At 71.5% G+C, this 57,455-nt stretch carries 54 protein-coding genes (2 of these 54 only partly in view); 41 read left to right on the forward strand and 13 right to left on the reverse strand.

Going from position 1 to position 57,455, the window contains the following annotated elements; translation table 11 throughout:
- From infB to AOM00_RS11315, 18 genes are all read left to right on the forward strand, one after another.
- Positions 1-1,978 (forward strand): translation initiation factor IF-2 (gene infB / locus AOM00_RS11230; RefSeq protein ID WP_062517871.1); only part of this gene is annotated, 1,978 nt, incomplete at its 5' end.
- Positions 1,978-2,412, forward strand: coding sequence for a 30S ribosome-binding factor RbfA (rbfA, locus tag AOM00_RS11235; RefSeq protein ID WP_062517872.1), 435 nt, complete (start codon positions 1,978-1,980; stop codon positions 2,410-2,412). The genes infB and rbfA, both read left to right, overlap by 1 nt.
- A 3-nt stretch (positions 2,413-2,415) precedes the next feature.
- Complete coding sequence (truB, locus tag AOM00_RS11240) at positions 2,416-3,354, forward strand: tRNA pseudouridine(55) synthase TruB (RefSeq protein ID WP_062517873.1); 939 nt, start codon at positions 2,416-2,418, stop codon at positions 3,352-3,354.
- Positions 3,355-3,390: 36 nt separating this feature from the next.
- Positions 3,391-4,365 carry a bifunctional riboflavin kinase/FAD synthetase gene (locus AOM00_RS11245; RefSeq protein ID WP_062517874.1) on the forward strand — a complete coding sequence of 325 codons (975 nt, stop codon included), beginning with the start codon at positions 3,391-3,393 and terminating at the stop codon, positions 4,363-4,365.
- A gap of 93 nt (positions 4,366-4,458) precedes the next feature.
- On the forward strand, positions 4,459-5,208 hold the full coding sequence (locus AOM00_RS11250) for an amino acid ABC transporter ATP-binding protein (protein ID WP_062517875.1): 750 nt from the start codon (positions 4,459-4,461) through the stop codon (positions 5,206-5,208).
- Positions 5,209-5,269: 61 nt separating this feature from the next.
- Positions 5,270-6,160 carry a glutamate ABC transporter substrate-binding protein gene (locus AOM00_RS11255; protein ID WP_439644930.1) on the forward strand — a complete coding sequence of 297 codons (891 nt, stop codon included), beginning with the start codon at positions 5,270-5,272 and terminating at the stop codon, positions 6,158-6,160.
- 57 nt (positions 6,161-6,217) lie between these two features.
- Entirely contained in the window at positions 6,218-6,868 is a 651-nt protein-coding gene (locus AOM00_RS11260) for an amino acid ABC transporter permease (RefSeq protein ID WP_062301277.1), read from the forward strand.
- A complete protein-coding gene (locus AOM00_RS11265; RefSeq protein WP_062517877.1) occupies positions 6,865-7,929 on the forward strand; it encodes an amino acid ABC transporter permease in 1,065 nt (354 codons plus the stop codon). The genes AOM00_RS11260 and AOM00_RS11265 overlap by 4 nt, the downstream gene beginning before the upstream one ends.
- A 138-nt stretch (positions 7,930-8,067) precedes the next feature.
- Entirely contained in the window at positions 8,068-8,337 is a 270-nt protein-coding gene (gene rpsO / locus AOM00_RS11270; RefSeq protein ID WP_062301281.1) for a 30S ribosomal protein S15, read from the forward strand.
- Between the two features lie 315 nt (positions 8,338-8,652).
- Entirely contained in the window at positions 8,653-10,869 is a 2,217-nt protein-coding gene (locus AOM00_RS11275; RefSeq protein ID WP_062517878.1) for a polyribonucleotide nucleotidyltransferase, read from the forward strand.
- A gap of 135 nt (positions 10,870-11,004) precedes the next feature.
- Positions 11,005-12,324 (forward strand): M16 family metallopeptidase, encoded by a 1,320-nt coding sequence (locus AOM00_RS11280; RefSeq protein ID WP_062517879.1) that lies wholly within the window; start codon positions 11,005-11,007, stop codon positions 12,322-12,324.
- 139 nt (positions 12,325-12,463) lie between these two features.
- Complete coding sequence (locus tag AOM00_RS11285; RefSeq protein WP_062517880.1) at positions 12,464-13,675, forward strand: efflux RND transporter periplasmic adaptor subunit; 1,212 nt, start codon at positions 12,464-12,466, stop codon at positions 13,673-13,675.
- A gap of 41 nt (positions 13,676-13,716) precedes the next feature.
- Positions 13,717-14,448, forward strand: coding sequence for an ABC transporter ATP-binding protein (locus tag AOM00_RS11290; protein WP_062517881.1), 732 nt, complete (start codon positions 13,717-13,719; stop codon positions 14,446-14,448).
- Positions 14,445-15,677 carry an ABC transporter permease gene (locus AOM00_RS11295; RefSeq protein WP_062517882.1) on the forward strand — a complete coding sequence of 411 codons (1,233 nt, stop codon included), beginning with the start codon at positions 14,445-14,447 and terminating at the stop codon, positions 15,675-15,677. The genes AOM00_RS11290 and AOM00_RS11295 overlap by 4 nt, the downstream gene beginning before the upstream one ends.
- 38 nt (positions 15,678-15,715) lie before the next feature.
- On the forward strand, positions 15,716-16,666 hold the full coding sequence (locus AOM00_RS11300) for a hypothetical protein (RefSeq protein ID WP_156159142.1): 951 nt from the start codon (positions 15,716-15,718) through the stop codon (positions 16,664-16,666).
- Entirely contained in the window at positions 16,666-18,615 is a 1,950-nt protein-coding gene (locus tag AOM00_RS11305) for an efflux RND transporter periplasmic adaptor subunit (protein WP_062517884.1), read from the forward strand. The genes AOM00_RS11300 and AOM00_RS11305 overlap by 1 nt, the downstream gene beginning before the upstream one ends.
- Positions 18,616-18,662: 47 nt before the next feature.
- Positions 18,663-19,406, forward strand: a complete 744-nt coding sequence (gene dapB / locus AOM00_RS11310; protein ID WP_062517885.1) for a 4-hydroxy-tetrahydrodipicolinate reductase — start codon at positions 18,663-18,665, stop codon at positions 19,404-19,406.
- Entirely contained in the window at positions 19,403-19,861 is a 459-nt protein-coding gene (locus AOM00_RS11315) for a hypothetical protein (RefSeq protein ID WP_156159143.1), read from the forward strand. Before dapB ends, AOM00_RS11315 begins: the two co-directional genes overlap by 4 nt.
- A 114-nt stretch (positions 19,862-19,975) precedes the next feature.
- Here AOM00_RS11315 and AOM00_RS11320 read toward each other — a convergent pair whose 3' ends face one another.
- Genes AOM00_RS11320 through AOM00_RS11345 form a run of 6 tightly spaced genes read right to left on the reverse strand, consistent with a single transcriptional unit; the run spans position 19,976 to position 24,621 of the window.
- Positions 19,976-20,458, reverse strand: a complete 483-nt coding sequence (locus AOM00_RS11320; RefSeq protein ID WP_062517887.1) for a GNAT family N-acetyltransferase — start codon at positions 20,456-20,458, stop codon at positions 19,976-19,978.
- A gap of 19 nt (positions 20,459-20,477) precedes the next feature.
- Entirely contained in the window at positions 20,478-20,783 is a 306-nt protein-coding gene (locus AOM00_RS11325; protein WP_062517933.1) for an AzlD domain-containing protein, read from the reverse strand.
- Positions 20,784-20,797: 14 nt separating this feature from the next.
- Positions 20,798-21,517 carry an AzlC family ABC transporter permease gene (locus AOM00_RS11330; RefSeq protein WP_062517888.1) on the reverse strand — a complete coding sequence of 240 codons (720 nt, stop codon included), beginning with the start codon at positions 21,515-21,517 and terminating at the stop codon, positions 20,798-20,800.
- Positions 21,487-23,241: a GNAT family N-acetyltransferase gene (locus AOM00_RS11335; RefSeq protein ID WP_169746846.1), complete on the reverse strand. Its 1,755-nt coding sequence runs from the start codon at positions 23,239-23,241 to the stop codon at positions 21,487-21,489. The genes AOM00_RS11330 and AOM00_RS11335 overlap by 31 nt, the downstream gene beginning before the upstream one ends.
- 55 nt (positions 23,242-23,296) lie before the next feature.
- Positions 23,297-23,818, reverse strand: a complete 522-nt coding sequence (locus AOM00_RS11340; RefSeq protein WP_062517890.1) for a dihydrofolate reductase — start codon at positions 23,816-23,818, stop codon at positions 23,297-23,299.
- Positions 23,818-24,621, reverse strand: coding sequence for a thymidylate synthase (locus AOM00_RS11345; RefSeq protein ID WP_082096972.1), 804 nt, complete (start codon positions 24,619-24,621; stop codon positions 23,818-23,820). The genes AOM00_RS11340 and AOM00_RS11345 overlap by 1 nt, the downstream gene beginning before the upstream one ends.
- 144 nt (positions 24,622-24,765) lie before the next feature.
- On the opposite strand from AOM00_RS11345, the gene AOM00_RS11350 reads away from it, so the two are divergent.
- Positions 24,766-26,637: an alkyl/aryl-sulfatase gene (locus AOM00_RS11350; RefSeq protein ID WP_062517891.1), complete on the forward strand. Its 1,872-nt coding sequence runs from the start codon at positions 24,766-24,768 to the stop codon at positions 26,635-26,637.
- Between the two features lie 63 nt (positions 26,638-26,700).
- On the opposite strand, the gene AOM00_RS11355 is transcribed toward AOM00_RS11350, so the two are convergent.
- Positions 26,701-27,270 carry a hypothetical protein gene (locus tag AOM00_RS11355; RefSeq protein WP_062517892.1) on the reverse strand — a complete coding sequence of 190 codons (570 nt, stop codon included), beginning with the start codon at positions 27,268-27,270 and terminating at the stop codon, positions 26,701-26,703.
- 273 nt (positions 27,271-27,543) lie between these two features.
- Here AOM00_RS11355 and AOM00_RS11360 point away from each other — a divergent pair, with 273 nt between their 5' ends.
- From AOM00_RS11360 to AOM00_RS11380, 5 genes are all read left to right on the forward strand, one after another.
- Positions 27,544-27,876: a cupin domain-containing protein gene (locus tag AOM00_RS11360; protein WP_062517893.1), complete on the forward strand. Its 333-nt coding sequence runs from the start codon at positions 27,544-27,546 to the stop codon at positions 27,874-27,876.
- 51 nt (positions 27,877-27,927) lie between these two features.
- A complete protein-coding gene (gene dapA / locus AOM00_RS11365) occupies positions 27,928-28,821 on the forward strand; it encodes a 4-hydroxy-tetrahydrodipicolinate synthase (protein WP_062517894.1) in 894 nt (297 codons plus the stop codon).
- 10 nt (positions 28,822-28,831) lie between these two features.
- Positions 28,832-30,514 (forward strand): ribonuclease J, encoded by a 1,683-nt coding sequence (locus tag AOM00_RS11370; protein ID WP_062517895.1) that lies wholly within the window; start codon positions 28,832-28,834, stop codon positions 30,512-30,514.
- 94 nt (positions 30,515-30,608) lie between these two features.
- Complete coding sequence (locus tag AOM00_RS11375; protein WP_082096974.1) at positions 30,609-33,281, forward strand: FtsK/SpoIIIE family DNA translocase; 2,673 nt, start codon at positions 30,609-30,611, stop codon at positions 33,279-33,281.
- Entirely contained in the window at positions 33,266-35,524 is a 2,259-nt protein-coding gene (locus AOM00_RS11380; RefSeq protein ID WP_082096976.1) for a putative bifunctional diguanylate cyclase/phosphodiesterase, read from the forward strand. Before AOM00_RS11375 ends, AOM00_RS11380 begins: the two co-directional genes overlap by 16 nt.
- A gap of 18 nt (positions 35,525-35,542) precedes the next feature.
- On the opposite strand, the gene AOM00_RS11385 is transcribed toward AOM00_RS11380, so the two are convergent.
- Both AOM00_RS11385 and AOM00_RS11390 read right to left on the reverse strand, forming a co-directional pair.
- On the reverse strand, positions 35,543-36,907 hold the full coding sequence (locus tag AOM00_RS11385; RefSeq protein WP_062517896.1) for a CapA family protein: 1,365 nt from the start codon (positions 36,905-36,907) through the stop codon (positions 35,543-35,545).
- A gap of 96 nt (positions 36,908-37,003) precedes the next feature.
- Positions 37,004-38,371, reverse strand: coding sequence for a CapA family protein (locus AOM00_RS11390; RefSeq protein ID WP_156159144.1), 1,368 nt, complete (start codon positions 38,369-38,371; stop codon positions 37,004-37,006).
- Positions 38,372-38,441: 70 nt separating this feature from the next.
- On the opposite strand from AOM00_RS11390, the gene pgsA reads away from it, so the two are divergent.
- From pgsA to AOM00_RS11455, 13 genes are all read left to right on the forward strand, one after another.
- Complete coding sequence (gene pgsA, locus AOM00_RS11395; protein ID WP_228373483.1) at positions 38,442-39,011, forward strand: CDP-diacylglycerol--glycerol-3-phosphate 3-phosphatidyltransferase; 570 nt, start codon at positions 38,442-38,444, stop codon at positions 39,009-39,011.
- Positions 38,998-39,480 (forward strand): CinA family protein, encoded by a 483-nt coding sequence (locus AOM00_RS11400; RefSeq protein ID WP_228373484.1) that lies wholly within the window; start codon positions 38,998-39,000, stop codon positions 39,478-39,480. The genes pgsA and AOM00_RS11400 overlap by 14 nt, the downstream gene beginning before the upstream one ends.
- A gap of 91 nt (positions 39,481-39,571) precedes the next feature.
- A complete protein-coding gene (locus tag AOM00_RS11405; protein ID WP_062517898.1) occupies positions 39,572-39,883 on the forward strand; it encodes a helix-turn-helix domain-containing protein in 312 nt (103 codons plus the stop codon).
- Between the two features lie 4 nt (positions 39,884-39,887).
- Positions 39,888-40,124, forward strand: coding sequence for a DUF3046 domain-containing protein (locus AOM00_RS11410; protein WP_062517899.1), 237 nt, complete (start codon positions 39,888-39,890; stop codon positions 40,122-40,124).
- 173 nt (positions 40,125-40,297) lie between these two features.
- Entirely contained in the window at positions 40,298-41,380 is a 1,083-nt protein-coding gene (gene recA, locus AOM00_RS11415) for a recombinase RecA (RefSeq protein WP_062517900.1), read from the forward strand.
- 3 nt (positions 41,381-41,383) lie between these two features.
- Complete coding sequence (locus tag AOM00_RS11420) at positions 41,384-41,941, forward strand: regulatory protein RecX (protein WP_062517901.1); 558 nt, start codon at positions 41,384-41,386, stop codon at positions 41,939-41,941.
- 27 nt (positions 41,942-41,968) lie between these two features.
- Positions 41,969-43,429, forward strand: a complete 1,461-nt coding sequence (gene rny, locus AOM00_RS11425; RefSeq protein WP_062517902.1) for a ribonuclease Y — start codon at positions 41,969-41,971, stop codon at positions 43,427-43,429.
- Between the two features lie 3 nt (positions 43,430-43,432).
- Positions 43,433-44,938 (forward strand): tRNA (N6-isopentenyl adenosine(37)-C2)-methylthiotransferase MiaB, encoded by a 1,506-nt coding sequence (gene miaB / locus AOM00_RS11430; RefSeq protein WP_062517903.1) that lies wholly within the window; start codon positions 43,433-43,435, stop codon positions 44,936-44,938.
- The gene (gene miaA / locus AOM00_RS11435; protein WP_062517904.1) at positions 44,935-45,909 is read left to right on the forward strand and encodes a tRNA (adenosine(37)-N6)-dimethylallyltransferase MiaA; all 975 of its coding nucleotides are present in this window, start codon (positions 44,935-44,937) and stop codon (positions 45,907-45,909) included. The genes miaB and miaA overlap by 4 nt, the downstream gene beginning before the upstream one ends.
- Positions 45,910-45,922: 13 nt before the next feature.
- Positions 45,923-46,780 (forward strand): diaminopimelate epimerase, encoded by an 858-nt coding sequence (dapF, locus tag AOM00_RS11440; protein ID WP_062517905.1) that lies wholly within the window; start codon positions 45,923-45,925, stop codon positions 46,778-46,780.
- Positions 46,781-46,782: 2 nt separating this feature from the next.
- Entirely contained in the window at positions 46,783-47,373 is a 591-nt protein-coding gene (locus tag AOM00_RS11445; protein ID WP_062517906.1) for a YdeI/OmpD-associated family protein, read from the forward strand.
- A gap of 185 nt (positions 47,374-47,558) precedes the next feature.
- Complete coding sequence (locus tag AOM00_RS11450) at positions 47,559-49,229, forward strand: hypothetical protein (protein ID WP_156159145.1); 1,671 nt, start codon at positions 47,559-47,561, stop codon at positions 49,227-49,229.
- 242 nt (positions 49,230-49,471) lie between these two features.
- Entirely contained in the window at positions 49,472-51,181 is a 1,710-nt protein-coding gene (locus AOM00_RS11455; RefSeq protein WP_156159146.1) for a hypothetical protein, read from the forward strand.
- Positions 51,182-51,249: 68 nt separating this feature from the next.
- Here the strand turns inward: AOM00_RS11455 and AOM00_RS11460 are convergent, their stop codons facing one another.
- Positions 51,250-51,837: a class I SAM-dependent methyltransferase gene (locus AOM00_RS11460; RefSeq protein ID WP_062517909.1), complete on the reverse strand. Its 588-nt coding sequence runs from the start codon at positions 51,835-51,837 to the stop codon at positions 51,250-51,252.
- A gap of 95 nt (positions 51,838-51,932) precedes the next feature.
- Between AOM00_RS11460 and hflX the strand changes: the two genes are divergently transcribed.
- Both hflX and AOM00_RS11470 read left to right on the forward strand, forming a co-directional pair.
- Complete coding sequence (gene hflX, locus AOM00_RS11465) at positions 51,933-53,450, forward strand: GTPase HflX (protein WP_062517910.1); 1,518 nt, start codon at positions 51,933-51,935, stop codon at positions 53,448-53,450.
- A complete protein-coding gene (locus AOM00_RS11470) occupies positions 53,447-55,360 on the forward strand; it encodes an ATP-dependent DNA helicase (protein WP_062517911.1) in 1,914 nt (637 codons plus the stop codon). Before hflX ends, AOM00_RS11470 begins: the two co-directional genes overlap by 4 nt.
- Here the strand turns inward: AOM00_RS11470 and AOM00_RS11475 are convergent.
- Both AOM00_RS11475 and lexA read right to left on the reverse strand, forming a co-directional pair.
- On the reverse strand, positions 55,357-55,599 hold the full coding sequence (locus AOM00_RS11475; RefSeq protein WP_062517912.1) for a hypothetical protein: 243 nt from the start codon (positions 55,597-55,599) through the stop codon (positions 55,357-55,359). The genes AOM00_RS11470 and AOM00_RS11475 overlap by 4 nt on opposite strands.
- A gap of 91 nt (positions 55,600-55,690) precedes the next feature.
- Entirely contained in the window at positions 55,691-56,434 is a 744-nt protein-coding gene (gene lexA, locus AOM00_RS11480) for a transcriptional repressor LexA (protein WP_082096978.1), read from the reverse strand.
- A gap of 177 nt (positions 56,435-56,611) precedes the next feature.
- Between lexA and AOM00_RS11485 the strand changes: the two genes are divergently transcribed.
- Both AOM00_RS11485 and nrdR read left to right on the forward strand, forming a co-directional pair.
- Positions 56,612-56,926: a LysM peptidoglycan-binding domain-containing protein gene (locus AOM00_RS11485; RefSeq protein ID WP_062517913.1), complete on the forward strand. Its 315-nt coding sequence runs from the start codon at positions 56,612-56,614 to the stop codon at positions 56,924-56,926.
- Between the two features lie 68 nt (positions 56,927-56,994).
- Positions 56,995-57,455 carry the 5' portion of a transcriptional regulator NrdR gene (nrdR, locus tag AOM00_RS11490; protein WP_062517914.1) on the forward strand. The gene runs 25 nt beyond the window's last position, so the window shows 461 of its 486 coding nt (coding positions 1-461); its start codon is at positions 56,995-56,997; the stop codon falls past the right edge of the window.
- Positions 57,443-57,455, reverse strand: the 3' portion of a protein-coding gene (locus tag AOM00_RS11495; protein ID WP_369345432.1) for a DEAD/DEAH box helicase. The gene runs 1,742 nt beyond the window's last position; 13 of the gene's 1,755 nt are visible here — the last part of the coding sequence; its start codon lies off the right edge, out of view; its stop codon occupies positions 57,443-57,445. The two genes, nrdR and AOM00_RS11495, sit on opposite strands and share 38 nt — an antisense overlap.

Consider the following 57,455-nt stretch of genomic DNA (forward strand, 5'->3'; position numbering starts at 1 on the left):
CCCCGGCGGCCGTCCGGCTCCCGGTGGCCGTGGCCGTGGCGGCGGCACCGCTGGTGCGTTCGGTCGTGCCGGAGGCAAGCCCGTCCGCGGTCGGAAGTCGAAGCGCGCGAAGCGGGCAGAGTACGAGCAGCAGCAGGCTCCCGCGATCGGCGGCGTGCAGATCCCTCGGGGCGACGGCAACACGCTGATCCGTCTGCGCCGCGGTGCGACGCTCACCGACTTCGCCGAGAAGATCGACGTCAACCCCGCGTCGCTCGTGACCGTCCTCTTCCACCTGGGGGAGATGGCCACCGCGACGCAGTCGCTCGACGAGGACACCTTCGAGGCTCTCGGCAGCGAGCTGGGCTACGTCATCCAGATCGTGTCCCCCGAGGAGGAGGACCGCGAGCTGCTCGAGGACTTCAACATCGACATCGAGGCCGAGCTGGCCGCCGAGACCGATGAGGAGCTCGAGGCACGTCCGCCGGTCGTCACCGTCATGGGTCACGTCGACCACGGAAAGACGCGCCTTCTCGACGCGATCCGCAACGCGGACGTCATCTCGGGCGAGGCCGGTGGCATCACCCAGCACATCGGTGCCTACCAGGTGCACACCACCCACGAGGGCAACGACCGCGCCATCACGTTCATCGACACCCCGGGTCACGAGGCGTTCACCGCCATGCGTGCCCGTGGTGCGAAGGTCACGGACATCGCGATCCTCGTGGTCGCGGCGGACGACGGCGTGATGCCGCAGACCATCGAGGCGCTCAACCACGCCCAGGCGGCCGACGTGCCGATCGTGGTCGCGGTCAACAAGGTGGACAAGGAGGGTGCGAACCCGGCCAAGATCCGCCAGCAGCTCACCGAGTACAACCTGGTGGCCGAGGAGTACGGCGGCGACACGATGTTCGTCGACGTCTCCGCGCTCAAGGGCCAGGGCATCGAGGACCTCCTCGAGGCCGTCCTGCTCACCGCCGACGCCGGTCTGGACCTGCGTGCGAACCCGAACAAGGACGCCCGCGGTGTGGCCGTCGAGGCGCACCTCGACAAGGGCCGCGGCGCCGTGGCGACCGTCCTGGTCAACTCGGGAACGCTGAAGGTCGGCGACGCGATCGTCGCGGGCACGGCCTACGGCCGCGTCCGTGCGATGTTCGACGAGCACGACAACCAGGTCCAGGAGGCGCTGCCCGCGCGTCCGGTCATGGTCATCGGCCTCACGTCGGTGCCCCGCGCCGGCGACACCTTCCTGGTGGCGGACGACGACCGCACGGCCCGTCAGATCGCCGAGAAGCGTGAGGCCGCCGAGCGCGCCGCACAGCTCGCGAAGCGTCGCAAGCGCATCTCCCTCGAGGACTTCAACAAGGCCCTCGAGGAGGGCAAGGTCGACACCCTCAACCTCATCATCAAGGGTGATGTGTCCGGTGCCGTCGAGGCCCTCGAGGACGCGCTGCTCCAGATCGACGTGGGCGACGAGGTCGACCTGCGCATCATCCACCGCGGTGTCGGTGCGGTGACGCAGAACGACGTCAACCTCGCGACGGTCGACAACGCGATCATCATCGGCTTCAACGTGCGCCCGGCCGAGCGCGTCCAGGACCTCGCGGATCGCGAGGGCGTGGACATGCGCTTCTACTCGGTCATCTACCGTGCGCTCGAGGACGTCGAGGCCTCGCTCAAGGGCATGCTCAAGCCCGAGTTCGAGGAGCGTCAGGTCGGTGGCGCGGAGATCATGGAGATCTTCCGCTCCTCCAAGTTCGGCAACATCGCCGGTTCGCTGGTGCGCACCGGTGTCATCCGCCGCAACGCGAAGGCCAAGGTGGTGCGCAACGGCGTCGTCATCGGCGAGCCGACCATCGAGACGCTGCGCCGCTTCAAGGACGACGCCACCGAGGTGCGCGACGGCTACGAGTGCGGTATCGGCCTCGGCAAGTTCAACGACATCCAGGTCGGCGACATCATCGAGACCTTCGAGATGGTCGAGATCCCGAGGTCCTGATGGCTGACAAGGCGAGGGCTCTGAAGCTCGCGGGCACGATCAAGAAGATCGTCGCCCGCGGGCTCCAGACCGAGATCAAGGATCCGCGGCTGGCGTTCGTCACGGTGACCGATGTGCGCGTCACCGGCGACCTCCAGCAGGCCTCGGTGTTCTACACCGTCATGGGTGGCGACACCGAGCGGGAGGACGCCGCGAAGGCGCTGCAGAAGGCCAAGGGCCGGCTGCGGTCCCTCGTGGGCGCGGGCCTCGGCATCCGTCTCACGCCGACGCTCGAGTTCCACCTCGATGCCGTGCCTGAGACGGCGGCGTCGCTCGACCGTGCCCTCCACGAGGCGCATGTGCGGGACGAGGAGCTCAAGCGGCTGCGTGAGAACGCGGACTACGCCGGCGGCGCGGACCCCTACAAGCGTCCCGCCGACGAGGACCAGGACTAGGACATGGGCAGGCGAGGCCCGGAGCCCGCTCCGGGCATCGTCGTCGTGGACAAGCCTCAGGGCTGGACGTCCCACGACGTGGTCGGGCGTGTGCGGCGCTTGGCGCAGACCTCCAAGGTCGGCCACGCCGGCACGCTCGACCCCATGGCCACCGGGGTGCTGGTTCTGGGAATTGGGCGCGCCACGCGCCTGCTCACGTACATCGTCGGGCACGATAAGGGCTACGAGGCGACGATCCGCCTCGGACAGGCGACTGTCACGGACGATGCGGAAGGAGAGGTCACCGGGGCCACGGACACGTCCGCGGTCACGGACGAGGCCATCCTTCCCGCCATCGCCCGGCTCACGGGGGAGATCCTCCAGCGACCGAGCGCGGTGAGCGCGATCAAGGTCGACGGCAAGCGCGCGTATGCGCGTGTGCGCGGGGGCGAGGACGTCGAGCTGCCAGAGCGACCGGTGACGGTCGCGGCGTTCGACGTCCTCGCCATCCGGCGCACGGAGGCCGAGGACGGCACCGCCGTGATCGACCTCGACGTCTCGGTCCAGGTGTCCTCGGGCACCTACGTCCGCGCGCTCGCGCGCGACCTGGGAGCCGCTCTTGGGGTCGGGGGCCATCTCACGGCGCTGCGCCGCACCCGCGTCGGCGGCATCGGGCTCGACCTCGCGCGCACGCTCGAGGATCTCGGAGCCGTTGTCGAGGCGGGGCAGGAGCTGCCCCGCACGTCGCTCGCGGAGGCGGCCTCGGCCACGCTTCCCGTCCTCGAGGTCTCCGACGCTGACGCGACGGCGCTCGGCTTCGGGCAGTTCATCGACGCGACGGTCGGCGGCCCCACGGTGGCGATCGCCCCCGGACCTCGCGCGATCGCTGTGCTCGAGCCCAAGGGCGGCCGCGCCAAGCCGGTCGTGGTCTTCGAGCCCGCCGGCGCATCGTCCGCCTCCTGACCGGCGGTTCCCGCCCGCTCGGGCACAATGTCCCTCATGCATGTGTGGCGCTCGCTCGCGGAGATCCCCGACCTCGGCCCGGCCGTGGTGACGCTCGGGAACTTCGACGGCGTCCATCGGGGGCACCAGGCGGTGCTCGAGGCGATGGTCGCCGATGCGCGTGCGCGCGGTCACGTCGCGCTCGCGATGACATTCGACCCGCACCCCAAGGCGGTGCATGATCCCGCCCACACGCCCGAGCTCATCACGGGCATCGAGGACCGCCTCGAGCGGCTCGCCGCCACGGGGCTCGACGGGGTCCTGGTGGTGCGCTACACGCTCGACTTCGCGCGCCAGACGCCCGAGGAGTTCGTTCGCGACTACCTGGTGCGGGGCCTGCGGGCCTCGTGCGTGGTGGTCGGACGCGACACCCGCTTCGGGCGCGGGAACGCCGGGGACGTGGCGACCATGCGGGAGCTCGGATCCGAGCTCGGCTTCGCGGTGGACATCATCGACGACGCCTGCGCGGTGTCCGAGTCCGGCCGCCGCTGGTCGTCGACCTGGGTGCGCGAGCTGCTCGAGTCCGGCGACCTGCCGGGCGCCAACGACGTCCTGGGACGTGAGCACCGCATCCGCGGCACGGTGATCCACGGCGACGCGCTCGGACGCGAGATCGGCTTCCCGACCGCGAACCTCGACCACTCCGCAGGGATGATCCCGCGCCACGGCGTCTTCGCGGCATGGCTCACGGTGCTCGACGCGCGCGGCAACGCCCGGGCGGAGGGCCTGGTGGGGCAGCGGATGCCCGCAGCCGTGAGCCTCGGGATGAACTACACGGTGGGTGGCACGGACCTCCGGGTCGAGGCGTTCGCGATCGACCGGACGGGCATCGACCTGTACGACGCGGAGGTCGCCCTCGACCTGGTCGAGTGGCGCCGGCCGATGCTCGACTTCGGGTCGCTCGACGCGCTCATCGAGGCGCTCGGCGAGGACGTCGACTGGTGCCGCGAGGTGCTCGCGATTCGCGCGTGATCCCACCGCGGAGGGTGTTACCAGGGGATTAAGTCTCGGTCACGATCGCGTCGCTATCGCGCTTTGTCCGGTTCGGCGGGCTATGGTCGAAAGATGCCAGCCTCCAGCGACGCTCTCGTGGTGCTCGACAAGGTCAACAAGCACTTCGGGGAGCTCCACGTGCTCCAGGACATCGACCTCACCGTCGCGCGCGGCGAGGTGGTCATCGTGATCGGCCCCTCGGGCTCGGGGAAGTCGACGCTGTGCCGCGCGATCAACCGTCTCGAGACCATCGACTCCGGCACCATCACGGTCGACGGGGAGGTGCAGCCGCAGGAGGGCAAGGCGCTCGCGCAGATGCGCGCCGAGGTCGGGATGGTGTTCCAGTCCTTCAACCTCTTCGCGCACAAGACCATCCTCGAGAACGTCACGCTCGGGCCCGTCAAGGTGAAGAAGGAGCCCAAGGCGCAGGCCCGCGAGGAGGCGATGGCGCTTCTCGAGCGCGTGGGCGTCGCGAACCAGGCGCAGAAGTACCCCGCGCAGCTGTCCGGCGGCCAGCAGCAGCGCGTCGCGATCGCGCGGTCCCTCGCGATGAAGCCCAAGGTGATGCTGTTCGACGAGCCCACCAGCGCGCTCGACCCCGAGATGATCAACGAGGTGCTCGACGTCATGGTCACGCTCGCGCACGAGGGCATGACCATGATCGTCGTCACCCACGAGATGGGCTTCGCCCGCAAGGCCGCGAACCGCGTGGTGTTCATGGCGGACGGACGCATCCACGAGCAGGCCACGCCGGAGGAGTTCTTCACGAACCCGCGGTCGGAGCGGGCGAAGGACTTCCTGTCGAAGATCCTCACGCACTAGGGGTTCCCCAGGTTCCAACATCAGCGCCCTGGCAGGGGCGAGGGAGAGGAGAAGGACCATGATGATCCGGAGGAAGGCGGCGGTAGCCGCGCTCGGAGTGGCCGCCGCGGCGATGCTCGCCGCATGCGGGTCCGACGACGGCTCGGAGACCGACGACTCGATGGCAGGCGACGATGCCATGACCGCGGGGGACTTCCCCGAGGGGTCGACGATGGCGGCGCTCGCCGAGGCGGGAAGCATCACCATCGGCACCAAGTTCGACCAGCCGCTCTTCGGGCTCAAGCCGCCCTCGGGCGACCCGGTGGGCTTCGACGTGTCGATCGGCAAGATCATCGCGTCGGAGCTGGGCATCGACGAGGACTCGATCGAGTGGGTCGAGACCGTCTCGGCGAACCGCGAGCCGTTCATCCAGGACGGCTCGGTCGACATCGTCGTCGCGACGTACACCATCAACGACGACCGCAAGGAGCTGGTGAGCTTCGCCGGGCCCTACTACAACGCGGGCCAGGCGCTCATGGTGATGGTCGACAACGAGGACATCTCCAGCCCCGACGACCTCGCGGGGAAGAAGGTCTGCTCCGTCGAGGGGTCGACCCCCGCGGCGAACATCGAGGAGAACTACCCCGACGCCGAGCTGTCGCTCTTCGCGGCGTACGGCGACTGCCTCGACCCGCTGCGCAACGGCCAGGTCGACGTGGTCACCACCGACAACGTGATCCTCGCGGGCTACGTCGACCAGTACCCGGACGAGTTCAAGGTGGTAGGCGAGCCCTTCACCGAGGAGCCGTACGGGATCGGCCTCGCGCACGACGACACCGAGTTCCGCATGTGGATCAACGACGTGCTCGAGGAGATCTTCGAGGACGGCCGCTGGCTCGAGGCGTGGAACGAGAACGTCGGCGACATCCTGCCGGAGCCCGAGGTCCCGACCGTGGACCGCTACGAGAACTAGCGGCATCGCCGTGCGGCCCGTCGCAGGACGGGCCGCACGGTACGTCCGGAGGAGAGCATGGGCACGTTCATCGACGAGTTCGGCACCATCTGGGGCGCGTTCCTCGCGACGCTGAGCCTCACCGTGGTGTCGGGCGCTCTCGCGCTCGTGTGGGGCACCCTGCTCGCGGTGATGCGCGTCTCGCCGGTCGGGCCCCTGCGCACCTTCGGGACGGGGTACGTGGAGCTGGTGCGCAACACCCCGCTCACGGTGATGTTCTTCTTCTGGGTCTTCGTCGCCCCGTCCATCGGCTTCGTGCCGCCGCTGGGGTTCTGGATCGCGGTCATCGCCATGACGCTGTACACCTCGTCGTTCGTGTGCGAGGCGCTGCGCTCCGGCGTGAACTCGGTGGGGGTCGGGCAGGCCGAGGCCGCGCGCAGCATCGGCCTGACGTTCGGCCAGACCCTCTCCCAGGTGGTGCTCCCGCAGGCGTGGCGGACCGCGATCCCGCCGCTCATCTCGGTGCTCATCGCGCACACGAAGAACACCTCGGTCGCGGCCGGCTTCGCGTACTTCGAGCTGGTCGCGAGCATGCAGCGGCTCACCAACAAGCACCCGGCGGACGGCATCGTCATCTTCTTCGGGATCGGCCTCATGTACCTGGTCATCACCATCCCGCTGGGCCTCCTGGCGGCCCGGATCGAGCGGAAGGTGGCATTCGCCCGATGAGCGGATCGATCCTCTACGACGCCCCCGGCCCGCGCGCGAAGCGCCTGGACCGGACCCTCAACATCGTCTTCTCGCTCGTCTTCGTGGCCGTCGTCGCGTGGATCGGGTACTCGTTCTGGCAGCGCGACATCTTCAACGACCGCTGGGCTGTGCTGTGGGAGGGCGCGCGCGGCCAGACCCCGGCGGACGTCTGGGGATCGCTCGCTCGCGGCCTCGGCAGGACGCTGCTCGCGGCCGGCATCGCGGCGCCCATCGCGATGCTCATCGGCGGCGGGATCGCGATCATCCGCCGCGGGGCCCGCTCGCGCTGGGTGTCGGTGCCGCCCACCGTGCTCACCGAGCTCGCGCGCGGCCTCCCGGTGCTGCTGCTGATGTTCCTCGCGAAGCTTGTCTTCGGCTGGCCGTTCCTCTGGTCCGTGGTCTTCGGCCTGGTGGTCTACAACGCGGCCGTGGTCGCGGAGATCCTGCGCGCCGGGCTGGCCGCGCTCCCGAAGGGGCAACGCGAGGCCGGGCTGAGCATCGGCCTGTCCACGATGCGCACCACGCTCATCATCGAGCTGCCGCAGGCCGTGCGCATCATGCTCCCGGCTCTGATCTCCCAGCTGGTGGTGCTGCTCAAGGACACGTCGCTCGGCTTCATCATCGCCTACGAGGAGCTGCTGCGGACCATGAAGCTCAACTCCGAGTTCTTCGGCTCGGAGTCGCGCATCGTGTTCTTCACGGTGGGCGCGGGGATCTACATCCTCATCAACATGTCCGTCTCGCGGCTGGCCACCTTCGTCGAGCGCCGCCTGCGCGAGGGCGGGGGAGGGAAGGGCATCGAGCCTCCCGAGATCGGCCCTGCGGGTCCCATCCCGCAGTCCGGCGTCGGTGGACCTGCCCGGGAGGAGGGGGCGCACGCCGGCGACCCGGTGTTCGGCGCGGGGCGGCGTCCCGAGTCGCGCCCGATCCCGCAGCGGCGCCCCGGCGACGACGAGGGCGAGCGCCGCCGTCAGGCGTATCTTGGTGACCCGACCGCGCAGTCGCTGCGGCACAACACGCGCACGGGCGACAGCCGGTAGCGCGCCCGCCTGGGTGCGGTCGCGGCGGAGCGCCCGCGTCCTGTATGCTTGATCGTCGCCGTAAGAACGGCCGCGGATCCCAGAGCACCGGAGAACAAGCCCGGTTGCGCCGCGCAGCGAGACGAAAGAGAGATCACAGTGGCGCTCGACGCAGCAGTGAAGCAGTCCATCATGGCCGAGTACGCGACCCGCGAGGGCGACACCGGCTCTCCCGAGGTCCAGGTCGCCGTCCTGACCCAGCGCATCAAGGACCTGACGGAGCACCTGAAGGAGCACAAGCACGACCACCACTCGCGTCGTGGCCTGCTCCTCCTGGTCGGCCGTCGCCGCAACCTCCTCAACTACCTCCAGCGTGTCGACGTGGAGCGCTACCGCGCCCTCATCGCCCGTCTGGGCCTGCGCCGCTAAGCGCGCAGCCCCGCCAGGCGTCTGCCCGGCCGCTCCCTCCATTCCGAGGTCGCAGCGGCCGGGCTTTCGCGTATCCGGGGACGATGCGGGCCGTCCGTCCGCCGCGCATCGTGCGTCCCCGCTGATAGGATGTTCGCGGTCCGGTTCGCCGGGCCACCCAACTCAACCTGGCAGGCCAGCCGGATGCTGATCCTCGGTGGTGACGATCAGAACCCCACCTCGATGGGATTCTTCTGCGCGTTTCGACTGACGATCAGTGACGCGGCGTGAGCCGCATCCGCCTGCCTGCCACGAATAGGCAAGGAGCAGCTCCTGATGGAGGGTCCTGAGATCCAGTTCGCCGAGGCCACGATCGACAACGGTCGCTTCGGCACCCGCACCGTCCGGTTCGAGACGGGACGTCTCGCCAAGCAGGCCGCCGGCTCCGCCGTCGCGTACCTCGACGGTGAGACCATGCTGCTGTCCGCGACCACGGCCTCGAAGGCCCCGCGCGACGGCTTCGACTTCTTCCCCCTGACCGTGGATGTCGAGGAGCGTCAGTACGCCGCCGGCAAGATCCCCGGCTCGTTCTTCCGCCGCGAGGGCCGTCCCACCACGGACGCCATCCTCACGTGCCGTCTGATCGACCGTCCGCTGCGCCCGTCCTTCGTGTCGGGTCTGCGCAACGAGATCCAGGTCGTCGTCGACGTCCTCGCGATCCACCCGGACGACCAGTACGACGTCATCGCGATCAACGCGGCCTCGATGTCCACCCAGCTCGCAGGCCTGCCCTTCTCGGGCCCCATCGGTGGCGTGCGCATCGCGCTCGTCGAGGGCCAGTGGGTGTGCTTCCCGCGCTGGTCGGAGATGGAGAACGCCGTCTTCAACATGGTCGTGGCCGGCCGTGTCGTCGGTGACGACGTCGCGATCATGATGGTCGAGGCCGAGGCGACCGAGAACGCCTTCGACCTCATCTCCGAGGGTGCTCAGGCGCCCACCGAGACCGTCGTGGCCGAGGGCCTCGAGGCCGCCAAGCCGTTCATCCGCGCGCTGTGCGAGGCGCAGGCCGACGTCGCGGCGAAGGCGGCCAAGGAGACCGCGGAGTTCCCGCGCTTCCTCGACTACCAGGACGACGTGTTCGGCGCCGTGGCGCCCGCGATCGAGGGCGACCTCGCCGAGGCGCTCCAGATCGCGGACAAGCAGACGCGTGAGAACCGCCTCGACGAGATCAAGGCCGGCGCGCTCGACCAGTTCTCGGGCCAGTTCGAGGGCCGCGAGAAGGAGATCTCCGCGGTGGTCCGCTCGGTCACCAAGCAGACCATCCGCCAGCGCATCCTCAAGGACGGCGTCCGCATCGACGGCCGCGGCCTCAAGGACATCCGTCCGCTCTCGGCCGAGGTCGCCGTGGTGCCCCGCGTGCACGGCTCCGCGATCTTCGAGCGCGGCGAGACCCAGATCATGGGTATCACCACGCTCAACATGCTCAAGATGGAGCAGCAGATCGACTCGTTCTCGCCCGAGACGCACAAGCGCTACATGCACCACTACAACTTCCCGCCGTTCTCGACGGGTGAGACGGGCCGCGTGGGCTCGCCGAAGCGCCGCGAGATCGGCCACGGTGCGCTCGCCGAGCGTGCCCTGGTGCCCGTGCTCCCGTCGCGCGAGGACTTCCCCTACGCGATCCGTGAGGTGTCCGAGGCGCTCGGCTCGAACGGCTCGACCTCGATGGGCTCGGTCTGCGCGTCGACGCTCGCCATGCTCAACGCCGGTGTGCCGCTCAAGGCCCCCGTCGCGGGCATCGCGATGGGCCTCGTGTCCGACACGGTCGACGGCGAGACCCGCTACGCGGCGCTCACCGACATCCTGGGCGCCGAGGACGCGTTCGGCGACATGGACTTCAAGGTCGCCGGTACCTCCGAGTTCGTCACCGCGATCCAGCTCGACACCAAGCTCGACGGCATCCCCGCCTCGGTCCTGGCCGGCGCGCTGCAGCAGGCGTACGACGCCCGCGTCCACATCCTCGGCGTGATGGCGCAGGCCATCTCCGAGCCCGACGAGATGAGCCCGCACGCCCCGCGCGTGATCGCGGTGCGCATCCCCGTCGACAAGATCGGCGAGGTCATCGGCCCCAAGGGCAAGATGATCAACCAGATCCAGGACGACACGGGCGCCGACATCTCGATCGAGGACGACGGCACCGTGTACATCGGCGCCACCGACGGTCCGTCGGCGGAGGCCGCGCGCGCCGCGATCAACGCGATCGCGAACCCGCACGTCCCCGAGGTCGGCGAGCGCTTCGTCGGCACCGTGGTGAAGACCGTCGCGTTCGGCGCCTTCATCTCGCTCACCCCGGGCAAGGACGGCCTTCTGCACATCTCGCAGATCCGCAAGCTCGTGGGCGGCAAGCGCGTCGACAACGTCGAGGACGTCCTGTCCGTGGGCCAGAAGATCCAGGTGGAGATCACCGAGGTCGACCCGCGCGGCAAGCTCTCGCTCGGCGTGGTCGAGGAGGCGGGTGCCGAGGCGTCCGCCGAGGAGACCGTCGAGGCGTAAGCCCGGTCTGACGCAGTTCCGCTCGAAGGGCGGTCGGGGTGACCCGGCCGCCCTTCGGCGTTCCTGCGCAGGCACGGGGCTCCGCGCACCGAGCGCGGGCGGTGGGAGCGTCGCGCCGCGACTAGGCTCGCCCTCATGCCTCACATGCTTCCCCTCGTGCACGCCGGCGCCATCGGCTCCGACATCACCGTCGAGCAGGACCACGGCGCGGTCATCCGCCGCTCGATCCTGCCGGGAGGCGTGCGCGTGCTCACCGAGCAGATCCCGGGCATGCGCTCGGCGACGCTCGGCGCGTGGATCGGCGTCGGCTCGCGTGACGAGGCGCCGGAGCACGCCGGCTCGACGCACTTCCTCGAGCACCTGCTGTTCAAGGGGACCCGACGCCGGACCGCGCTCGACATCGCGGAGGAGTTCGACCGCGTGGGCGGCGAGTCCAACGCGCTCACCGGCAAGGAGTACACCTGCTACTACGCGCGGGTGATCGACACGGACCTGCCGATGGCCATCGACGTGATCCTCGACATGGTCACCAGCGCCCGGCTCGACCAGGCCGACTTCGACATGGAGCGCGGGGTGATCCTCGAGGAGCTCGCGATGAACGAGGACGACCCGGGCGACGTCATCCACGAGCGCTTCACCGAGGCGGTCCTGGGCGGGCACGTCCTGGGCCGCCCCATCGGAGGCACGCCCGAGATCATCAACGCGGTGACGCGCGACGCGGTGTGGGAGCATTACCAGCAGCACTACACGCCCGAGGGGCTCATCATCACGGCCGCCGGGGGAGTGGACCACGACGCGGTGTGCGCCATGGTCGCCGAGGCGCTGGTGCGCGGCGGGTGGACGCTGGCGGACGGTGTGGTCCCCGCGGGCCGTCGCGATCGCTTCGCGCCCGTCGAGGCGACCCTGACGCCCGAGGTCCGCATCACCCGCCACGAGCTCGAGCAGGCGCACGTGCTGCTCGGCACGCGCGGTTTCAGCGCGACCGACGAGCGTCGCAGCGTGCTCGCGGTCTACAACGCGATCCTGGGCGGCGGCATGAGCTCGCGCCTGTTCCAGGAGATCCGTGAGAAGCGCGGCCTCACCTATGCCGTGTACTCGTTCGGCGCCCCGAGCACGGAGACGGGAGTGTTCGGCGTCTACGGCGCATGCACGTCCGCCAAGGTCGACGAGGTCGAGCGCCTCATGGCCGTCGAGCTCGAGCGGATGGCCGAGGGCATCACGGCCTCCGAGCTCGAGCGCGCCAAGGGCCAGATCGCGGGCTCCATGGTGCTGCGCCTCGAGGACTCGTACTCGCGCATGTCGCGGCTGGGCAAGGCCGAGCTGGTGTTCGGCGACCTGTGGTCCATCGCCGAGATGCTCGACGACGTCCACGCGGTCACCACCGACCAGGTGCGCGCGCTCGCGGCGGACATCGCGTCGCGCGAGCGCGTCTCGGTGCGCGTCGGCCCGGCATAACGACGTCTGAGCGCAGTGCTTATGTTGCGCTTATCCACCTCCCAGGCTTCTCCCAGGTTCCGTTCGTAACTTCGCATCGTCAAGGCGTGACGATGCGAACGGACGGACGATGCCCAAGAACACTTCGAGGTGGACCCGCGTGCGAGCGTGGGGGATCCCCACCGGCACCCTGCTGGCCGGCGCAGGACTCGGCGCAGGTGCGATGGCGCTGTGGGGCACCGGGTCGGACCCGGTGCAGGAGACGCGATCGATGGACGCGAGCGGTCAGCAGACCGTGACCGTGTCGCTGCAGACGCTCGAGGAGACCGTCTCCGCCACGGGCTCGCTCGCGGCCGTGTCGACGGACTCCCTCGCGTTCGAGGCCTCGGGCACGGTGACCGCCGTCAACGTGGCGGCCGGCGACGTGGTCGAGGAGGGCGACGTGATCGCCACCATCGACACCCTCCAGCTCACGGCGTCGCTGCGCGCGGCGCAGGCGGACCTCGCGGAGGCGAGGGCCAACCTCTCCAACCTCAAGGATGAGGACGACGACTCGGAGGCCAGCGAGAAGCAGATCGCGGCGGCCAAGGCGCAGGTCGCGCTCCTCAAGGAGTCGGTCGCGGACGCCGAGGACGCCATGGAGGACGCGACGCTGGTCGCGGACATGGCCGGCCTGGTCACGTCGCAGCCCTACGAGGTGGGCGACGTGGTCTCGAGCGGGTCGTCCGGCGGTTCCGGGTCGACCGGCATGTCGACGGCGTCGACCTCGACCACCACGTCGAGCGGCGTCACCATCGTGGGTCAGGACGACTGGACGGTGTCCGTGAGCCTGTCGGAGGACGAGGTCGCGCTGATCGACGAGGGCGACCAGGTGACCTTCACGGCCGACGACGTCGACTCCGAGTTCTACGGGATCGTGACCGAGATCGCGAACCTGCCGACCACCACCGGCGGCAGCGCCACGTACGCGGTCGAGCTGCAGGTCACCGGCGACGTCGAGGGCCTGTACGAGGGCACCTCGGTCACCGCGGAGATCGTCTACCTCCGCCAGGTCGACGTGCTCGCGATCCCCACCAACGCGATCACCACCGCCGACGGCGTCTCCACCGTGACGGTGGTGGACGATGCGGGCGACGAGGAGGAGCGGACCGTCACGCTGGGCGAGGCGATCGGCACGTACACCGAGGTCACCGACGGCCTCGAGGAGGGCGAGCAGCTCGCCGTGACGGTGGCCACCGGCGGCTCCGGATCCGACAGCGGCACCGACGAGCAGCAGTGGGGCCAGTTCCCCGGCGGCGGCGAGATGCCGACGGGCGACTTCGGCGGCGGCCAGATGCCGACCGGCGGCATGGGCGCGATGCCCGGCCAGTAGGCCGGCACGCATCGACCTGGATCTATCGGACGAGGACGCACATGACCGCCACCGCCATCACCACCACGCACTTCGAGACCGCCGCACCGGTCATCGAGCTCTCGGGTGCCCGCAAGACGTACCACACGGGGGACATCGAGTTCGAGGCCCTGCGGGGCATCGACTGCCGCATCTACCCGGGCGAGTACGTCGCCATCGTCGGTCCCTCAGGATCCGGCAAGTCCACCCTCATGAACATCCTGGGGTGCCTCGACGTCCTCACGAGCGGGAGCTACGTGCTCGCGGGCGAGGACGTCTCGCACATGGACGAGGTCGCGCTCGCCTCCGCCCGCAACCGCCGCATCGGCTTCGTCTTCCAGCAGTTCCACCTGCTCTCGAGCCTGACCGCGCTGGGCAACGTCGAGCTCCCGCTCATCTACGCGGGGGTCGCCCCGGCCGAGCGCCGCAAGCGCGCGATGGTCGCGCTCGAGCGGGTCGGGCTGGGAGACAAGAGCCGCAACCACCCGGGCCAGCTCTCCGGGGGCCAGCAGCAACGTGTCGCGATCGCGCGTGCGCTGGTGACGGAGCCCGCGATCGTCCTCGCCGACGAGCCCACGGGAAACCTCGACTCGCATTCCACGAGGGACGTGCTCGGGATGCTCGACGACCTCCATGCGGAGGGCAGCACCATCGTGCTCATCACGCACGAGTCCGACGTGGCGGCGCGTGCCGGCACGGTCTACAACGTGACCGACGGGCAGTTCGTCGGCACGGGAACGGAGATCGCCAAATGAGGCCCGCCGACCTGCTCGCCAGCTCCTGGCGTGCGATCCGCTCGCACAAGATGCGCTCGGCGCTCACGATGCTCGGCATCGTGGTCGGCATCGCCTCCGTGGTGCTCACCGTGGGTCTGGGGCTCGGGACGCAGAAGGACGTCAGCGAGCAGATCGCGGCGCTCGGCTCGGACCTCCTCATCGTGTCGCCCGGGTCCTCGACGGACGAGAGCGGCATGCGCGGCGGCTTCGGCTCGGGGACCACCCTGACCCGTGCCGACGCCGATGCGCTCGCCTCGACCGTCGCGGTGCCCGACGCGATGGCGGTCGCCGCGGAGAAGACCGCGAGCGTCTCGCTCGAGTACGGCGAGAGCAACTGGACCACCACCGTCACGGGCACGTCGACCAGCTGGCCCGAGGTCCGCTCGCGCGAGCTGCTGTACGGCTCGTTCTTCACGGACGAGGACGTCGACTCCGGCGCGAGCGTGATCGTGCTGGGCGCGGAGACCGCGGAGGAGCTGTTCGGCACCGCGGCGGTGGTGGGTCAGGACGTCACCATCGACGACGACACCTACGAGGTGGTCGGGGTGCTGAGCGAGGCCGGGTCCTCGGGCGACACGTCGCTCGACGACATGGCGGTGGTGCCGATGACCACGCTGGTGGAGCAGCTCGACGACTCGGGCTCGAGCGAGTCCGTCGCGACCATCTACATCAAGGCGGCGGCATCGAACCTGCTGAGCGCCGCCTCGCAGGAGGCGGAGTCGCTGCTGCTCAACCTCCACGGGATCGCGGCTGCCGATGACGCGGACTTCACCATCGATGTCCAGGACTCGCTGCTCGACGCGGCGACGTCCGTGTACCAGAAGCTCACGGTGCTGCTCACCGGGATCGCCGCGCTGGCGCTGCTCGTGGGCGGCATCGGGGTCATGAACATCATGCTGGTGTCGGTGACCGAGCGCACCAGGGAGATCGGCCTGCGCAAGGCGCTCGGCGCGGCTCCCGCGAACATCCGCAACCAGTTCCTCATCGAGGCGATGATCCTCGGGCTCAGCGGTGGCGCGATCGGGGTCGCGATCGGTGTGGGGCTCGCGCTGGCGCTGCCCTCGGTGCTCGGCTCGACCATCGTGATCTCGGGCCTCGCCCTGGTGGTCTCGGTGGTCGTCGCGGTCGGGATCGGCGCGGTGTTCGGCGTGTACCCGGCGGCGCGTGCCGCCAAGCTCGCCCCCATCGATGCGCTGCGCGACCAGTAGACGTGAACAGATCAGAACAGGAACCAAGGACCATGACCATGAACCGTAGGACCACGAACCGGATGACCGCCCTGGCGACCTTGTGCGGCGTCGCGCTGCTGGCCGGATGCTCGGCCGATGCCTCGGAGGCCGAGGCCTCCGCGGCGCCCGAGACCGCATCGTCGGCAGGCGCGGATGCCGTGCTGGGCGAGGTGCCCGGCGGCGGTCAGGGCGACGAGCAGATGGGCGGGGGAGGCCGCGGCGGGCTCACCGGCGAGATCGCGTACGTCTCGGACGGCGTCGCGCAGGTGCAGGACGGCGACTCGCAGACCGCGGTGACCTTCTCCGAGGACACGGAGATCACCCGGCAGGTGACCCTCGCGCTCGCGGACATCGAGGTGGGGCAGTGCGTGGTCGCCACGCTGGACGACGATGACGACGCGACGGAGATCACGGTCACCGACGCGGATGAGGACGGCTCATGCGCGACGGGCTTCGGCGGCGGCGGCTTCGGCGGCGGTGACGATGCGGGCATGCCGTCCGACATGCCGACCGCCATGCCGGACGGCATGGAGCTGCCCGAGGGTGGGGCTCCCGACGGCATGGAGCTGCCCGACGGGGCGGAGATGCCCGACGGGGCGGAGATGCCCACGGGCGGCGGATTCACGCCGGCCACGACCGGCACCGTGACGGCCGTCGCGGACGGCACCCTCACCGTGGAGGACGCGGACGGCGCGTCGACCACCATCTCGGTCTCCGGCGACGCCGCCATCACCGGGCGCGAGGCCGCTGACGCCGACGCCGTCGAGGCGGGCATGTGCCTCACGGCGACGGGCACCTCGGACGACGCCGGCGGCTACACCGCGACCTCGCTCTACGTATTCGACGGCGGGGACGAGGGCTGCGTCTCGATGAGCGGCTTCGGCGGGCGTGGCGGCATGGGCGGGATGCCCGGGGGCGACGGCGACCAGGCCGCCGTCGGCGAGCCGGCGCTCGAGAGCGAGGGATGATGGCCCGGCGACGCGTCCGCGGCTGGCACGTCGCGGCGGCGCCGATCGCGGTCGGCGGCGTGGTGGCGGTGGTGCTCCTCACGGGGGCGTCCTCGGCATCGGCCCAGTACCGGGTCGCGACGGCAGGAACGGGCGACGTCACCCAGACGCTCACGGCGACGGGGTCTCTCGCGTCCGCGAGCGAGCAGGATCTCGCATTCCAGCTCGACGGCACCGTCGAGTCGCTCGCTGTCGCGGTCGGTGACGTGGTCGAGGCGGGCGACGTCCTCGCAACGCTCGACACGAGCGATCTCGACGACGCCGTCACCGAGGCCAAGGAGGCGCTCGCGGATGCCAAGGAGGCGCTCGCGGACGACCTCGAGGCTCAGGCCGAGGGCACGTCGAGCAGCTCGAGCACGACCACCAGCTCCGCGTCGTACTCGACCGATGGCTCGACGGCAGGTTCCTCGGCGGCTGTCACCGTGACCGCCGCGTTGTACGTGCCCGGCGACACGAGCATCGTGACCGTCGCGGAGGAGTCGTCGGACGCCGTCGAGGCGGCGCGCGCGGCGCTCGTCGCGGCGCAGGACGCGCTGCTCGAGCAGTACGACCTTGCGACCGCCCTGCTGGCCGAGGCCCAGGACGCCGCGACCGCCGCACAGGAGGTCTGCGCCGCCTTCGCGGCGACGACCGACGACGATGCCGCCGGGGACGGTTCCGGCACCGCGGACGACGACGGCGCGGACACCTCCGACGACGGCTCCGCGGACGATGCCGCGGACGCGCTCGCCGCATGCCAGGAGGCCACGTCCGCCGCGCTCGCGGCATCGCAGGCCTCGATCGACGCGCAGGCGACGCTCATGGAGCTTGCTGCGGCCGTCGACGATGCCGTGGCGACGCTGCAGGAGGCGATCGCCGCCGCGGCGAGCGGCACCGGCACCGCCGACGGCGGCACGAGCGGCGGCACGAGCGGCAGCACGGGTGGCGGCTCCGGCACCGCTCAGGGCGGCGAGTCCGACCAGGGCGGCATGAGCGGCGACCAGGAGCTTTCCGGGACGCCGAGCGGCGACGCCGCCTCGCAGGACGGCTCCGGCGCAAGCGGGATGAGCGGGATGAGCGGCACGGACGGCTCGTCCTCCCAGTCCTCGGGGGGCATGGGCGGGTCCTCATCCTCGTCCTCATCCGTGCCGAGCGCGGCCGACATCCTCGCGGACAAGGCCGACATCACCGCGGCGAAGGCCGAGCTCGCGGTCGCGCGGTCGCAGCTCGAGCACGCGACCCTCACCGCGCCCGTCGCCGGCGAGATCGTGGCGATCGGCTTCGACGAGGACGACTCGGTGACCGGCGGCGACACGTCCACCGCGATCACCCTGATCGCCGACAACACGTACCTCGTCTCGCTCTCCGTGAGCCTGACGGAGGCCCAGCTGCTCGAGGCCGGGCAGGACGCCGAGCTCACGCTCACCAGCACCGGCGAGGTGGTGGCGGGCACGGTCTCGAGCGTCTCGCACGTGAACTCGGGCAACGACTACTCGCAGTCGTACGCGGTGACCATCGCGGTGCCGGACCCGGGATTCGACATCCGGATCGGCGCGGCCACGCGGATGCAGATCACGGTGGCCAGCGCGACGGGCGTGCTCGTGGTGCCCACGTCGGCGATCTCGGACGCGGCCGGCGATGCGACCGTGCAGGTGGTGGGCGAGGACGGCGCCGCGTCGTCCGTCGCGATCGAGACGGGGGCGATCGGCGCGGTCTACACCGAGGTCCTGTCGGGGCTGGACGCAGGGGACCAGGTGGTCCTCGCGGACCTGACGGCCTCCGTCACCTCGGACGACGAGTCCTCCGACAGCTCGGGAGGCCTGCTGTCGGGCCTCGACGGAGACTCGGGATCGAGCGACCAGCAGCAGATGGGCCAGTTCCCCGGCGGTGGCATGCCGCAGGGCGGCTTCCAGGGAGGACCCCAGGGATAGCAGGCACCGTGGAACCCGCGCCCGGAGGCGCCCGGTACGCTCGACGCATGATCTCCGTCGCCGTGCTGGGCGCCTCCGGGCGCATGGGTTCCCATGTGGTCGAGGCGGTGAACGGAGCGGAGGATCTCGCGCTCGTCGCCGCGCTGGACCATGCTGACGACGTCGCCGAGGCGGGGCGCGCGGGGGCGCACGTCGCCGTCGACTTCACGGTGCCGAGCGCGACCGAGGCCAACGTCCACGCGCTCATCGACGCCGGCGTCCACGCGGTGGTGGGCACCACCGGGTGGACCGAGGAGGCGTTGCTGCGGGTCGACGAGCACCTCAAGGAGCGGCCCGAGCTCGGGGTGCTCATCGCCCCGAACTTCGCGCTCGGCGCGGTGCTCTCGATGCGTTTCGCCGCGGCGGCGGCCCGCTACTTCGAGTCGGTCGAGATCGTCGAGCTGCACCACCCGGACAAGGTCGACGCGCCGTCGGGGACCGCGCTCCACACCGCGGCAGGCATCGCCGCCGCGCGGGCGGCCGCCGGCATCGGCCCCTCGCCCGACGCCACCACTCACGATCCCGACGGCGCGCGCGGCGCCGTGGTCGACGGCGTCCACATCCACGCCGTCCGCCTGCGCGGCCTCGTCGCGCACGAGGAGATCCTGCTCGGCAACCCCGGCGAGCAGCTCACCATCCGCACGGACAGCTTCGACCGCGTGAGCTTCATGCCCGGCGTGCTGCTGGGTGTCCGGGAGGTGGCGCGTCGCCCGGGCCTCACGGTGGGGCTCGACGGGTACCTGTCGCTGTGAGCGTGATGCGTCGGCCGGCCTTCATGGCGGCCATCGCGACCACGGTGCTCGCCGCGCTGCTGCTGGGCTTCGTGGTGAACATCGCCCTCGCGCTCCTGCAGTCCACCGGCGTGGTGGGCAAGCTGCTCGGGGTCCTGGTGCTCGTCATCCCTGCGATCGCGCTCTGGTACCTGGTCAACGAGTGGCGCCTCGGCATCACGGTCCAGCGGATGGCCTCGCGCCTCGAGGCCGAGGACAGGCTCCCTCGCCATGACGGCGAGCGCTCGCCCGCCGGCCGGCTCACTGAGCAGGCGGCCCTCGACCTGTACGACGTCGCACGCCAGGGCGTGGAGCTCGCGCCCGAGGACTGGGCCGCATGGTTCCACCTCGCGTTCGCCTACGACGAGGTCAAGGAGAAGGCCGAGGCCCGCAAGGCGCTGCGGCACGCGGCGGAGCTGTTCCGCGCCCAACGCTGACAGCGGCAACGGAGCTCGATCCGACACGCCGCGCGCCGACGCCTGGCAGGACGGTTTCCACGGCGTGGCGCTGCGAGATCCGTTGGCACTGTCGCGATGCGGCGGGGTGAGGCTTCACAGCCCCGCGCGGTACATGACCTCGACGAGGTCTCCGGCGGGCCCCTCGAGGGTGCGGCGAAGCCCGCCCTCGGCCAGGCCCGCGGACGTGAGGAACGCGACGCGCGCCTCATCTCCTTGCAGGGTCCAGGCCCGGACCTCCTCGCGCCCCTGCACCCGCAGCGTGTCGATGCACGCGGACAGCAGGCGCGAGGCGTGACCGGCGCGACGATGCTCGGGAGCGACCTCGAGGGCGATGATCTCGCTGGGCTGGAGAGCCGCGAAGCCCACCACGCGCGGGCCGTCGCACGCGACGAACACCTTGTGCTCGCGCGAGGGCGGCGACACGATGGCGGCGGCCCATCGCGCCCCGACCTCCTCGGCGGGCAGCGCGTCGACGGCGTCGCCCAGCCATCCCCGCCACGCGGCCAGCTGGATTGCGGCGATCGCCTCCTCGTCACCGGGGACGGCGGGGCGGGCGGAGACGTCTGCGTGGATCATGCGGACCAGCGTAGGCGGCTCAGCCCCACCCCAGCGCACGCAGGCCGGCTGCGACCGCCGCCGCGACCGCCACCACCACGATGAACGGAGCGCGCCGCCACAGGAGCACGGCGGCGACCGCGATCGCGGCGAGCCGCGCGTCGACCACGAGCGTCCGTCCGCTCGCGAACGTCTGGACGCCGACCAGCGCCGAGAGGAGCGCGACGGTCACGAAGGCCGCGATGCGGTGGACGCGAGGGTTCTCGAGCCACGCCTCGGGGACGGCGTGGCCCGCGAGCTTGGTCGCCCACGACAGCAGGCCTGCCGCGACGATGGCGACCCACATCCATGCGTAGGCGCTCACTCCGGCACCTCCTCGGGCCGTGGATGGCCCCAGCCGGCGACGATCGCGACGGTGGCGGCTGCGAGCACGGGGAGCCCGGCGGGGACCACAGGGGTGAGCGCGAGGGCGAGCACGGACGAGGCGGCGGCCACGGCCTGTGCGCGACGATGCGCGAGGCGGGGCCACACGAGCGCGAGGAACGCCGCCGCGGCGGCCGCGTCGAGGCCCCAGTCCCGGGGATCGCCGATGCGCGATCCCAGCAGCGCACCGAGCAGCGTGATCGCGTTCCAGGCCACGAACACCCCGGCTCCCGTCCACCAGAACCCGGTCCGGCGCGCGTCGGGGTCCTCGGCCGGCTGGGCGAGGGCCACGGCGGTCGACTCGTCGATGGTGACCTGGGCGGCCGCCGCGCGGCGCCACCCGTGCATCGGCCTCAGCACGGGCGCGAGCCCCACGCCGTAGAACCCGTTGCGCAGGCCCAGGAAGGTCGAGGTGGCCACTGCGGAGAACGGGTTGCCGCCCGCGCCGATCACCCCGATGAAGGCGAACTGGGACCCTCCGGAGAACACCAGGAGGGAGAGCGCGCACGTCTGCCACACGTCGAGCCCCGCCGCGACCGAGAGCGCGCCGAAGCTGAGGCCGTACGCCCCGGTGGCGAGCGACACCGACAGCGCCTGCTGCCGCGTCGCGTCGAGACGCCGGCGGGTCACGGCGCCGTCGGGGCGTCGAGCGCCCATGCGAAGAGCGTCTCGCCTCCGCGCGGGCGCGCGCCGAGCGCGGCGAAGCCGCAGCGTTCCGCGACGGCGTTGGACCGTGCATTCTCCAGGTCGCACCAGATCTCTGCCCGCCTCGCGCCCGCGGCGAAGGCGGCCCGCGTGAGCGCGCGGACCGCCTCCGAAGCCAGGCCCTGGCCCTCGCGGTCGGCGGAGATCCAGTAGCCGATCTCGAGCGCGTCGGGTCCCACGCGGGTGTGCAGGCCGGCGCCGCCGATGAACGCGCCGGTGGCGCGGTCGACCACCGCGTAGCGGAACTGCTCGCCCGCATCGAAGGCGCGGCGGTACTCGGCCAGCTGCTCCTCGCGCTCTGCGAGGCTGAGCGGCTCGTGCTTCGCCCACGGGATGAAGGGGCGCAGGTGGTCGAGGTTGTCGAGGATCGACGCGTGCATCCCCTCGAGGTCGCCGGGTTCGTAGCGACGCAGCACCAGCCGCTCGGTCTCGACGCGTGGCGGCACGTCCCACATCTCCCACGGGATCGGGGTGCCGTCCGCGTCCTCTAGGCGGGGGAACGGCGCCGTCGCGAGCGGCTCTCGGGCGAGCGTGCCCCGATCGGCGACCCAGCGCGCGGCCTCGTCGCCGTCGTCGGTGTCGCGTGTCAGCCCCGCGTCGGCGAATCCCAGCCGACGGGGGACGGCCGCGGAGCGGGTGTTGTCAGGCCGGTGGTAGATCTCGACGGTCTCGGCGCCGGCGTGGCTCAGCCCGACACGGGTGAGCGCGGCGACCGCCTCGGACATGAGCCCGCGGCCCTGGTGCTCGGCGGAGAGCCAGTAGCCGATCTCGAGGCCCGGGCGGTCGTCGAGCGGGTGCAGGCCGGCGCTGCCCAGGTACTCGCCGCTCTCGCGGTCGAAGAGCCCCATGAGGAAGTCCACGCCGGCCTCGTGGTGCGCGATGTTCTGGGCGAGCTTGGCGGCGCGCGCCTCGGGGCTCCTCGGCTCGTCCTCGGCCCAGGACAGGAACCGCACCAGGTGCTCACGGTTGGCCGCGATGACGCGCGAGACGTCGGGGGCGTCCTCGTTCCGGAAGCGGCGGACTACCAGGCGCTCGGTCTCGATGCGGGCGGGGACGCGCCACAGCGGCCAGGGGAGCGTCGCGCCCGCGGCGTCCGCGAGCCGGGGGAGGGGCGTGGAGGCCGCGGGCTCCCGCGTGAGCGTCGCGACGTCCGCGACCCACACCTCCATGGCCTCCTCGCCCTCGCGGGCCGTGACGCCCTCGAGCGTGAAGCCGCAGCGGCGCGCGACCGCGCTCGATCGCGCGTTGGCGGGCACCACGCGGATCTCGACGCGCGAGGCGCGTGCGTGAAGCAACCCGACCGCCATGAGCGCGATGGCGGCCTCGCTCGCGTAGCCGTGGCCCTCGGCATCCGCGCCGAGCCAGTACCCGATCTCACGCACGCTCGGGTCGTCGGTCGCGTGGAATCCGCACGTGCCCAGGAACGCGCCGGTGGCCCGGTCGAAGACGCCGAGGTAGGCGTTGCCGCCCGCGGCGATCCAGGCGAGGCACTGCTCGATCCACTCGCGGTGCTTCTCGATCGGGAGCGGCTCCTCCACGGCCCACGCCATCCACGGGCGCAGGTGCTCGGCATGGGCGACGAGCGATGCGTGGTACGCCGCGACGTCGTCCTCGCCCTCCAGCGGGCGCAGCACCAGCCGCTCGGTCTCGATGCGTGCCGGGATGCGCCAGGTCATGGCGTTCATCCTGGCATCCCGCCGCGGGGCCAGGCGCCCCACAGGCGGCCCCTCGTCAGTCCTGGCGGTGACCCTCGGCGGGCACGTAGGTGACGAACCGGTACGCGAGGCCCGAGGCGGAGGTGGAGGGTTCCGTGGCGGCCTCGACGGCCCAGTCGTCGGACGCGAGGAGCGGCGCGAACGTGTCGCCCTCCACCACGGCGTCGATCTCGGTGATCTCGAGGACATCGGCGTGCGCGAGCGCCTCGGCGAACAGGCCCGCGCCGCCGATGACCCACCTGTCGGTGCCCGGCGACAGCGCCGCCGCGGTGTCCAGCGCATCGTGGAGGGACGATGCGCGGGTCGCGCCTGCGGGCGCGTCGCCGGAGGTCACCACGACGTTGACGCGACCCGGCAGGGGGCGGAAGCGCGGCGGCAGCGACTCCCAGGTGCGGCGCCCCATCACGACCGCATGCCCGCGCGTGAGCTGCTGGAAGTGCGCGAGGTCCTCCGGGAGGTGCCACGGCATCGTGCCGTCGAGACCGATGACAGGGCGCCCCTGCGCGTCCCGGGCCTGCGCCCAGATGGCCTTGATCACTAGACGGCCACCGGCGCCTTGATGCCCGGGTGGTGCTGGTAGTCCTCGATGACCACGTCGTCGATGTCGTAGTCGAACAGCGAGTCCTTGGCCTCGAGGCGCAGCGTCGGGTACGGGAAGGGATCGCGCGCGAGCTGCCGCTCCACCTGCTCGAAGTGGTTGCTGTAGATGTGGCAGTCGCCGCCGGTCCACACGAAGTCGCCCACCTCGAGGCCGGTCTGCGCGGCGATCATGTGGGTGAGCAGCGCATACGACGCGATGTTGAACGGCACCCCCAGGAAGAGGTCGGCGCTGCGCTGGTACAGCTGGCAGCTGAGCCTGCCGTCCGCGACGTAGAACTGGAACATCGCGTGGCAGGGGGCGAGCGCCATCTGCGGGATGTCCGCGGGGTTCCACGCGGAGACCAGCAGACGTCGCGAGTCGGGGTTGGACCGGATCTGCTCGACCACCTCCGCGATCTGGTCGATGTGACGGCCGTCCGGTGCGGGCCACGAGCGCCACTGGTGGCCGTACACCGGGCCCAGCTCGCCGTGCTCGTCAGCCCACTCGTCCCAGATGGTGATGCCACGCTCCTGGAGCCATCGCACGTTGGTGTCGCCGCGCAGGAACCACAGCAGCTCGCCGATGACCGAGCGCGTGTGGACGCGCTTGGTGGTGATGAGGGGGAAGCCCTGGGAGAGGTCGTAGCGGATCTGACGGCCGAAGACCGAGACGGTGCCGGTGCCGGTCCGGTCACCCTTGGGGGTGCCGGTGGCCATCACGTCGCGCAGCAGGTCCTCGTACGGGGTGGGGATCGCGGTCACGGGCTCCAGCGTACGCGCGGCGCCGGACGATGCTGCGGCGCCCGCGCCCGGCGAGCGGGGACGGGCGCCTGCAGCCTCCCGGTTGCGGCGGCCCCCGCACAGGACGAGCCTGAAGACGGGTCCCCGCTCACGCCGGAGGCTGCCATGCGCCAGAACGACCCCATCCCCGCGATCGCGGAGGCGCACGCACGCCACCTCGCGACCCTTCCTTTCGAGGACGAGCGGGACTTCGAGGACGCCGACCGCGGCTTCCTCGGCACCCTCGCGGACCCCGTGATCCGCGACGCCGACGGCGCCGTGGTGTGGGATGCATCGTCCTACGGCTTCCTCGAGGGCCAGGCGCCCACCACGGTCCATCCGAGCCTGTGGCGGCAGTCGACGCTCGCCGCGCGCCACGGGCTGTACGAGGTGGTGGAGGGCCTCTACCAGGTCCGCGGGCTCGACCTCTCGGTGATGTCGCTCATCGAGGGGGACACGGGCGTCATCGTGGTGGACCCGCTCATCAGCAAGGAGACGGCCGCGGCTGCGCTCGCGCTCTACCGCGAGCACCGGGGGGACCGGGCGGTGACGGGGATGGTCTACACGCACTCGCACCTCGACCACTTCGGCGGCGCGCTCGGCATCATCACCGCGGAGGAGGCGGCCGCGCGGCGGGTCCCGATCATCGCACCCGAGGGTCTCGTGGCCCACGCCGTCGCGGAGAACGTGTACGCCGGCACCGCGATGGCGAGGCGTGCGGGGTACATGTACGGCGCTGCGCTCGCGCGCGGGCCCCGCGGGCAGGTCGGCGCGGGCCTGGGCCAGACGACGTCGACGGGCCACCCCGGCATCATCCCTCCCACGCATGACGTCACGACCACCGGGCAGACGGTCACCGTCGACGGCGTCGAGCTCGAGTTCCAGATGGCGCCCGGCACCGAGGCGCCCGCGGAGCTCCACTTCCTGGTGCCGCGCTACGCCGCGCTGTGCATGGCGGAGAACGTCACGCACAACCTCCACAACCTGCTGACGCTGCGCGGCGCGCTGGTGCGCGATCCCAACGTCTGGGCGAGCTATCTCACCGAGGCGATCCGGCTCTTCGGGGACCGTGCGGACGTGATGTTCGCGTCGCACCACTGGCCCACGTGGGGCCGTGACCGGCTGGTCGAGTACCTCGGCCTCCAGCGCGACCTCTACAAGTACCTGCACGATCAGACGCTGCGCATGCTCAACAAGGGCCTCACAGGAGCGGAGATCGCCGAGGAGATGACGGTGCCGCCCGCGCTCGAGAGGGTCTGGGGCACGCACGGCTACTACGGCTCCGTGTCGCACAACGTCAAGGCGATCTACCAGCGCTACCTGGGGTGGTTCGACGGCAACCCGGCACGGCTCTGGCCGCATCCGCCGCAGGCGCTCGCAGAGCGCTATGTCGCCGCGATCGGCGGCGTCGACCGCGTGGTCGCGCTCGCGCGAGCGGCCTACGACGGCGGCGACCTCCGATGGGCCGCCACCCTGCTCGACCACGCGGTGTTCGCCTCGCCGGACCATGCGGCGGCGCGCGAGCTCTACGCGGACACCCTCGAGCAGCTCGCCTACGGCTCCGAGAACGGCACGTGGCGCAGCTTCTACCTCTCCGGCGCGACCGAGCTGCGCGAGGGGTCGTTCGGCACGCCGGTGGCGACCGCCGCCCCGGACCTGGTCGCGCAGCTGAGCCCCGAGCAGATCTTCGACGCGATCGCGATCACGGTGGACGGGCCCCGGGCGTGGGACCTCGACCTCGCGATCGACGTGGTGCTCACCGACCTGGACCGCGCCTTCCATCTCACGCTGCGCCACGGCGTGATGGTCGCTGTCGAGGGCGGCGCGGCGGGCGACGCCGGTGTGACGCTCGCCCTGACCAAGCCCCGGCTGCTCGCGGTGCTCGCGGGCGACCTCGACTCGCCGGGGCTCGACATCACGGGTGACCCCGCCGTGCTCCCGCAGCTGCTCGGCGTGCTCGATCCGGGCGATCCCGGCTTCGAGATCGTCGTGCCGTGAGGCGGTGGTGGTGTCCCGCTCCGGTCGTGAGCCGGCGCCGCCTGCGCGGTGCGGGACGGGGCCTCAGCCCCAGACGGCCGTCTTGGAAGCGACCCGGAAGGCGCCGTCCTTCCATGTGAAGTCGACGCTCGTGTAGCCGTACTCGGAGCCGGGCACGGGCCACTCGACGGTCAGCGTCTTGGTCTCGCTGTCGCGCAGCTCGATCTGGGTCCGACCGGCGGTGCCGGCGATCGCGCGCACCTCGGCGATGGTCGCGCCCTTCGCGAATGAGCGGTACTCCGCCTTGGTCATCTTGTCCGTGGTCTGCTTCGGGCCGTCGAGCCAGGCCGCGAGCTTGCCGTTGACGCGCCACACGCCGTTGACCTTGACCAGATCCAGGTACACGAAGCCGAGCTCGGAGGTCGTGACCTGCCACGCGCGGATCTGGTGGGCGTAGCCGCCCTCCTTGTAGGTCTCGACCTGCGTGCCCTTCGAGTCGAAGCGGGCGATCGTCTTGTCGAAGGTCTGGCCGAGCGAGATGTGCGCGAACTCGTAGCGGTCGACCTTGGGTGTGTCGTCCGCGTTCGCGGCGGTGGCGCCCGTGAGCGCGATGACGACGCCGGCGATCGCGGCGACGGTGGACCTCAGCTTCATGTGGTGGTGCTCTCTCCTGGTGGGGAGACCATGCGGCCTCCGATGGGTGGGTACGGCTCCCATCGGGGGGTGAGGTTGCCGTCGGCCGCACACGCACGCGCGCCGAGCCGTGCGCTCAATCTAGCGGCGCCGGGCGCACTCCGATGCACGCGCCATGGGGCGAATCGGCACGACGTGCCGGCGAGCGTGCGGGCTGGGCGCCCGCGCGCATCGTCCCCGCCTGCGCGACACTGGAGCGGGACCGGGCCGCGCGCCCGGGAAGGGAGGCCGCGCATGGATGTGGAGAACCTCGGGGCGGTCGCGGAGGACCAGCTCGAGCTCGCGCGGGTGGAGTCGAGCGGGCGCCACTCGGTCACCCTCATGGGGGACCGGGCCAGCGACCTGAGGCAGACGGTGATCGCGCTCGCGGCGGGCCATCGGCTCCACGACCACGAGAGCCCGGGCGAGGCGACCCTCCAGGTCATCAGCGGCGAGCTGGAGCTCGGCAGCGCGTCCGGAGGTGTGACGCTCTCGCCGGGTGACTACCTGGTCCTCCCGCCCGAACGGCACGGCCTGCATGCGCTCGCGGACTCCGCGATGCTGCTCACGGTCGCGACGCGGGCCTGACGGCGCCGAGGCGACCGCAGGTCACCCGTCGCGCGCGGTAGGTTGAGTGCCATGACTTCCTCCACGCGCCCGTTCGGAACGGTGCTGACCGCGATGGTCACCCCGATGCACGAGGGAGGCGCGCTGGACCTCAAGGGCGCCCAGGAGCTCGCGAAGTTCCTGGTCGCGCACGGGTCCGACGGGCTCGTCCTGTCGGGCACCACCGGCGAGGCGCCGACCACGCACGCGCCCGAGAAGGTCGACCTCCTCGTCGCCGTGCGCGAGGCGGTCGGACCCGACGTCACCATCCTCACGGGTGCCGGCTCCAACGACACCGCCCACGCGGTGCGCATGGCCGAGCAGGGCGAGGAGGCCGGCGCCGACGGCATCCTCGCGCTCACGCCGTACTACTCGAAGCCCACGCAGGCCGGCGTGGTCGCGCACTTCCGTGCGATCCTCGGCGCGACGGGCCTGCCGGCGATGCTCTACGACATCCCTGGCCGGACGGCACTCGCGATCTCCGACCAGAGCTACGACGAGCTCGCAGCACACCCCCGCGTGGTGGCCGTCAAGGACGCCACGGGCGGCGTCGAGGCGGCCAAGGAGCGGATCGCGCGCACCGGGCTCGCCTGGTACTCGGGCGACGACCCGCTCACCCTCGACTTCCTCCGGGCAGGCGCCGTCGGCGTCGTGTCCGTCTCGTCCCACGTAGTGGGGCGGGAGATCGCGGCGATGATCGCCGCGCATGAGGCAGGCGACACCGCGGAGGCCGAGCGCCTCCACGAGTCCCTGCTCCCGGTGCACGAGGCCGTCTTCTCCGGCCCCGGCGCCATCAACGCGAAGTCCGCGGTGCACTGGCTGGGCGTCGTCCCGAGCCGGGCGATGCGGCTTCCCTTGCTTCCCAACCCGCCGGCCGAGCACGACGCGCTGATCCTGCGCCTCGAGGCCGCCGGCATCCACCCCTGACGGAGACCGCATGACCTTCAACCCCGACCTGCTCCCGCCTCCCGCGCTCGAACCCGGCACCCTCCGGCTCGTCCCGCTGGGGGGCCTGGGCGAGGTGGGCCGCAACATGCACGTGCTCGAGCTCGACGGGCGCCTGCTCATCATCGACTGCGGCGTGCTCTTCCCCGAGGACCACCAGCCCGGCGTCGACCTCATCCTCCCGGACTTCAGCTACATCGAGGACCGTCTCGACGACGTCGAGGCGATCGTGCTCACGCACGGCCACGAGGACCACATCGGAGCCGTCCCGTACCTGCTGCGCATGCGCCAGGACATCCCGATCCTCGGCTCGCAGCTCACGCTCGCCTTCGTCGAGGCCAAGCTGCGCGAGCACCGCATCAGCCCCGTGACGCTCGCCGTCAAGGAGGGACAGCGGGAGAAGCTCGGCATCTTCGATCTCGAGTTCCTCGCGGTCAACCACTCGATCCCCGACGCTCTCGCGGTGTTCGTGCGCACGTCCGCCGGCACCGTGCTCAACACCGGCGACTTCAAGATGGACCAGCTGCCGCTCGACGGGCGCATCACCGACCTGCGCGGCTTCGCGCGGCTGGGCGAGGAGGGCGTCGACGTCTTCCAGGTCGACTCGACCAACGCCGAGGTCCCCGGCTTCACCACCGCCGAGGTGGAGATCGGCCCCGTGCTCGACCGCCTGTTCGCGCAGGCCACCGGCCGGATCGTGGTCGCGTCCTTCGCGAGCCACGTCCACCGCGTCCAGCAGGTGATCGACGCCGCCGAGTCCCACGGCCGCAAGGTGGCCTTCGTGGGTCGCTCGATGGTGCGCAACATGGGCATCGCGGCGGACATGGGCTACCTGCGCGTGCCCGACGGCATCCTCGTGGATCCCAAGAAGGCCGACGACATGCCGGGCGAGCAGGTGGTCTACATGTCCACCGGCTCGCAGGGCGAGCCGATGGCCGCGCTCAGCCGCATGGCGAGCGGCGACCACAAGGTGACGGTGGGGGAGGGCGACCTGGTGATCCTCGCCTCGTCCCTGATCCCGGGCAACGAGAACGCGGTCTTCCGCGTCATCAACGGGCTCATGCGCCTGGGTGCGACCGTGGTCCACCAGGGCAGCGCGCGCGTCCACGTCTCCGGTCACGCGAGCGCCGGCGAGCTGCTGTACTGCTACAACATCCTGCGTCCCAGGAACGTCATGCCGATCCACGGCGAGGTCCGTCACCTCCTGGCCAACGGCCACCTGGCGATGAAGACCGGCATCGCGCAGGAGAACGTGATGTTCGCGGAGAACGGCACAGTCGTCGACCTCAAGGACGGCGTGGCACGCGTGGTGGGTGCCGTCGAGGTGCACAACGTCTACGTCGACGGCTCCTCGATCGGCGAGATCACCGACGCCGAGCTCAAGGACCGCCGGATCCTCTCCGAGGAGGGCTTCGTCTCGGTCTTCGCGGTCGTGGACTCGAGCAACGGACGCGTCGTCAGCGGCCCCGAGGTCCACGCACGCGGGCTCGCGGAGGGCGACTCGGTGTTCGACGCGATCCTTCCCGAGATCAAGAAGGCGATCGAGGACGCCGCCCGCGGCGGCTCGACCGACACCCACCAGCTCCAGCAGGTCGCCCGACGCGTGCTGGGCCGGTTCGTGGGCACCAAGCTGCGCCGGCGCCCCATGATCGTCCCGATCGTCATCGAGGCCTGAGCCGCGCCCCGCATCGTCCCTTCCGGGGGACGATGCGGGCCCCGGCGGGGTGGCGAACCCACGGCCGCGCCCCGGGGCACTACCGTGCTGTGCCATGGCACAGACGCGACAGTCACGACCCGCGCCGAGGACGCAGCAGGCGAAGCGCTCCTCGTCGTCGAGCTCGCGCTCGGCAGCGCAGGCCAAGCGCCGGCCTCCCGCAATCCTGCGCGGCATCGCCGCGATCGGCCGCGGCACCGCGAACGCCGTCGGCTCCGGCGTGCGCAGCATCGGCCACGGCGCGCGTGACGTGCCCCCCGCCGTCCGACGCGACGGCATCGCCATCACCCTCATCATCCTGGCGATCCTGGTCGCCGCTCGCGAGTGGTTCGAGCTGCCCAGCTGGGCCGGGACGGGCATCCACTGGGTGGTCGCGGGAGCGTTCGGTGTGCTCGCGTACGGCGTCCCCGTGGTGCTGGCCATCATTGCGGTGCGGCTGATGCGCGCGCCCCAGGAGGAAGGCACCAACCACCGGATCACGTTCGGCGTGCTCCTGCTCGCCCTCATGGTCGACGCGATCATCCACCTCGCGAAGGACCAGCCCGGACCGACCGACGGCGCCCAGGGCCTCCAGGAGGCCGGAGGCGTGCTGGGCTTCCTCATCGGCACGCCGCTCGCGTCGCTGGTCACGGTCCCGCTCGCGATCGTGGTCCTGGTGCTGCTCGCGCTGCTGTCCGTGCTCATCATCTTCGGCGTCTCCGTGCGCGAGGCGGTCGCGTGGGTGGCCGAGGTCACCGGCAAGGTCCGCGCCGACGGCGAGCGCGAGGACACGGGCTCGGGCGAGCTCGACCTCCCGGAGCACCGCACGCTCGAGCGCCCGGGGGACACCAAGACGCTCAAGCCCGCCAAGGGCCGCGCGAAGCGCATGATCGACCGCGCGCTGCACGGCGAGCAGCCGGGCGATGCCGCGATCGACGAGTACGAGGCCGACGAGGCCTTCGCGCACGCCGCCCAGGTGGACCGCACGGAGTTCGACGACATCATCGACCCCGAAGGCGGCCAGGCCCCCGTCACCGAGGTGATCTCGCCCTACGACTTCGGCGCGATCGAGGAGTCCGCGCCGTGGGACGACGAGCCCGCCTACGCTCCCGCGCCGGAGGACGTCCCCACCCAGGCCATCGCCGTCGCCGACGACCACCCGGCACCCGCCACCACGAGCATCGTGCCCGAGGGCGAGCAGGGGATCCTCGAGAACTCGAACCCGTACGCGCTGCCGTCCCTCGAGATCCTCGCGAAGGGCGCGCCGCACAAGGAGCGCTCGGCCGCGAACGACCGCGTGGTGGCGGCGCTGCGCGACGTCCTCCAGCAGTTCGGCGTCGATGCGGAGGTCACCGGCTTCACGCGCGGCCCGACGGTCACGCGCTACGAGGTCGAGCTGGGCGCGGGCGTCAAGGTCGAGAAGATCACGCAGCTGAGCAAGAACATCGCCTACGCGGTCGCCAGCGCGGACGTGCGCATCCTGTCCCCGATCCCCGGCAAGTCGGCGATCGGCATCGAGATCCCGAACGTCGACCGCGAGACGGTGGCGCTCGGCGATGTGCTGCGGTCCTCGGTCGCGCAGCGCAACGACCACCCCATGGCGATCGGCATCGGCAAGGACGTCGAGGGCGGCTACGTCATGGCCAACCTGGCGAAGATGCCGCACCTGCTGGTCGCGGGCGCCACGGGCGCCGGCAAGTCCGGGTTCGTCAACTCGCTCATCACGTCGATCCTCATGCGCGCGACGCCGAACGAGGTGCGCATGGTCCTGGTCGACCCCAAGCGCGTCGAGCTCACCATCTACGAGGGCATCCCGCACCTCATCACGCCCATCATCACCGATGCGAAGAAGGCCGCGCAGGCCCTCGAGTGGGTGGTGAAGGAGATGGACATGCGCTACGACGACCTCGCGCTGTTCGGCTTCAAGCACATCGACGACTTCAACAAGGCCGTCCGTGCGGGCAAGGTCAAGCCGCTGCCGGGCTCCGAGCGCAGGATCAAGACCTACCCCTACCTGCTGGTGATCGTCGACGAGCTCGCGGACCTCATGATGGTCGCGCCGCGCGACGTCGAGGAGTCGATCCAGCGCATCACGCAGCTCGCGCGTGCCGCCGGCATCCACCTGGTGCTCGCGACGCAGCGACCCTCGGTCGACATCATCACGGGCACCATCAAGGCCAACGTGCCGTCGCGCCTCGCGTTCGCGACCTCGTCGCTCGCGGACTCGCGCGTGGTCCTCGACACCCCGGGAGCGGAGAAGCTCATCGGCCAGGGCGACGCCCTGTTCCTGCCCATGGGCGAGAGCAAGCCGATGCGCGTGCAGGGATCGTGGGTGACGGAGACCGAGATCCACGGGGCGGTCGACCATGCGAAGCGTCAGGCGGACCCCGAGTACCGCGACGACGTCACCCAGGCGGCCACGGGGACCGCTGCGGTCGCGGAGGACATCGGCGACGATCTCGACGACCTCCTCCAGGCGGCCGAGCTGGTCATCACCACGCAGCTGGGATCCACCTCGATGCTCCAGCGCAAGCTCAAGATGGGCTTCGCCAAGGCGGGCCGGCTCATGGACCTCCTCGAGACCAGGGAGATCGTCGGGCCGTCGCAGGGATCCAAGGCGCGTGACGTGTTGGTCACACCGGACGAGCTCGCGTCCACCCTGGCTGTCCTGCGGGGCGACGGAGGCGCTACGGTAAGCACGGCCACCGTCAACCCCGATGCTGAGGACGAGGAATGGGTGGAGTCCTAGAGCTCTTCGCGCAGCCGGCGTTCGTCGCCGGGGTCGGCGCGCTGCTCGTCCTGCTCGCGCTCTGCGCGTTCTACTTCTTCTGGCGGTCCGGGCGCGAGCGCGCGGCGCGGGACCGGGCCCTGGCCCGTGAGCGTCGCCTGCGCCATCAGTTCGACGCCGTGATGACGTCGTCGCGCGACGGAGTGCTGCTCGTGACCGAGGACGGCGAGGTCGCCCTCATCTCCGACATCGCGACCACCATCCTGGGGCTGAACGCCGCCGAGGCGACGGGCATGGCGCTGACGCGCATCCCGGTGCGAGCCGTCGACTCGAACCTCCGGCCGCTGCTGCCGGGGGACGCCTTCGCCCCGACCGAGGACGGACGGCCGCGTGTCATCGGGGTGCCCGGACGCCGCGGAGCCGAGGACATCCGCTGGCTGCACGTGCGCTCGCGCAAGGTGCAGGATCCGGGCGACGGCCAGCAGGTGCGCATCATCACGGTCATGGACACCACCGGGCTGCGCGAGGCCGCCGAGGCGCTGAGCAGGTCCGACGCCCAGTTCCGCCGCGCGATGGAGAACGCCCCTACAGGGATGGCGCTCGTGGACCTCGAGTGGCGACTGATGGAGGTCAACCGCGCCTTCGCGGAGATGATGGGGTCGACGGTCGCCGCGCTGCGCGGCACCCCGTTCAGCGCCCTGTCCCATCCCCAGGACCTCCACGCCGAGCGCGATCAGCTGCAGCGTCTGTACGACGGCCACCAGAACCGCTTCTCGGTGGAGAAGCGGTACGTCAAGGCGGACGGCAACGTCGTGTGGGCGGTGCTCGAGGTCGCGATGGTCCGCTACGCGGGCGGCGCGCCCGACCACTACGTGGTCCACGTGCGCGACACCACCGAGGTGCGCATGCGTTCGGAGCTCATGCAGCATCGTGCGATGCACGACCCCTTGACGGGCCTCGCGAACCGCAACCTCTTCAACGACGTCCTCGAGGAGCTGCTCGCCAAGCCCGATGCGGACACCCGCGTGGGCGTGATCGCCGTCGACCTCGACGGTTTCAAGGGGCTCAACGACCGGTTCGGCCACGCCGCGGGCGACAGCGCGCTCGTGCATGTCGCGGGCGTCCTCCGCGCCGCGACCGGGGGGCGCGGCACGGTCGCGAGGCTCGGCGGCGACGAGTTCGTCATCGCGGTCCACGACCCCGACTGCTCGAAGGCGCTCGTCGAGATCGCGGCGGCGATCCACGAGGGCATGCGCAAGCCGCTCGCGGTCAAGCGCCACCAGCTCCAGCTCGCGGCGTCGCTCGGCATCGCGATGGCGGACGAGGAGACCATCGCGGGCGGCGGCGCGAGCCTGCTCACCGCCGCCGATGCGGCGATGTACCGCGCCAAGGCCGCGGGGAAGAGCCGCACCGAGGTCTTCGAGCCGTCCATGCGGATCGCCGACGACCACCACTCGGCGCTCGCCGCCGAGCTCGCGCGTGCGATCGAGCACGGCGACCTGGTGCTCCACTACCAGCCGATCCTCGAGCTCGCCACGCGCACCGTGGTGGGCTACGAGGCGCTCGTCCGGTGGCAGCACCCCACGCGGGGCCTGCTGCTGCCGGGCGCCTTCCTGCCGCTCATCAGCGACAAGGGGCTCGCGGCGACCGCGGGTGCGGCGCTGGTCGAGCAGGCCGCGCAGTTCCTCGCGCGCACGCCGTCCGACACCACATGGGTCTCGCTCAACGTCTCGGCGGACCAGCTGGGCGACTCCGCGTTCGCCGACGGCGTGCTCGCATCGATCGGCCGCTACCAGCTGGGCCCCCAGCGGGTGGTGGTCGAGCTCACGGAGGCCTCGCTCGTCGCCCCGAACACCCGCATCCGCCACGAGCTCACCGAGCTGCGCAACGCGGGCGTGCCGATCCTGCTCGACGACTTCGGCACGGGCGTGTCGCCGCTGTCCTACCTGCGTGACCTCCCGGTGTCGGGGGTGAAGCTCGACATGTCGTTCGTGGCGGGCATCCCCGAGGACCCGGCGGGCGCGCGCGTGTCGCGCGCCCTCGGCGCGCTTGCCCGCGAGCTGGGTCTCGCGACCATCGCGGAGGGCATCGAGACGGAGGCGCAGGCGGAGTTCCTCGCGGACTGCGGGTGGCGCTACGGCCAAGGCTGGCTCTTCGGTGTGGCCCAGCCCGCGGCGACCGTGCTCGCGCAGCATCCGTTCACCGGCTCGAGCCTCATCGACCCGCGCCCGGCCGAGCCGGACGCGATCTTCCGCGAGCGCTAGCGCGTCGCCGCCTGCCCGCTAGTCGGCCGGTGCGGGGTTGAGCAGGGGGAAGGCGTGATCGGCGCCGTGCCGCGGCGGTGCGGTGAGCTCCCGGGCATCGTCGCCGACGGCATCGCGCACCATCGCGAGCCGGGCGGCCACCTCGGCGGCGCTCAGGTGGCCCGCACCCTGGGGGATCTCGGTGAGCACGTGCATCGCATGCGAGCTGCTGCGGTCGACCGTGATGGGCACCCAGCCGGCGTCGACGCCGACCGCCCCGTCAGGGTCGACGGTGAACGTCGCGGCGAGGAGCACCCCGCTGGTGGAGGCCGGCGCACAGCAGTCCGCGGCCTGGCTGGACAGGAAGTTGCCCAGGCCGTACGCGGTCCACATGCCTTCGCCTGCAGGCCCGCCCGGCAGCAGCTCGATGGGCTGCGGCACATGCGCGTGATGGCCCACGTAGAGGTCGACGAGCCCGGACTCCGCGACCTTGGCCGCCAGCGCTCGCTGCGCCGCCGTCGGCGCGGCCTCGTACTCGACGCAGCAGTGCACCGACGCGACCACCACGTCGGCGCCCTCGTCGCGCGCGCGTTGCGCCGCCTCGAGGATCGGCGCGGCATCCACCGCGTGGACGTTGACGGTCCCGACCTCCCAGGGCGCGCTCACGGGCAGGCCGTTGGTGCTCCACGTGAAGCTGAGGTGCGCGACCTTGATGACGGTGTCCCCGTCCCGGACCGCGTAGAAGGAGGTCTGCGCGGCCTCGTCCTGGCTCCGTGCGGTGCCGGCATGCTGCATGAGGGCGTCGTCGAAGGCCGCGAGCGTGGCCGCCACGCCCGACGCACCCTGGTCCACGCTGTGGTTCGAGGCGGTCGAGCAGCCGTCCCAGCCGACGGCGCCGAGGTCGCGCACCAGCTCGGGGGGAGCGGCGAACGGCGGTACCGTCGACGGGCTCGTCCCCGCGGGCGCCACGGGCACCTCCATGTGGCAAAGCGCGAGGTCGGCGCCCTCGATGTAGGGGCGGACGCCCTCCATCAAGGCGGTGTAGTCGTAGCCGTCGCCGGTCGAGGCGGAGGCGTTGACGGATCCGTGCGGGAGCACGTCGCCGCCGGCGACCAGGGTGAACCGCACCGGGCCCGGCTCGGGCTCCGGTGCCTCGCTCGCCTCGGCGCTCGGCTCTGCCTCGACGCGCGTGGCCGACGGGGAGGGCGACGGCGCGGTCGTCGAGGGGATCGCGCTGGGGGCCCCGACCGCGGCCGTCGGGGACGCGGCCGCGCCGGGCGCGACCGCATCGTCCTCCGACGCCCCCGCGCTCAGGGCGAGCCCGACCGGGATCGCGACGACCATCGCTGCGGCGAGCGCAGTCCGCAGGACGCGGAGCGGGGCCGGTCGGCGGGGCGAGGTCACGGAGGCATTATCGCGTCACGGCGTGCCCTTTCCTGACGACCCCGAGCGGCGCGCCCGCGCACCTCGCCTGCACCCGCGGTCGTTGCGGGGAGGACCCTAGGCGCCCGGCGGGGGTGCGAGCAGCGCGCTCGCGCGCTGGGCGAGGCTCGTCGGCGGTGCGGTCTGCTCGGGCGCATCGTCACCGACCGCGTCGCGCACGGCCGCGTGTCGCGTGGCGACCTCGGCCGCGCTCAGGGTGCCCACGCCGTCGGCGACGTCCGCGAGCGCGTAGATGCGGTGGCCCCCACGCTTGTCGACCGTCGTCGCGTACCAGCCGACGTCGACCCCCACGTCGCCGTCCGGGCTCACCGTGAACGTCGCGTCGAGCAGCACGCCGTTCGCGGTGGCGGCGACGCAGCAGACCGAGTCCTGGTTCGAGAGCATGTTCCCCAGCCCGAAGGCCGTCCACATGCCATCGCCGGAGGGTCCGCCCGGGAGCAGCTCGATGGGCTGAGGGACGTGCGCGTGGTGGCCGATGTACAGGTCCACCAGGCCGGAGTCGGCGATCTGCTGCGCGATGGCGCGCTGGGCGTCCGAGGGCGCGGTCCGGTACTCGACGCAGCAGTGGACCGAGGCGACCACCACGTCGGCGCCGTCGTCGCGGGCGCGCTGGGCGGCCTCGATGATCGGCGTGGCGTCCTCCGCGTCCGCGTCGAAGAGGTCGACCGACCAGGGGTTGGCGACGGGCATGCCGTTGGTGCCGTAGGCGAAGCTCAGGTGAGCGACCTTGATGAGCCTGTCGCCGTCCCCGACCACGTAGTACGAGACCTGCTGGGACTCGCTCTCGCTACGGGCCGTCCCCGCGTGCTGGAGCAGCGCGTCGTCGAACGCGTCGAGCGTCGCCGTCACGCCGGCCATGCCCTTGTCCACGCTGTGGTTCGATGCGGTCGAGCATCCGTCCCAGCCGACCTCGGCGAGGTCGCGCACGAGCGCGTCCGGGGCGGAGAAGATGGGGTAGCCCGACGGCTTGCCGCCGTCGGGGGAGACCGGGACCTCCATGTGGCAGATCGCGAGGTCGGCGCCCGCGATGTACGGCTCGATCCCCGCGAAGAGGGCCGTGTAGTCGTAGCCGCCCGCCGTGGCGGCCGAGGTGTTGACCGGCGTGTGCGGCAGCACGTCGCCGCCGGCGACCAGCGAGAAGGTGATGTCCTGCGGGACGGCCTCCGTCTCCGACGGCGACGGCGACGGCGACGATGCGGGGGAGCGGTCGGCGTCCTCGGACGCCTGGGCCTCGGCCGTGTCGGAGGTCTCCGGCACCGTGATGGCGGCGTTGGTCGGCGACGCGCCCACCTCGTCCGCCTCGCCCGCGCTGCCCGCCGTCCATCCGACGGTCGCGCCGACCACGAGCGCGGCGACCACCGCCAGGACCATCCCGAGCGGGACGGCGGCGGCGCGCGCGGGGCCATGACGGGTGGGGCGGGGCATGGCACAAGTATCCCGCGCCTCGGACGGCCCGCCGCGCGCCTCGCCCCCGCGTCCGCATTAGGGTGTGTGCGTGACCTCCGCAGTTCCGAACGTGCTCACCGTCGCGCGCCTCGTGATGGTGCCGGTGGTGCTCCTGCTGCTGCTCGTCGACGATGGCGACGAGGGTGCGGCACGCGTGTGGGCGCTCGTCCTGTTCATGATCGCTGCCGCGACCGACTTCTTCGACGGCTATCTCGCACGGCGCTGGGGTGTGGTGAGCCCGTTCGGGAAGCTCGCCGACCCGATCGCGGACAAGGCGCTCGTGCTCGGTGTCCTCGCGGTGCTGGTCATCACGGACGGGGTGCCGTGGTGGCCGGTGGCGATCATCGCGGTGCGCGAGCTCTGGGTGACCGTGGGACGCCTGCTGGTCGCGTCGGGCACCGTGATCCCGGCGTCGCCCGGCGGCAAGCTCAAGACCATGGCGCAGCTGCTCGCGATCTGGCTCTACCTGCTCCCGGGCATGCCGGCGTGGGTCGATCAGGCCGCGTGGTGGGTGCTGCTCGTCGCGACGGCGCTCGCGCTCGTCACGGGCATCGACTACACGGTCAAGATCGTGCAGGCGGCGCGCGGTCAGCATGCGGACGGTCGTGCCGCAGCCTGAGGCGGTGATCGCCGCGCTGCGTGAGCGAGGCCTCACCATCGCCACGGCGGAGTCGCTCACCGGCGGGGCGCTGTGCTCGGCGCTCGTGACGGTGCCCGGCGCCTCCGCGGTGGTGCGCGGCGGCATCGTCGCCTACACCGCGGACGTCAAGGCCAGGCTGCTCGGGGTCGACCCGGACGCCATCCGCGAGCACGGGGTCGTGTCCGCAGAGGTCGCGGAGGCGATGGCCCGGGGCGCGCGCGACGCGACGGGAGCGTCGATCGGCGTCGCGACCACGGGCGTGGCCGGGCCCGCTTCCCACGACGGCGCGCCCGTGGGCACGGTCCATCTCGCGGTGGCGGGGCCCACGCGGGTGCTGCGGATGCACCACAACCTGACCGGGGACCGTGCCGCGGTCAGGGCCGGCGCGGTCGACTCCGCGCTCGCCGCGGTGCTCGAGGCGCTCGCGCAGGACGTGGTCGCCGGGTGATGCTCCCGCAACAGAGGCGGAACAGGCGTGGGGTATGGTGCGTTGTGTCACCATGGACCAAGGCCGCATGACGACGATGAGGGGAGGGCGCATGCCCGTGCTTCGCAACGAGATCGGCGAGGTGTTGCGTGACGTGCGCCTCACCCAGGGCAAGACGCTGCGAGACATCTCCTCCGGCGCCCGGGTCTCCCTCGGATATCTCTCCGAGGTCGAGCGCGGGCAGAAGGAGGCGTCCTCGGAGCTCCTCGCCTCGATCTGCGACGCGCTGGACATGCCCATGTCGATCATCCTGCGCGAGGTCTCCGACCGCTTCGCCGCGGCCGAGTCGCTCGAGACCGTCCCGGTCATGCCGTCGATCCCTGACACGGTGCCCGAGCTCCTCAGCTCGATGCGCACCCGCTGAGGTCGTGCGGCTCAGCGAGTTCTGGAACCTCGCGGACGCGGTGTTCGGAGCGTCGTACTCGCGCACGCTCGCGCGCGAGCTCGCGCTGACGGGCCTCGACTCGCTCACGCCCGCGGAGGCGCTCGAGGCGGGACGGGCACCCCGCGACGTGTGGCATGCCTGGTGCGAGCAGATGGACGTCCCTCTCGCGCGTCGCGACGGCGGCGACGACCGCCGGATGGTCCCGCCGCCGCGGCGCTAGCCTACGGCGTGTCGTTTCCCTTCGAACAGTTGTTCGATATAGCGTGGTCCCCAGGACGCCGCGCGGTCCGCCTCCTCCCCGGGGGATGACGGTCGCCGCGGCGGTGTCAGTGGTCCGGCGTAGCGTCGGACGCGACACGGCAGACCTGCCCCGGATGGATGTGAGGAACCGACATGGCACAGGCACAGGACCGCGCGAAGGCGCTCGAGGCGGCGCTCGGACAGATCGACCGCCAGTTCGGCAAGGGGTCGGCGATGCGGATGGGCGAGAAGACCGTCGTCCCCGTCGAGGCGATCCCCACCAGCTCGCTCGCGCTCGACATCGCGCTCGGCATCGGCGGGCTCCCGCGCGGCCGCATCGTCGAGATCTACGGCCCCGAGTCGTCCGGTAAGACCACCGTCGCGCTCCACGCCGTCGCCAACATGCAGAAGGCGGGCGGCACCGCGGCCTTCGTCGACGCGGAGCACGCGCTCGACCCCGAGTACGCCCGCAAGCTGGGCGTGGACGTGGACAACCTCATCGTCTCGCAGCCCGACACGGGTGAGCAGGCGCTCGAGATCGCGGACATCCTGGTGCGCTCCGGTGGTATCGACATCCTCGTGATCGACTCGGTCGCCGCGCTCGTGCCCAAGGCCGAGATCGAGGGCGAGATGGGCGACAGCCACGTCGGTCTCCAGGCCCGCCTCATGTCGCAGGCGCTGCGCAAGATCACCGGTGCGCTCAACACGACCGGCACCACCGCGATCTTCATCAACCAGCTGCGCGAGAAGATCGGCGTGTTCTTCGGCAGCCCCGAGACCACCACCGGTGGAAAGGCGCTCAAGTTCTACGCGTCGGTGCGCCTCGACGTGCGACGCATCGAGACCCTCAAGGAGGGCACCGAGCCCGTCGGCAACCGCACCCGCGTCAAGGTGGTGAAGAACAAGATGGCCCCGCCGTTCAAGCAGGCCGAGTTCGACATCCTCTACGGCCAGGGGATCTCGCGTGAGGGCGGGATCATCGACCTCGGCGTGGAGCACGGCTTCGTGAAGAAGTCGGGCGCCTGGTACACCTACGAGGGCGATCAGCTGGGCCAGGGCAAGGAGAACGCCCGCAACTTCCTCAAGGACAACCCGCAGCTGGCGGACGAGATCGAGCGCAAGGTCAAGGCCAAGCTCGGCGTGGGGATCCAGCCTGCGGGCGAGGAGAACCAGGACGTCGCTCCGGTCGAGGCCGCGTCCGCGCCCGCGGGCAAGAAGGGCAAGAGCAGCTTCTAGCCCATGAGCGAGCACCACGGCCGGCCCGCGGCGCGACGTAGCCGTCGCCCCGCGGGCCGCGGCGCGTCCACCGACGATGCACCGATCACGGACCCCGAGAAGGCCCGTGAGATCGCGCTCGGCATCCTCACACGCGCGTCGCGCTCGTCCGCGCAGCTGCGGGACGCGCTCGTCGCGAGACGCGTCGAGCCCCGCCTCGCCGAGGAGATCGTGGAGAGGTACTCCGAGGTGGGACTCATCGACGATGCCGGGCTCGCGGCGACCATCACGCGTACCCGCCATGCCGAGCGTGGGCAGTCGCGACGCGCGATCCGCATGGAGCTCGCGCGCAAGGGCTTCGAGGACGGTGACATCGCGGATGCCCTCGGGCAGATCGACGACGACGACGAGCGCGAGCGTGCAGCCGAGCTCGCCCGGCGGCGGTGGGACCAGCTCGCCGCTCATCCCGAGGACGTGCGGGCGAGGCGCGTGGTCGCGATGCTCGGGCGCAAGGGATACCCGAGCTCGCTCGCATTCGCACTCGTGAAAGACTTGCGGCGTGCCGATAGCGAGGATGACTAGTCTCGCGCGACAGGGAAGGAGCGGCCGGTGGGGCAGACACTGACGATCCTGGTGCTGCTCGGCTCCAGCCTCGTGTCGCTGCTGCTGGTGCTCTTCGCCCGGCGCGAGGCCTCGGCGGAGCGCGAGGCCGCGCGCAGCGAGGCAGCCATGCTGCGCGAGGAGGCGAGCGCACGCCTGGCGGAGGTCAAGCGTCGCGAGGAGCATTCCCTTCAACGCGAGAAGGATGCCGCGAGCGATCAGCGCAACGCCCAGCAGTACGCGCGTTCGCTCGAGGAGCGCACGTCCGTGGTGGTGCGTGACGAGAGGCGACTCGCCCGGCAGCGCGCCCACCTCGAGGACGAGCGTGCCGCCGCGTTGGCAGCCGTCGCGCGGACCACGGTCGAGGAGGCGCGTGCGGAGCTGACCGCGACGCTGCTCAGCCGTGCCGAGGCCGACGCGGCGGTGGAGCTGCGCCGGCTCGAGCGCCGTACCCAGGCGAACGCCGAGGAGCGGGCGCGGGAGATCCTCGTGGAGGCGATGCAGCGGCAGGCCGCCGCATCGTCGGCCGACCACTCGACCACGTGGGTGGAGCTCCCGAGCGAGGAGATGAAGGGTCGCATCATCGGGCGCGAGGGGCGCAACATCCGCGCGTTCGAGGCGCTGACCGGGGTCACCGTCATCGTGGAGGAGGGCGTCAACGCCGTCCAGCTCTCGTGCTTCGACCCCGAGCGGCGCGAGATCGCGGAGGTCATGCTCGCGGCGCTCGTCGAGGACGGACGCATCCAGCCGCAGCGCGTCGAGGCGGCCTACGCGCGTGCGGTGGCCGGATCGACCCAGCGCCACCGGGGAGCGGGCCTCGACGCGTTGACCGCAGCCGGGGTCTCGGGGGTCACCACCGAGGTGGTCGAGGCACTGGGCCGGCTGCGCCTGCGGACGTCGTACGGCCAGAACGTGCTGGCACACCTGGTCGAGACGGCGCAGATCGCCGCCGACATCGCAGGGGCCATCGGTGCCGATGTCGAGGTGGCCCGCCGCGGGGCCCTGCTTCACGACCTCGGCAAGGGCTTCACCCACGAGCAGAAGGGCACCCACGCCGCGCTCGGCGCGAGGTTCGCCGCGGAGCACGGCGAGGACGACGCGGTCGTCAACGCCATCGCCGCGCACCACGACGAGGTGGCGCCGGAATCGCTCGAGGCGGTCGTCGTCCAGGTCGCGGATGCGATCTCCGCGTCCCGCCCGGGTGCGCGGAAGGACGACCTCGACGCCTACATCAACCGCATGGAGAACCTGGAGCGCATGGTGCTCGAGCACCACGGCGTGACGCGCGTCCTGGCGATGGCCGCCGGGCGGGAGGTCCGGGTGGTGGTCGAGCCGCACGAGATCGATGATCAGGGGACCCAGGCGCTGGCGCGTACAATTGCTGAGCACATCAGCCAGGACTTCACCTTCCCCGGAGAGATCAAGGTGACGGTGATCCGCGAGCTACGCGCGGACGCCATCGCCGGATAGAGCATGACGGACACCACCCTCGCACCCACGTACCTCGTCAGGACGCTCGGGTGCCAGATGAACGTGCACGACTCGGAGCACATGGCCGGCCTCCTCGAGGGCGCCGGCTACACGGCCGCGCCCTCGGGCGCCGATGTGGCCGACGTCGTGGTGATCAACACCTGCGCCGTCCGCGAGAATGCGGCCACGCGCCTCTACGGCAACCTGGGACAGCTCGCCGCGGTCAAGGCCGAGCGGCCCGGCATGCAGATCGCCGTGGGCGGCTGCCTCGCCCAGAAGGACCGCGGCGAGATCGTCAACCGCGCCCCGTGGGTCGACGTGGTCTTCGGGACCCACAACATCGATGTCCTCCCGGTGCTGCTCGAGCGTGCGCGTCACAACGCCGCCGCGCAGGTCGAGATCGAGGAGTCCCTCAAGGTCTTCCCCTCGACGCTGCCCTCGCGACGCGACGCGATCGCGTCGGGCTGGGTGTCGATCTCGGTGGGCTGCAACAACACGTGCACGTTCTGCATCGTGCCGTCGCTGCGCGGCAAGGAGCGCGACCGCCGGCCCGGCGAGATCCTGGCCGAGGTCGAGGCGCTGGTCTCGCAGGGGGCCGTCGAGGTCACGCTGCTGGGCCAGAACGTGAACTCGTACGGCGTCGAGTTCGGGGACCGCGGCGCGTTCGCGAAGCTTCTGCGCGCCTGCGGCGAGATCGAGGGCCTCGAGCGCGTGCGCTTCACGTCGCCGCACCCGGCCGCCTTCACCGACGACGTCATCGAGGCCATGGCCCAGACGCCGAACGTGATGCCGAGCCTCCACATGCCGCTGCAGTCCGGCTCGGACAAGGTGCTGCGCGCCATGCGCCGCTCGTACCGCTCGGAGCGCTTCCTCGGGATCATCGAGCGCGTGCGCGCCGCGATGCCGGACGCCGCGATCACCACCGACATCATCGTCGGGTTCCCGGGCGAGACCGAGGAGGACTTCCAGGAGACGATGCGCGTGGTCGAGGCGTCGCGCTTCACCTCGGCGTTCACCTTCCAGTACTCCCCGCGCCCCGGCACCCCCGCCTACGAGCTCGAGCCGCTGCCCAAGGCGGTGGTGCAGGAGCGCTTCGAGCGGCTCATCGCGCTCCAGGAGCGCCTCACGCTCGAGGACTCGGAGCGCTTCGTGGGCCGCACGCTCGAGCTCATGGTGCTCGACGGCGGCGGGCGGAAGGACGGCGAGTCCGCACGCCTGTCGGGCCGCGAGCCCGGCAACCGCCTCGTCCACTTCACCGTCCCTGACGGCGCCGCGGTACCGCGGCCCGGGGACATGGTCACGGTGCGCGTCACGCATGGCGCGCCCCACCACCTCATCGCGGACTCGGGCATCGACGGCGGACCGTACTCGGTCCGGCGGACGCGCGCGGGTGACGCGTGGGACGCCGCGCAGGGCGGCGATCACGACCACGGCGGGGACGCGTGCGGCACCGGCGGCGGACCCGCCGGTCCCGTGGGTCTCGGCATCCCGACGCTGCGTCGCGCGTGAGCGCGGCCACCGGCGCCCACGCGGGAGCCGACCATGCGCCCGTGATCGTCGCCGTCGTCGGTGCGACCGCGACCGGCAAGTCCGCCGTGAGCCTCGAGCTCGCGGAGCGCCTGGGCGGAGAAGTTGTCAACGCGGACTCGATGCAGTTCTACCGGGGCATGGACATCGGGACCGCGAAGCTGGCGCCAGCCGATCGCCGGGGGATCGCGCACCACCAGATGGACATGCTCGACGTCCACGAGGACGCCTCGGTCGCGCGCTTCCAGGAGGAGGCACGCGCGGACATCGCCGCGATCCACGCGCGGGGCCGCCGTGCGATCGTCGTAGGCGGGTCGGGGCTCTACCTGCGCGCCCTGCTCGACCGCTTCGAGTTCCCGGGGACCGACCCCGCGGTGCGTGCGGCGCTCGAGGCGCGAGCCGGCACCGAGGGTCCTGGGGTGCTCCACCGCGAGCTCATGGCGCTCGATCCCGTCGCGGCAGCCAAGATCCCGCCGCAGAACGTCAAGAGGCTGGTGCGGGCTCTCGAGATCATCGCCCTGACCGGCGCGACGCAGAGCTCGCTGCCGCGCCACGAGTACGCCGCGCCGGCCCTGACCATCGCGCTCGACCTCCCGTACGAGCTGCTCGACCCGCGCATCGACGCACGCGTCGACCAGATGTGGGAGCAGGGGCTGGTCGACGAGGTACGCGCGCTCGAGTCCCACGGCCTCCGGGAGGGCGTGACCGCGCGCCGTGCGGTGGGCTACGCCGAGACGCTGCGCCACCTCGACGGCGAGCTCGACGCCGACGAGACCCGCGCGCTCATCGCCCAGCACACGCGCCGCCTCGCCCGCAAGCAGGCCCAGTGGTTCCGGCCGGACCCGCGGGTGCGCTGGATCGACGCACCCCGCGACCACGGCGACGTGGCGCGGGCCGCGGCGGACGCATCGTCCCTGGTCGCGGAGGCGGACGCGGGGCGTCCGACCCCCTGACTAGGCTGGGCCCATGACACTCGCCTTCACCAAGGGCCACGGCACCCAGAACGACTTCGTGCTGCTGCTCGACCCCCACGGCGAGATCGACCTCACCCCGGCGACCGTGCGCTACCTGTGCGACCGTCGCGCCGGCATCGGCGGCGACGGCGTCATCAGGGCGGTCCGGGCGGGCGCGCTCGAGGCGGGAGCGGGATTCGCGCCGGCGACGTGGTTCATGGACTACTGGAACGCCGATGGCACCACGTCGGAGATGTGCGGCAACGGTGCCCGGGTCTTCGGCGCGTTCCTCGAGGCGGAGGCGGACGCGGAACTCTCCGCGGGGCTCGAGTTCGGCACGCGCGGGGGAGCGCGGACGGTGACGTCGCTCGGCGGGGGACGCTACGCGATCGGCATGGGCGCGTACCGCGTGGGCGATGCGACGGACGGCTTCGACTCCGAGGTCGCAGCCCGTGGCCTGGACCCGGTCCGTCCCGCGCTGAGCGTCGACATGGGCAATCCGCATCACGTGGTCGCGCTCGGCGAGGTGGGCGAGCTCGAGGCGCTCGACCTGTCCGTCGCACCCGAGGTGCGGCCGGTGCCGCCGCATGGCACCAACGTCGAGTTCGCGGTCGCGCTCGGGCATGTGGGAGCGCGCGGACGCGTGCGGATGCGTGTCCACGAGCGCGGTTCGGGCGAGACCATGTCGTGCGGCACGGGCGCCTGCGCCGTCGCGCTCGCGATGCGCGCCTGGGCGGGGCCCGGCGCCCCCGACGTGTGGGACATCGAGGTGCCCGGGGGCGAGGTCACGGTGCGCATCGAGGGCGGCACCACCACGCTCGAGGGGCCCGCGGTGCTCGTCGCCTCCGGCACGGTGGAGATCCCCGGCTGACGATGCACCCGATCGAGCCCGGCGACGACGGCGTCCCGAGGATCCATCCCGAGGACGCCGACGACTGGCGCGCGTGGCTCGAGGCCCACCACGCCTCGGCCACCGGCGTATGGGTCGCGCTGTGGCGGCGAGGCTCAGGACGTACGGGGATCGCGTACGAGGACATCGTCCGCGAGGCGCTGTGCTTCGGGTGGATCGACGCGGTCACCAAGCGCCTCGACGACGAGCGCACGCTCCAGTACTGCGCGCCGCGCAAGCGCGGCTCAGGATGGGCACGGACCAACAAGGAACGGATCGAGGCGCTCGAGCGCGAGGGGCTCATGATGCCCGCGGGTGCCGCCGTCATCGCGGCGGCGAAGGCGGACGGCTCATGGACGGTGCTCGACTCGGTCGAGGCGCTCGAGGTGCCGACGGACCTCGAGGAGGCGTTCAGCGCGCATCCCGGAGCGCGCGAGACCTGGGATGCCTTCCCGCCCTCCGCCCGGAAGCAGAGCCTCCAATGGGTGGCGTTCGCCAAGCGCGCGGACACGCGCGCCCGCCGCTGCGCGGCCATCGCCGAGGGCGCGGCGCGAGGCGAGCGCGTCCCGTCCTGACCGGGCTCGCGCGGCGCCCTGGCGGTTCCGGCGGGACCTTCCGCTCAAAAGGGACGCCTCTCGGCCTGACTGCGTCAGAAGCCTTACGAAACGGTGATATCCCTGCTAACTTACCCTGCGGCGCGCCCCGATCGACGCCCGGGTCCCCGGGGGTGGCGGCAGCGTGCCTTGAGGAGCGAGGGATAGTGCAGAAGAGAATGCTTGGCCGTGCCGCGGCCGTGATGGGACTGGGAGCGGGGGCTGCGCTCGTCGCGGTGCCCGCGTCGGCCGACTCCGGTGACGTCGTCAACGCCACCACCACGTGGTCGTACGTCTACGACGAGGGCGGCTACATCGAGGACGCCTTCGCCTACTACCCGGGCATCGCAGCGAACGGCGGCGACATCTACGGGTGGACCAACGACGCCTTCGACTCGTTCCTCTACTACGTCGAGCTCTCGACCCCGCATGCCGAGGAGGAGCTGTACTACGGGGACTTCGAGCCGGTCTCGCAGACCCGGACCGACGGTGGCGAGAGCATCCTCGTGTCCGAGGCGTCGGCGTCGCTCTACGACGCCGTCACCGACTCGTCGCTCGACTACACCGTGGAGATGACCCTCACCATCGAGGGCAGCTACGCGCGGTGGGACCTCGCGGTCGAGGCCGACGAGCCCACGGCGGATACGGCGCGGGTGCTCGACACGATGATCGTGGGGGTGTCGGGCAACCTGGGCTCGGACAGCAGCACCGTCTTCGAGCCGGTCGGCGCCGACGCGCTCGTCTCGCATGACCAGAGTGGATCCGATCCGATCGTCGCATACGACTTCCTGGCCGACGGTGTCACCCTCGAGGTGGAGGCGGGCGACGACGATCCCTGGTTCTACCTGGACCTCGACGCGCACGGTCGCGCGGCCATGATCGTGTCGCTGCGCGACTATGCCCCGTGCGCCCGCGACGAGGCGATCGCCGCCCAGATCGCCGCGGCGCCGAACCTTGCCGACACGTTCGGCGACGACATCTACCCGATGGTCGGCGCCTCGTGCCTCACGGTGGCGGATACCGAGGCCGTGAAGGCGGGCGTGGCCTTCGAGCAGCGCCTCGCGGTCTCCCTGACCGAGGAGTTCATCGAGGGCTGGTACGTCGACGAGTCCCGGTACCCCGAGGTCGCGCTGGTCGACGCCCCGGCCGGTGTCGAGCTCGCCCTGGGCGAGGACGAGGGCACCGGCGACCCCTACCTCAGCCTCACGGGGACGACGAACAAGGGTGGTCGCCACACGCTCCTCGCGGTGGCGTACATCGCCGAAGGCGACAACGGGTACACGCCCTACTTCTTCGAGATCCCGCTCACGGTGGCCAAGGCCGGCACCCTCGCGGCCTCGGGCACGGCGAAGGTCGGCCAGAAGCTGACGGCGTCGCTCTCGGGCTGGACCAAGGGCGCGAAGTACACCTACCAGTGGCGCATCGCCGGCGAGAACGTCAAGGGCGCGACGTCCGCGACGTGGAAGCCGACCACGAAGGCGTTCGGCAAGAAGGTCTCCGTCAAGGTGACCGCGAACTACGGCGACGGTGTGAAGATCTCCAAGGCGTCGAAGGGTGTGGTCGTCAAGGCGGGCACCATGACGGCCGGCACGGTCGAGGTGGTGCGCGCTCCCGTGGTGGGCAGCACCGTGGGCGCGGCGACGGCGGGCTGGCCCAAGGGCTCGACCAAGACGTACGAGTGGCGTGTCGGCGGTGTGGTCGTGGCCGGTGAGCACGGCAAGACGCTCGAGGTCACCAAGGCGATGACGGGCAAGCGCATCGCGGTCAAGGTCACCGCCGCGAAGACCGGCTACCGCTCGGTGTCGACGGTGTCGGCGAAGTCCGCCCGGGTCGGCTGACGCCGGTCCGACAACGCACGGCAGGGGCCCCGCATCGCACGATGCGGGGCCCCTGCTGCGTTTCTGGGCGCGTCTTCCACGTCCATGGCAGGCCGATATCCGGGCAAAGGCGACGACTCGCGCGCGCGAGTTCAGCGGGCATGCCGCAGGCTGAGAACTGCCTGCTATCTTCCTCCCGGCACGCTGATGTCGACACCCGGGTCCCCGGGGTGGCGGCGTGCCCTCAACCTAAGCGAGGGATTGTGCAGAATCGAAGGTTCGGCCGCGCAGCGGCCGTTCTCGGGCTTGCGGCGGGCGCCGCGCTCATCGCCGGCCCGGCATCCGCCGAGGCGTCGGCGATCTCCTCCGGGCCTGTCGTATGGACCGGGGTGGGCGACGGTGGCTACATCGAGGACGCGGCCGCGGCGTATCTGGGCCTCGGCGCGGATGGCTTCGACGTGACCGGCTGGACCGCCGACGCGTTCGACGGCTTCCTGGACTCGATGTACTTCATGGCCTCGGACAACTACGTCACGGTCAACCCCTCGAGCTTCTCGTATGTCTCGGGGATCGGTATCTGGGGCGGCACGACCGAGCTCGTCTGGGACGCGGGCTTCTCGCTCTTCGACCCGACCTCGGATGATCTCTACGACTACACCGCGACCCTGACGCTCTCCCTCGAGGGCAGCTATGCGCGCTGGGACATCGATGTGGTCGCGGACGTTCCGACCACCGACACCGCACGCGTCATCGACGCGATGGAGTGGGGCATCCGCGGGGAGCTGGGCTCCGACGAGGGAACGGTGTACGACCAGGTGGACGCCAGGTCGCTGGTCTCGCACGACTCGGACGGATGGGACCCCATCGTCGCCTACCACGGTGTCGCGGACACGGTCTCCATCGAGGCGTTCGATGAGGACGACCGTCCGTGGTTCTACATGAACCTCACCGCCGCCGGGCACGCCGCGCTGGTGGTCTCGCTCCAGGACTACGCCCCGTGCGCGCGTGACGCGGCCATCGAGGCTCAGGTGGCTGCGGCGGCCTCGCTCGACCGGACGTTCGGCGAGGCCCTGCTCCCGCCCGCGACCGACGCTTGCATGACCGTCGGCGCTGCTGACGCCGTGACCGAGGGCGTCGCCTTCGAGCAGGCCCTCCCCCTCGAGCTCACGGAGGAGGGCTCGTCCTCGTGGCAGGTCGGCCTGGCCGAGGGCCGGTTCGCTCCCGAGACGGAGGACATCACCACCGAGTTCAGCGTCCTCGATGCGCCCGAGGGCGTGGACGCCGAGTTCGTCCTCGACGAGGAGACCGAGGAGGCGCGGGTCGTGCTGACCGGCACGGTCGACGTGGCCGGCACGTACGACGTGCTCGTCGCGCTCTACCTCACTGCCGGCGAGAGCGCCGGGCTGCCGCTCGTCTACTCGATCCCGCTGACAGTCGCGCCGCTCGCCCTGGAGGCCGGTACGGTCGAGGCGTCCGGCTCTGCGATCGTCGGCGGGAAGCTGACCGCTGCGACGTACGGCTGGCCGGCGGACGCGACGCTGTCGTACCAGTGGCGCATCGCGGGCGAGAACGTCGAGGGCGCGACCTCGGCGACCTGGAAGCCGACCGCGGCGGCGTTCGGCAAGAAGGTCTCGGTCAAGGTGACCGCGACGGCGGACGGTCGCTCCGCCGCGTCGAAGGCGTCGAAGGGTGTGGTCGTCAAGGCGGGCACGATGACGGCCGGCACGGTCGAGGTGGTGCGCGCTCCCGTGGTGGGCAGCACCGTGGGCGCGGCGACGGCGGGCTGGCCCAAGGGCTCGACCAAGACGTACGAGTGGCGTGTCGGCGGTGTGGTCGTGGCCGGTGAGCACGGCAAGACGCTCGAGGTCACCAAGGCGATGACGGGCAAGCGCATCGCGGTCAAGGTCACCGCCGCGAAGACCGGCTACCGCTCGGTGTCGACGGTGTCGGCGAAGTCCGCCCGGGTCGGCTGACGCCGGTCCGACAACGCACGGCAGGGGCCCCGCATCGCACGATGCGGGGCCCCTGCTGCGTGTCGGTGTCAGGCGGACACGCGCAGCACGCGGAAGCCCTTCGAGCTGCCGATCTTCTCGACCGTGCCCCAGCCCTGGTCGGCGATCCAGCGCGCGAGCGAGTCGGCACCGAGGTTCTTCTGGACCACCAGGTAGGCCTCGCCACCAGGCGCGAGCCGCGGGAGCCAGGTCGCCAGGAGGCTGTGCAGGGCGTCCTTGCCGATGCGGATCGGGGGGTTCGACCAGATGGTGTCGAAGGTGGCGTCGACCGGGACGGCCGTGGGCGCCGACGCGGCGACCTCCACCCCCAGGCGCGCGGCGTTGCGGCGCAGCAGGTCGAGCGCCCGCTCGTTGACGTCGACCGCCGTGACGGACGATGCGCCCCGGAGCGCCGCCTCGAGCGCGATGGGTCCCCATCCGCAGCCGATGTCGAGAAGGTGGCCGCGCGGCTCCGGGACCGCGCGCAGCAGCACCTGCGTGCCCAGGTCCACGTGGCCGGGGGAGAAGATGCCGGGGGCGGTCTCCACCTCGACATCGCGCCCCGCGAGGGACACGCGGATGGTGCGGCGCTCGTCGGCGGACGCGGGTTGCGCGGTGAAGTAGTGGTCCTCGGTCACGTGGTCGAGGGTAGCGCCCGACCTCGGAGGCGCGTCCGGTGCATCGTCCCGACCCGCGCACGGCTGTCGGACCGGGGTGAGACAATGGACCTTGTATGAGCGATACAGCAGCAGACGACCGCGAGCCCGCCTCGCAGCCCACCTCGACCCCCAGCCGCGCCGACGCGGTCATCGACCGCGTCCTGTCGCGCGCCGGCACGGCGGTCGCCGAGGGCGGGACCTTCGCCACCGACTACGACGGCGACCAGTTCGACCGCGAGGAGCGCGCGGCGCTGCGCCGCGTCGCGAACCTTTCCACCGAGCTCGAGGACATCACCGAGGTCGAGTACCGGCAGCTGCGCCTCGAGAAGGTGGTGCTCGTGGGCCAGTGGTCGCACGGCACCTCCGAGGACGCGGAGATCTCGCTGCGCGAGCTCGCCGCGCTCGCCGAGACGGCGGGATCCGAGGTCCTCGACGGCGTGCTGCAGCGCCGCCCCCACCCGGACCCGGCCACGTACATCGGCAAGGGCAAGGCGATCGAGGTGCGCGACGTGGTCGCCGCCGTCGGCGCGGATACCGTGATCGTCAACGACGACCTCGCACCCAGCCAGCGGCGTGCGCTCGAGGATGTGGTCAAGGTCAAGGTGATCGACCGCACCGCGCTGATCCTCGACATCTTCGCCCAGCACGCCAAGTCCAAGGAGGGCAAGGCGCAGGTCGAGCTCGCCCAGCTCGAGTACCTGCTGCCTCGTCTGCGCGGCTGGGGCGAGTCGATGTCCCGCCAGGCCGGCGGCCAGGTGGGTGGCGCGGGCGCCGGCATGGGCTCGCGCGGACCGGGTGAGACCAAGATCGAGCTCGACCGCCGTCGCATCCACACGCGGATGGCTCAGCTGCGCCGCGACATCAAGGCGATGGAGCCTGCGCGCAAGGTCCGCAGGGAGAAGCGCCTCGGGCTGCCGAACGTCGCGATCGTCGGCTACACCAACGCCGGCAAGTCCTCGCTGCTCAACCGCGTCACCGGGGCGGGCGTGCTGGTGGAGAACGCCCTCTTCGCCACGCTCGACCCGACCGTGCGACGCTCGCAGACGCCCGATGGCCGTGAGTTCACGGTCTCCGACACCGTCGGCTTCGTGCGCAACCTGCCGCACCAGCTGGTCGCCGCGTTCGCGTCGACGCTCGAGGAGGTCGCGCACGCGGACCTCATGCTCCACGTGGTCGACGCGTCGCATCCGGATCCCGAGAGCCAGATCCGCGCGGTGAGGGAGGTCCTCGCAGACGTCCCCGGTGCGGATCAGGTCAAGGAGGTGCTGGTCCTCAACAAGGCCGACATCGCCGATCCCGAGACGCTCATGCGGCTGCGCGCCCGCCGCGAGATCACCATCGAGGTCTCCGCGCTCACGGGCGAGGGCATGCCGGAGCTCATGGATCTCATCGGACGCGAGCTGCCGCGCCCCGAGGTCACCGTCGACGTGGTGGTGCCGTACACGCGCGGCGACCTGGTGAGCGAGGTGCATCGCCACGGCGAGGTGCTCGCGCAGTCCCACGTCGCGGAGGGCACGCACCTCACGGCGCTCGTCGACCCCGGGCTCGCGGCCCGGCTCGAGGAGGCCGGCGTCACCTCGGCCTCCGCGTGACGGATCACGGGGCCGACGCGCTGCTCGAGCGCGCCGTCGGCGCCCTCGGGGGCGAGCCCCGCGAGGGTCAGCGGCTCATGGCGCGTGCGGTGACCGATGCGCTCGAGGACGAGTCGCACGCGCTCATCCAGGCGGGTACGGGTACCGGGAAGTCGCTCGGCTACCTTGTCCCGGCGGTGGCGCATGCGGTGCGCACCAAGAGCCGCGTGGTGGTCTCGACGGCGACCCTCGCGCTGCAACGCCAGATCTTCACCAAGGACCTCCCCATGGTCGCCGAGGCGCTCGAGCCAGAGCTGGGAGAGCGGGCGCGCATCGCGCTGTTCAAGGGCCGCGGCAACTACCTGTGCGTCCACAAGATGGCGGGGGGATACCCCGAGCCGGATGACGACATGCTGCCGATCGGCCCGACCAGCGAGCTCGGCCGGGAGGTTGTGCGTCTCAACGAGTGGGCCGATCAGACCGAGACGGGCGACCGGGACGACCTGGTGCCGGGCGTGAGCGGGCGCGCCTGGGGGCAGGTCTCGGTCTCCGGGCGCGAGTGCCTCGAGTCGAAGTGCCCGATGCTCACCGAGTGCTTCTCGCAGCGCGCCAGGGAGCAGGCGGCCCAGGCGCACGTGGTGGTGACCAACCACGCGGTGCTGGGCGTCCAGGCGACCAGCCACGACATGCTGGGCGAGCACGGTGTGCTCATCGTCGACGAGGCGCACGAGCTGGTCAGCCGCATCACGTCCTCGGCCACCCACGAGCTCACGGTGTCGCTGGTGGATCGGGCCGCGCGCCACACGCGTCGGTGCGGCGTGGTCACGGAGGACCTGGATCGGGCCGCGCGTCACCTCGACGGCGCGCTCGGTGACTGCGCGCCCGGACGGCAGCGCCTGGGGCTGCCCGACGCCCTCGCCATGGCCGTCGAGGAGGTCCGCGGTGCCGCGCGTCGATGCGTGACGGAGGTCCAGAAGAACGCCGAGCAGGCCGGCGCCGCCGGCAAGGTCGCCGCCGCCTCCCTGGGGGAGATCGTCGACGTCTGCGAGGACCTCCAGGGCGAGCACGGTCATCAGGTGATCTGGCTCGCCCCCCGCGAGGGCGACTACGACTCGCCCGCGGCGGAGAGGATCCTGGCAGCGCCCCTCGACGTCGCCGGTCTCATCCGCGAGAAGCTGCTCGCGGACAAGGCCTCCGTGATGACCTCGGCGACGCTTGCGCTGGGCGGCGACTTCGGCGCGATCTCGCGCCATCTGGGCATCGACCATGCGGTCACCCTCGATGCGGGCAGCCCGTTCGACTATCCCAGGCAGGGGATCCTCTACGTCGCGAAGCATCTGCCCAAGCCGGGGATGGGCGGCATCTCCGAGGAGGCGCTCGACGAGCTCGAGGCGCTCATCCGCGCCGCGGGCGGGCGCACCCTGGGCCTCTTCTCCTCCCACAAGGCGGCGTCGATGGCCGCGGAGGCGATGCGCGAGCGGCTCGATGTGCCGGTCCTCTACCAGCTCGACGACCAGCTCCCCACCCTGGTCGAGCGTTTCAAGAGCGACGAGGAGACGTGCCTGTTCGGCTCGACGTCGCTGTGGCAGGGCATCGACGTCCCGGGACGCACCGCGAGCCTGGTGGTGATCGACCGCATCCCGTTCCCCCGGCCCGACGAGCCCGTGTCCCAGGCACGCACGGAGGCCGTCGCGCAGCGCGGGGGCAACGGCTTCATGGCGGTGAGCGCCACGCACGCGGCGCTCCTCATGGCGCAGGGCGCTGGGCGCCTCATCCGCGCGAGCGGTGACAGGGGAGTGGTCGCGGTGCTCGACCCGCGCCTGGCCACCGCGCGGTACGGCGGGTTCCTCGCGCGGTCGATGCCGGACCTGTGGCCCACCACCGACCGGGACATCGCGCTCGGCGCGCTCTCGCGGCTCGCCGCGAACTAGCGGTCGGAGGCGTCGGCGCCCTGCGCGCGGCTCGCGCGCCAGAGGGAGACGTTCATCGCGACGAGCGATGCGGCGTAGAGGACCACGAGCACCAGCATCGCGACGTGGGTCGCCTCGTAGGCGCTCGAGCCGCCAACCGTCCAGCTCGCGAGGGTCGCGAGCAGCACGGCCGCGACCCCGAGAGACACCGCCCTGAACCAGCGCGGATACTGCATCGTCCACCAGGACCGCTGCGCCACCCTGCCTCCTCCGCCCAGGAGCGTCGCCGGTCGCGGCCCACGGGCAGGACGCATCATCCTCGCGGTCCGCGCCGCGGTCAAGGTCGGCGGGTCAGACGCGCCGGAGCACCGAGACGACCTTGCCCATGATGCGCGCATGCGTGCCGTCGATGGGCGTGTACGCAGGGTTGTGGGGCATGAGCCAGACCTGGCCGTCCTTGCGGCGGAAGGTCTTCACGGTCGCCTCGTCATCGAGCAGCGCGGCGACGATGTCCCCGTTCTCGCAGCTGTTCTGGCGGCGGACCACCACCCAGTCGCCGTCGCAGATCGCGGCGTCGACCATCGAGTCGCCGGCCACCTGGAGCATGAACAGCTCGCCGTCGCCCGTGAGCTGCCGCGGGAGCGCGAAGGTGTCCTCGACCTCCTGCTCCGCGAGGATCGGTCCACCGGCGGCGATGCGGCCCACGAGCGGCACCATCGCGAGGTCGTCGGGAAGGGCCGCGGAAGCGGCCGGCGCGAGCGGGACGGGCGGGGCGGCAGGGGCTGCCGGCTCCTCGCCGGGCAGCACCACCTCGATGGCACGGGGACGATGCGGGTCGCGGCGCAGCACGCCCTTCGCCTCGAGCGCGGACAGCTGGTGCTTGACGGAGGACGGCGAGGTGAGGCCGACGGCATCGCCGATCTCGCGCATCGACGGCGGGTAGCCGCGCTCGAGCACGGTCGCGCGGATGAAGTCGACCACCGCGCGCTGGCGGGCCGAGAGCCCGGTCGAGGGGTCGCGCAGCTCGTGGACCGTCGCGCCTGCGCCGTCCTCGTCGCCGGCGGACCCGGTCCCTGTCGACCCGTCCTGCCTCATCGTCGCCTCCTGCCGGCCGCGTTGTCAGACCCCGGTGGTCCTCTTATCCCACGACGTTAGGGCAATCCGAGGTCGGAATCAAACATATGTTCGACCGTGTCTTGCCAGTGTCGGACCGGAGTGCTACAACTAGAACAAGCGTTCGATCGAACAGGTGTTCGAACCGAGGAGGCAGAGATGAGCATCTACGCACCGCAGACTGTGGAGGCGCGGGCACGCCGCACGCGTGCAGGCCGTACGCTCGGCGTCACGTTGCTGCTGGCGGCCGCTGCGGTTCTCGGTCCTCAGGCCTTCGCCTCCGATGAGCCCGGCGAGCCGGTGGCGGTGCACGCCTACACGGTGGCCGCGGGAGAGACCCTGTGGGACATCGCCGCGTCGCTGACCCCGTCGGGCGCAGATGTGCGCGACATGATCATCGAGATCCAGCACCTCAACGCGATGCCGACGACCGACCTCGCGGCCGGCGAGCAGATCTACCTGCCCGTCCAGTAGCGCGGGCTGCGGCGCACCCCGCTGCCACGAGATTGGGTGCGTCGCGTCGTTCGTGGCAGAGTGAACGCATGCACTGCCCGTTCTGTCGCAACGGCGACTCTCGCGTCATCGACTCCCGCACCGCCGATGACGGCTCCTCCATCCGTCGGCGCCGCGAGTGCCCCGCATGCGGGAAGCGCTTCACCACGGTCGAGACGGCGAGCCTCTCGGTCCTCAAGCGCAACGGCGTGACCGAGTCCTTCAGCCGCGACAAGATCGTCTCGGGCGTCAAGAAGGCGTGCCAGGGCAGGCCCGTGAGCGACGACGACCTCGCGCTGCTCGCGCAGCAGGTCGAGGAGGCCATCCGTGCGAACGGCCAGGCCGAGATCAACGCTCTCGATATCGGCCTGGCCATCCTGCCGCCGCTGCGCCAGCTCGACGAGATCGCATATCTGCGCTTCGCGAGCGTCTACCAGGCGTTCGACACCCTCGATGACTTCGAGGCCGCGATCGGCCGGCTGCGCGCGGAGGACGCTGCTAGCGCCCGCCC

The sequence above is a fragment of the Demequina gelatinilytica genome (assembly GCF_000971115.1).
Lineage (GTDB): Bacteria > Actinomycetota > Actinomycetes > Actinomycetales > Demequinaceae > Demequina > Demequina gelatinilytica.

Bases quoted from the DNA above. Each gene is read 5' to 3' on its own strand.
- AOM00_RS11485 (WP_062517913.1), top strand. From the start codon at position 56,612: ATGAGCATCTACGCACCGCAGACTGTGGAGGCGCGGGCACGCCGCACG.
- AOM00_RS11305 (WP_062517884.1), top strand. From the start codon at position 16,666: ATGGCCCGGCGACGCGTCCGCGGCTGGCACGTCGCGGCGGCGCCGATC.
- AOM00_RS11260 (WP_062301277.1), top strand. From the start codon at position 6,218: ATGGGCACGTTCATCGACGAGTTCGGCACCATCTGGGGCGCGTTCCTC.
- AOM00_RS11300 (WP_156159142.1), top strand. From the start codon at position 15,716: ATGAACCGTAGGACCACGAACCGGATGACCGCCCTGGCGACCTTGTGC.
- dapA (WP_062517894.1), top strand. From the start codon at position 27,928: ATGACTTCCTCCACGCGCCCGTTCGGAACGGTGCTGACCGCGATGGTC.
- AOM00_RS11350 (WP_062517891.1), top strand. From the start codon at position 24,766: ATGCGCCAGAACGACCCCATCCCCGCGATCGCGGAGGCGCACGCACGC.
- AOM00_RS11295 (WP_062517882.1), top strand. From the start codon at position 14,445: ATGAGGCCCGCCGACCTGCTCGCCAGCTCCTGGCGTGCGATCCGCTCG.
- lexA (WP_082096978.1), bottom strand. From the start codon at position 56,434: ATGAGGCAGGACGGGTCGACAGGGACCGGGTCCGCCGGCGACGAGGAC.
- dapF (WP_062517905.1), top strand. From the start codon at position 45,923: ATGACACTCGCCTTCACCAAGGGCCACGGCACCCAGAACGACTTCGTG.
- AOM00_RS11325 (WP_062517933.1), bottom strand. From the start codon at position 20,783: ATGTGGGTCGCCATCGTCGCGGCAGGCCTGCTGTCGTGGGCGACCAAG.
- hflX (WP_062517910.1), top strand. From the start codon at position 51,933: ATGAGCGATACAGCAGCAGACGACCGCGAGCCCGCCTCGCAGCCCACC.
- AOM00_RS11250 (WP_062517875.1), top strand. From the start codon at position 4,459: ATGCCAGCCTCCAGCGACGCTCTCGTGGTGCTCGACAAGGTCAACAAG.
- AOM00_RS11360 (WP_062517893.1), top strand. From the start codon at position 27,544: ATGGATGTGGAGAACCTCGGGGCGGTCGCGGAGGACCAGCTCGAGCTC.
- AOM00_RS11335 (WP_169746846.1), bottom strand. From the start codon at position 23,241: ATGACCTGGCGCATCCCGGCACGCATCGAGACCGAGCGGCTGGTGCTG.
- AOM00_RS11405 (WP_062517898.1), top strand. From the start codon at position 39,572: ATGCCCGTGCTTCGCAACGAGATCGGCGAGGTGTTGCGTGACGTGCGC.
- dapB (WP_062517885.1), top strand. From the start codon at position 18,663: ATGATCTCCGTCGCCGTGCTGGGCGCCTCCGGGCGCATGGGTTCCCAT.
- AOM00_RS11320 (WP_062517887.1), bottom strand. From the start codon at position 20,458: ATGATCCACGCAGACGTCTCCGCCCGCCCCGCCGTCCCCGGTGACGAG.
- recA (WP_062517900.1), top strand. From the start codon at position 40,298: ATGGCACAGGCACAGGACCGCGCGAAGGCGCTCGAGGCGGCGCTCGGA.
- AOM00_RS11290 (WP_062517881.1), top strand. From the start codon at position 13,717: ATGACCGCCACCGCCATCACCACCACGCACTTCGAGACCGCCGCACCG.
- AOM00_RS11275 (WP_062517878.1), top strand. From the start codon at position 8,653: ATGGAGGGTCCTGAGATCCAGTTCGCCGAGGCCACGATCGACAACGGT.
- miaB (WP_062517903.1), top strand. From the start codon at position 43,433: ATGACGGACACCACCCTCGCACCCACGTACCTCGTCAGGACGCTCGGG.
- AOM00_RS11390 (WP_156159144.1), bottom strand. From the start codon at position 38,371: ATGCCCCGCCCCACCCGTCATGGCCCCGCGCGCGCCGCCGCCGTCCCG.
- AOM00_RS11245 (WP_062517874.1), top strand. From the start codon at position 3,391: ATGCATGTGTGGCGCTCGCTCGCGGAGATCCCCGACCTCGGCCCGGCC.
- truB (WP_062517873.1), top strand. From the start codon at position 2,416: ATGGGCAGGCGAGGCCCGGAGCCCGCTCCGGGCATCGTCGTCGTGGAC.
- AOM00_RS11370 (WP_062517895.1), top strand. From the start codon at position 28,832: ATGACCTTCAACCCCGACCTGCTCCCGCCTCCCGCGCTCGAACCCGGC.
- AOM00_RS11265 (WP_062517877.1), top strand. From the start codon at position 6,865: ATGAGCGGATCGATCCTCTACGACGCCCCCGGCCCGCGCGCGAAGCGC.
- AOM00_RS11375 (WP_082096974.1), top strand. From the start codon at position 30,609: ATGGCACAGACGCGACAGTCACGACCCGCGCCGAGGACGCAGCAGGCG.
- AOM00_RS11280 (WP_062517879.1), top strand. From the start codon at position 11,005: ATGCCTCACATGCTTCCCCTCGTGCACGCCGGCGCCATCGGCTCCGAC.
- AOM00_RS11255 (WP_439644930.1), top strand. From the start codon at position 5,270: ATGATCCGGAGGAAGGCGGCGGTAGCCGCGCTCGGAGTGGCCGCCGCG.
- AOM00_RS11355 (WP_062517892.1), bottom strand. From the start codon at position 27,270: ATGAAGCTGAGGTCCACCGTCGCCGCGATCGCCGGCGTCGTCATCGCG.
- AOM00_RS11330 (WP_062517888.1), bottom strand. From the start codon at position 21,517: ATGGGCGCTCGACGCCCCGACGGCGCCGTGACCCGCCGGCGTCTCGAC.
- AOM00_RS11380 (WP_082096976.1), top strand. From the start codon at position 33,266: ATGGGTGGAGTCCTAGAGCTCTTCGCGCAGCCGGCGTTCGTCGCCGGG.
- AOM00_RS11420 (WP_062517901.1), top strand. From the start codon at position 41,384: ATGAGCGAGCACCACGGCCGGCCCGCGGCGCGACGTAGCCGTCGCCCC.
- AOM00_RS11445 (WP_062517906.1), top strand. From the start codon at position 46,783: ATGCACCCGATCGAGCCCGGCGACGACGGCGTCCCGAGGATCCATCCC.
- rbfA (WP_062517872.1), top strand. From the start codon at position 1,978: ATGGCTGACAAGGCGAGGGCTCTGAAGCTCGCGGGCACGATCAAGAAG.